Below are 55,953 nucleotides of genomic sequence, written 5' to 3'. Positions count from 1 at the left end.
AGTTGGACCAGGAAGGCGTGCCAGGCGGGTGCCTGATGCGGGCGCAGAGCCGTGAAAGCCTCCACAGCGTCCGCCACCAGCAGAGCATAGGCCTCGGGCAGGGACACCCTCCGTCGCTCACCCGCCGCAAGGCGCACGGAGAAGATGGACGACGTGATCAAATCCATCATTCTTCCCCAGACTATGACAACAGCCTGGATCGGGAATTGAACCCCTGTCAAGGACATGACACGCTGAGGTGCACGGACCCGCGGGTTGCGCTATCCATGAGGTCGGTGCACGTGCACCACCTCGCCCCGCGGGGATCGTCCGAGTCTCGATCGAGAGTTCGATCACTCCCCCGTCCTGGCGGGGATGCAGCTCCTCACCGTTGCAGCATCACAGTGCAGCGGTGAGGCCGATGCGCGTGTAGCGCAAGCCGAGTTCGGGGAAGACGAGGCCCTCGGTGGCGTACTCCACCGCGATCTGCTCGGGCAGGGCACGGTCAAGAAGCTTCGCCCGTCTCGCGATGGCCTGCGGCACGCGGAGTGAGCGGATCATTTGGCCGAAGGGGGTGCGAGCAGGCGTCGCAAGCAGGAAGTTCAGGTCGTCGAGGCCGAGGCGGGTTCGCACCCGGTCATCCACCCCTGGAAAGGTCAGCGCCTCGATCGGCTTCGCCAGCGAGAGCCCGTCCCGGGCCGCGATGTGACGGTGAGCGAAAGCCAGCCCCTCGCGCAAGCTGGCTTCTTTCTCCCACCCAAGCTCCGCGACGATTGTCTCGAGCGCTTCCGGATGGGTCGCTTCTTCGACGAGAACGCGGTTCATACCCGGGATAACGAGTTGGGTCTCTCGTTCGAGGAGGCGCCAGGTGGCCTCGATCACGCGCACATCGCCGTAAACTCCCGCGCCCTCCCGGTTGTGACCGAGGCCATGACGCGGGCCGAAGAGAAAGGGCGCAAGCGAGCGCTCGGGCGGGGTCAGCACGACCACGCGGGCGGCTTCGTACCCTGGTGGCCGGTCAGACCGCGCATGCCGGTGCAGGCGGCCGATGCGCTGCAGGAGCACGTCCATCGGGCAGAGGTCGGTGATGAGAAGGTCTGCGTCGATGTCGAGGCTCTGCTCCAGGGTTTGCGTTCCGATGACAACCTGACCGCGGCTCTTGCGATGCTTGCCGAAGCGTGCCGTCACCTGCGCATCCAGCAGGCGTCGATCTTCCGCGGCGAAGCGGCCGTGATGGAGAGTGACGAGGCCCGCCACCCGGAACAGATGCGCCGATTCAGCCGCGGTCTCGAGGGCCTCCTGCGTGGTGAGGGCGTCCTGGACGGTGTTGCGCACAACGACCACCGTCGCGCCGTCTCGAGCCGCCGCGGCCGCGAGTGCAGCAACGGCGCTTGGGTCGGCGATCAAGGGCTGGCGGTCGACCCTGACCGACTTGACGATTGGGCCCCCATCCGTCCGCGCTGTCGCACCCCCCCTGGTCACCGCCGGATAGGCGATCTCTCGTGCCGCGCTGAGGCACGGCGTCGGGCGCCCGGTGAGGTACGCGCGGGCGTCGGCGCCGAGGGTTGCCGACATCAGGAGAGCCCGTCCGCCCACCGAGAGGTGGTTGTCGAGTACCTGCTTCAACAGCGCGGTCATGTAGGTATCGGAGGCGTGCACCTCGTCCACGACGAGCAGGCTGCGGGAGAGTGCGGCGGCTCGCAGATGAGCATGACCGAGTTGCAGGCCCGCCATGAGAGCTTGGTCGATCGTGCCAACGGCGACCGGCGCACCAAGGAAGCGCTTCGGGCTCTCCGCCGCCCAGCGACCGTCCGAGAACCGGCGATCGGTCGCGTCAGGCCACAGAACCTTGAAACCGGGCAGTCGCTGGCCGTCTACAGAGCCGGCGCGGACGTAGCCGGGGACTGCCAGCACGGGCTTGATCGCGCCCTGCCCGAACAGGGTGTCGGCGGCACGCGTGATCCGGCCATGGATCTCGGTCGCGGCCACCCGGGTCGGCAGGGCGAAGTAGAGACTGTCAACACAACCTTCCTCGAGCAGGCGAGCGAAGTGCCAGAGTGCCGCCTCCGTCTTTCCGGAGCCGGTCTCCCCCTCCAGGATCACCAGGGACTCAGCGTCGATCGTATCGAGGGCTTGCTGGAGAGGACGGGTGGGAAACCCGAACAGGTCATCGAAGCGGGTGACCTCCGGCCGGCGACGCTCCCGCAGGCCGACGAGTCCGAACGCGGTCAGAAGCTCACGCGCTTGAGCCCGAGCGAAGCCGACCCGAGACGCGTCGTCACCGCTCGTGAGCGGGAAATGCTGCTCGTCGGAGCCGATCCAATCGGCAAGGGTCAGTAGGCCAGCATAGAGGTGGATGAAGCGCGGCGCATCAGGCAGGTCCGGTCCGGACAGGCCTGCTTTCGGGAACATGGTGAAAGCGGCGTCGCGCAGTCGAGCGAGCTCGACGAATGGGTCGTAGCGGTTATCCGCTTTCCAGAACTCGTCGCCGTTCGCCTTGCGCAGACGCTCTCCAGTGGGACTGCCGTGATGGGACAGGGTCGCGATCAAGTAAGCTTCAGCGGCTGCTCCCCACTCAGCGAGGCGCCCTAGCCCAAGCGGCTCCCAGGCAGCCTCGCCTACACGCCCATAGAAGATGGTGCCTGTCTCTTCGATGTGGCCCGCTGCATGTTCGCGCCGCGGATCGTCGAGCGGGAATTGGCGAGCCCAAAACCCACGGTTCGCCTTTCCGCAGTCGTGAAGGCAGGCGAAAACCCCGAGGCGAGCGACATCGATTTGCGTCAGTGGTCGTCCTGCCGCCCGCGCCAGTCGAGCGGATACGATGGGCGCCTCGCAGAGCGCCTCGAGAACGGCAGCCACATCGATCCCATGGGCGACGAGCGAGTGCCACCGTCGCATGCCACCCACATCGAAGCGATATTTGGCCCAGGCTCTCTCAGTGGCATCGAGGTTAGTCGTGGACTTTGGCACGTCCTGCAATCCTGTATGAATCTGAGAATCCGCTGGCGTTATCGCGACCCTGCCGCCCGGCAGCCCCTCAACGATGCCGCTAGACTCAACGCTTCATGCACCAACACTGTGGATCAGCGTCTAAAGCGGACCCATTGACCACTCGTGCCTAAGCATCTGAAAACGTTTGTCTCTAGCCTGCAAAAGTGGGTTCCGCTTCGGCGTCGATCGGCGTTCAAAAGGTGCCCAGCTCAGAGATGTAAAAACCTTTTCGGCCAATCCCTTAAGCGGCATGCGAGGCTGGGACTACTTTGGACGCCGATCCACAGCCTGAGGCGGGCGTACCAAGCCCGTGGCGGCTTGAGCAACGGACTGAGAGCTCAGTCCGCATTTGTATACCCTTACGGACATTGTGCAGCGCATAAAAGTTCTATTTAAGCGTCCGCGAGCCCTTAGTTAATATGAACATTGTACTTAGCCGGCACGTGAAGAATTCTCTTTTCGATTGACATTCGAGATACGTCTGGGTTTGGCGGATAAGTTGTCACAACCAACCTTGCCTTAAAGTTGTACAACGCCCATACTTTAACGTATCGATACATCCCTCTCTTACTATCCGTAGGAGCTTGAATTTCAATTGGTACTTTGACACAAACAAGAACAAGCGGGCTATTATAAACAGACTCTAGATCTCGATCAAATGCGAGTCGAAATCTCTCTTCTATGCGTGGCACAATTCGTGCGAAATTATCCCAGGAAACACCCTCTCTACCATATCGTTCTACATAGCGGCGCAAAGCGTGAGTAGACCAATGTTTTAGAACCTGTTCCGCTTCAGCGTTAGAGCAATCCATGCCCATGTATACTCCTGGTGTCGTCACTCTCCTGATAGCTTCCAGTATAGCACACGGACCGCGCTATCACGTGCTTGATCGCTGGCCCCCACGGCATCGTCCTGGAGAACCGTCTCCGGCAGTCCGAGATCGACGACACGGCCCTTGCGCCAGCCTCGCGGCCTTCAACGCACTCGAAGCGGTCGACCGGCGGCTTATTCTGTTGTCGTACGCTGCCATGATTTAACCGAGACAGTCGATATAAGTATAAAGCTTGATATCCCGATTATAATATGGTAGAGGATTGCTACAGTGAAAAACATGCATCTCGAATAGCGGCCCGCCATTCCGGCGTACGGTTGCCATTTGCGTTTCCATGAATATCAACAACGATGACCACCGATAAGCGACCGGCTGACATCCGGCAGCTTCACCTTCGCGTGCTTTCTACCATTCACGCCATCGCTGTAAATGCTGCCGCATCACTCGGAATAACGCTCTCGCGCTACGTCATATTTGCTTTATCCGAGCAACTGCGCAAAGAGCGCAAGCATGCCTGATCAGCTTCTAGCTTGGATATTTACTATAGATCAACGTTTATCGAAGATCATCGTACAGCAGAAGCGCGGACATAGGTACCCACCGAAGCGTATTGAGACCACCGACGACGGTGCGCTGCTCGAGAGCTAGGGTCAAAACCCAACCAGATTGACCTAAGGAGGCTTGCTTTCGGCCTATTCGGACATTCCAGCGGTGCTCGCCTAATCCACGCTGCTGACCCCATGCAGACGTTGATCTCACCCATCTTAAAGGTCCGCTTCGAAGAGTATAGCGGCGGCTGGCCCGCACTCCTTACCAAGACTGCCTGAGCAGATGCTTCTCAAGAATCCCGAGCGCCGCAAAGCTCCCGATGCGGCCGAGGCCGAGACGCAGATGGTCCTGGGAGACCGGCGCCAGCGACGAGCGCCACAGGATCGAGGGCAGGACGAGAAGACCGGCCTCGGATGCGAGCGTCCGCGCGAAGTCGGTCGCCCCCTCGTGCCCGCGAAACCGCGGATACGCGAAAGCGAGATTCCTCGGTTCGTCCGGCTCGAAGACGTCGGAATGGCGATCGAGCAGAGCGCGCAAGCGGCGATGGTTGCGCCGTCCAATCGCGCGGGCGCGATCGGTGATGCGATGCTCGGCCCGCAGCGCGATCTCGCCCAGGATCTCGCTCGGAGCTGCAAGGCAACTCGACAGCAGGTTCTTGGCGGCGACCGTGCGGCCGAGGACGGCGCGGTCGCGGCAGGCGGCCCAGCCGACGCGCAGGCCCGGCAGCCCGAACCCCTTCGACAGCCCGTTGATCGAGATACCGCGCTCGTAGAGGTCCACGACGGGCGGAACGGCCCGGTCCAGAGCGCAGTCGGTCTGGCGGTAGACCTCGTCGTTGACGAGCCAGAGCCCGTGCCGGCGGCAGAGGGCGATCAGGCCGTCCAGGGTCGGCTGATCCAGGGCTGCGCCGGTCGGGCTATTGGGGAAGTTCGTCAGCACCAGCCGTGTGTTCGGGCGCAAGGCCGCGGCGAAGCGGTCGAGGTCGAGGCTCCAAGCCCGGTTCGCGGACAGGGCGACCCCGTCCGTGGCACACAGGCCCGTCACGACGAGTTCCAAGGGCTGGTAGATCGGCACCACCACCACGGCGTGGTCCTCCGGGGCCAGCAGCGCCTGGAGGAGGCAGGTCATCGTCTCCTGCGCGCCCGCACCGACAAGCACCTCGTCGGCCCCGACCATCGCGTAGCGGGCGGCAACCGCCTCGCGCAGGCGGAGGGAGCCGCGCGGATCGGCGTAGCCAAGATCGAGGCTCCGCCAGCGCAGCCGGTCGTCCGAGCTTGCGAGGCGCAGCAACGCGGAGAGCTGGAGCGGCTGCGAATCGGAGGCTGCGAGATCGTGATATGCGCAGGCCGACCAGCTCCTCAGGTAATCCGCCATGGCGAAGGACCGGGAGGGCAGGCTACCGCCTTCTCGCTGGTCGATCCCGGCCTCCTCCCGCACGTCGTCGGTCCAGCGGTCGGTCGAGGCGTCCGCGTCGAGCTCCACGGCGATCCTCACGCGCGCGGCGCCGGACGGGCGGCGATGCGCAGGTAGGTCGCGCCGATGCGCGCCGAGGCCCGCAGCGTCCCGGACACCGAACCGGCGACCTTCGATGCGCCTCCGATCCGTCGCCGGTAGGGCATCGGCACCTCCAGCACGCGCAAACCCGCGCGAGCGGCCTGCAACTGCATCTCGATGTTCCAGCCGTAGGTCATCTCACGCAGGCACAAGGCCCGGAGCGCGGCGCGGTCGATGGCCCGGAAGGCGCACATATCGGTATAGTGCACGCCGTAGCGCAGGCCGATGCCGAGTCCAGCGAGCCGCCCGGCGAGCACCTGGTGCCAGAGCATTGCGCCGGGCTCGCGCTGGCCGAGGGTCCGGGAGGCGAGGACGAGGTCCTGGGCGCCGGCGAGCATCGGGCCGGCAATCGCCTCGATCAGGTCCGCCCGGTCGGCCCCGTCGCCGTCGAGGAAGACGATGACGCGGCTTCCGGGATCGGCCGCCTCCGCTCCCGCCGCGCAGGCCCGGCCGTAGCCGCGGCCGGCCTCGATCACCCGGGCGCCCGCGGCCTGGGCGACCTCCCGGGTGCCGTCCGTCGAGCCGCCATCCGCCACGATCACGTCTCCAGAGTAAGGCAGCGGGATCTCGCGGATCACCGCGCCGATCGCCTCGGCCTCGTTCAGGGTCGGGATGACGATGCTGACCGGGTGCATCGGCTCACAGGCTCCAGCGCAGGCCGCAATTGCGGCACGGGCTCGGCGGCGCATCGGAGAGGAGCGCCGCGCGGAAGTCGCGATAGGCCTCGCCGTTCCAAATCTCCCGCAACGTGGCCTGGGTGGCGTCGCCGAGCGTGTAGTGCGCGTAGCCGCGCACCGAGAACGGCGCGATGCAGCAGGGCAGCGCCCGGCCATGGGCGGTGAAGTACATCAACGACCATGGCCGGCGGCAGGTCGCCCAGGCCCGGTCGTCCTGCTTCCTGAGGCTGATCCCGGGCTCGGTCGCCCCCGAGGCATCGAGCGTCACCCCCAGCGAGCGGCCGAGCGCCTCCGCCTCGGCGATGGAGGCGGCCTCCTCGGCCCGCGCGCTCTCGAACAACGACAGGTCGGCGCGGGCCATGCCGTATCCCGCCTCGTCGAAGACCAGGCGCTGGAGATGCACCTCGGTCACCCCCATCGCGGCGGCCAGGCGCACAAAGGCGGGCAATTGGTCCACGGTCTCCTTAAGCCCAGTGAGCCAGAGCGACACGCGGGGCGTCGCGGCGTCGGTCGCCTTCTGGTAGGCGACGAATTGTCCGACGTCGCGCACGATGCGGTCGAAGAAGTCCTTGCCCCGCACCCTGAGATACGAGACCCGGTCGGCGGCATCGAGGGAGACGCGCAGCTCGTCGAGCCCAGTCTCGATCAGCGTCCCGAACCGCTTCGGCTGCAGCAGGGTGCCGTTGGTGTTGAACAGGACGTAGGTGTCGCGGTCCTTGAGGTAGCGGATCATGCGCGGCAGCGCCGGCACCAGCATCGGCTCGCCGACGCCGTGGAGCACGACCCGGGCGATGTTCGGCACCTGGTCGACGATCCGGGTGAACAGCTCCCAGCTCATGTCGGCCGGGGGTTCCAGGGTCTCGAAGGTGCGCGGGCAGGTCTCGCACAGGAGGTTGCAGCGGTTCGTGACCTCCAGGTAGAGGCAGACCGGCGGCGCGACGGCCTCGGACGTGCGCGCGGCACCGATCTCCTCGAAGTAACGATGCGGATCCTTCAGGGCGGCGGAGGCGGTCATCGGGCGGTTCCTTGGGGAAGGAGGGCGGCCGGGCGCGGCCTGCAGGCCTGCCACACCGTACGGGCGGCCAGGACGAGGCCCGGCACGAAGACCAGCGCGGGCCAGAGGAAGCGGTCGTCGAACGGGTCGATCAGCAGCAGCAGGGGCGCAGCGCCGAGCCAGATCACCGCCGGAAGCGGCGCGACGACCGCGGGCAGCGTCAGCCAGGGGTAGTACCAGGCGTAGTGCGGGCTCGCCGCGCAGGTCGCCAGCGCCGCCAGGATCCCGGCGTCGCGGCACAAGGCGACGGCGTCCGGCGCAACAGGCCTGTTCCGGCCGAAGGCGATCCGGAGCGCGAGGGCGGCGAGCACCAGGCCGGCGGAGAGGAGGTAGGCCCGCACGAAGCCCGGGGGACTGAGGCCGAGATGGCCGAGCCCGGCGAGCAGCCAGTAGCCCGCGCCGGTGTCGTAGCCTTCTTCCGCGCCGTAGGACCCGGCAAAGCCGAGCACGCCCCGGCCGACGCCGAGATAGGGCAGGTAGAGGACGATGATGACCGCGGTCCCGGCGAGCACGGGCCGCCACAACCGGCCGCCGCGCACGAAGGCGGGCGCGACCGCGAGCGGCAGCACCTTCACCAGCGTCGCCGCAGCCAGAAGGGCGCCCGCGAGGCCGTCGCGTCGGCGGGCGCGGGCAAGCAGCGCCAGCCCGAGGAGGCCGACCGCCACGGCATCGACGTGCCCGTCGCAGGCGAAGGACCACAGGGTGAGCGGGTTCCAGGCGTAGATCAGGATGCGCTCCGGCGGCAGGCCGGCTTTGCGCAGCACCGCGAGCATCGCCAGCACGCCCATCGCCTCGAAGCCCAGCATCGCGAGCTTCATCCCGATGACGCTGCCCGAAACCTGCCCGATAGCGGCAAAGACCGCTTGCGCGGCAGGCGGGTAGATCGTGTGGGCGTAATCCTTGCGGTTGATCAGCGGGTAGATCGCCAGATCGCGCAACGGCTCCAGGGCCGGATCGGCCGGGATGTAGCGGTACGGGTTGATCCCGGCCGCCTGGACCTGCCCGTCCCAGACGTAGCGGTAGATGTCGCTCGACAGGAAGGGCGGCGCCGGCACGAGCGCGGCGCGCATCGCCACGGCGAGGCCGAAGATCATCCACACGGCCGCGCGGGGCAACTGCTCGCGCAGCACCAGGCGCACGGCGACGAGATAGACCCCGAGACCGAGCGCGACCACGCCGACGAAGGCGTTGGCGCGGGCCGGCGAGCCGACGGTGTCGGCGCCCGGGACGTGGAGGGCGAGCGCGCCGAGATTGATGCCGGCGAGCAGGAGGCCGAGCGCCGCGAGCCGCCGGCTCGGGCTGGCGAGGAGCCCGGTCATGCCGGCAAGGCCTCGCGGGCGAGGCGCGCCAAGGCGGCTCGGGTCACCGGCGCCGGAGCGCCGGCGGTCTCGGCGGCGAGCCGCGCGAGCGAGGCCGCGTCGTCGACGTCATACCACGGCTCCAGCTCGACGAGGTCGAGGCCGATCTCGCGGGCCCGGGCCCGGGTCGCGTCGGCGACGGTGGCGGTGCTCCAGGCGATGTCGGCGAACAGGTGGGCATGGGCCCACTTGAGGCCGAGGAGGTAGTAGCCGCCGTCGTCGCAGGCGCCGAGCACACCGCGCTCGCCCGGTTCGAGCAGGGTCCGGGCCGCCTCGACCAGGAGCCGCGCCGGCAGGGTCGGCACGTCGGCGCTGAGCACGCAGGCCGCCGGATGGCCGCGATCGAGCATGCCCTGGACGGCTTGCAGCAGGCAGCGGCCGAAGCCCGCGACCGCCGCCGGAGCCGGCGCGGTGCCGTCCGCCAGCATGAGGGCGGTCCCGGGCGCGAGGTGGGGGGCGACTAGGGCCTCGGCACCCGGCGGGGCGTAGGCCGCGTAAGGACTGATCGGGGCGGATCGCGCCGCCCGCGCGAGGGTGTCGGTCGTGTCGCGAAGGAAGGCGGCGCTCAAGGACGCGGCCTCGTCCGGGGTCAGCGGCGGGCACAGCCGCGTCTTGGAGCGGCCGCTCTGCGGTGCCTTCGCCATCACGCCAATCGCGCAGGTCGCGGCCGCCTCGAGGCTCGGTCGTCGTGTCATCGGCGAGGATCCCGCGCTTGCTCAGTGGAAGGGCCGGACGATCCCGACGCGGATCGTCGCGTCCGGCGGGATCGCGGCGGAGCCGGGGGTGACGGTCGACAGGGCGCGCAGGCCCTCGGGCGTCAGGCCCATCAGGGCGACGTGCTCGCCGAGCAGCGCCACCGCCTCGACCGGCACCGCCACCAGGCGGGGCCCGAACCCGCTCCAGTCGATCCGCTGCAGGCCGAGCCATCCCAGCCCCAACGCCCCGTCGAGGCGCACAATGACCGCGACCGCATCGCCGCGGCGCACGAGCCCCGTCACCCGGCCGAGGACGGGCTGCGACTCCTGCGGCTGGAGCAGCAGGCGGCCGGCGAGGTCGCCGACGCGCACCGGCTGGGGAAAGCGGCGCGCCGCCCGCGCCGCCATGTCGGGGACGGTCATGCCGGTCACCGGCATATGGCCGGGGGCCGGCGACGGGCCCGCGGTCTGCGCCTGCGCCGCGACGGACAGCGCCAGGGTGATGCAGGCGGCGAGGCCGCTGGCTGTGCGGGCGCTCATAGCCCGGAAAACCAGTTGAAGCCCCGGCTCTCCCAATACCCGCCCGGATAGGTATTGGTGACCTCGATGGCGGTGATCCATTTGGGGTTCTTGAAGCCGAGCTTGACCGCGGTGCGCAGCCGCAGGGGATAGCCGTAGGGGTCCGGCAAGCTCTCACCGGCGTACTTGGTGGCGAGCAGCGTCTGGGGATGCAGCGCGCTCGCCATGTCGATGCTGCTCGGATAGTCGTCCGCCGTCTTAAAGGCGACGTACTTGGCGGTCAGGTCGGCCCCGACCCGTTCGAGGAAGGTGCGCAGCGGCACGCCCGACCACTGGCCGATATAGTCCCAGCCCTCGACGCAGACGTGGCGGATGATGGTCTCGCGCTCGGGCAGCTCCGCGATCTGGCGCCGCGTCCAGGGCCGCTTGTCGGCGATCAGCCCGGCGAGTTCGAGCCGCCACGCATCGCCGTCGACCGGCTTCACCTCCTCGACGTCGTAATAGGCATTGAAGCGCGGCGGCTTCAGCACCATCGACGCCGGGTATTCGGGCGCGAGCTTGTGCGGATCGAACAGGGCGGCCTGGACACCGTCGTTGAGGTCGGAGACAGCACGCAACGCCCGGCCGACCGCGCTCGAGTCGCTCACATCGCAGCCGGTCAGCATCGTGAGCGCGCCGAGCGACAGACCACCGCGCAGGAGGCCGCGGCGCTCGATCCGCCGCAGGAGCGAGCGATGGTCGTCGAGGATGCCAGGATCCGGCGCTATAAGGGGGCGGAAGGGGGATCTCATCGGACGGCCTCCGTCGCCGCGGCGGGAGGCGTCGGCCGGAGCACGGGGCCACCGGTCAGCATCGCCCAGAGCGTCCGCGGCACGAGCAGGGCGAGCGCGACGTGGACGAGAAGGAAGCCGGCGAGGACGCCCATGCCGGCGAAGTGGACGAGGCGCGCGCCCTGGAACCCGCCGAGCCACGCGACGAGGCCGGAGAGCTGCACCGGCTTCCAGATCGCCAGGCCGCTGACGACCTGACTGACGCCGGCCAGGATCGCCACGATGTAGAGGATCTTCTGGACGGCGTTGTATGTCGTCAGGTCCTCGTGGGCGAGCTTGAGCTTGAGCGTGTCGCGCACGGTCTGGACGACGTCGCGGAGGCGGATCGGCAGCAGGCGCTCGCGCAGACGCCCGGTCGCGATCCCGTAGGCCAGGTAGGCGGCGCCATTGGCGACGAGCAGCCACATGGCGGCGAAGTGCCAGAGCAGGCTCTCGGCCGCCCAGGATCCGATCCGGAGCGCCTTTGGGAAGTAGATCCCGTGGATGATGACGGAATCGTCGTAGATGCCCCAGCCGGAGCCGATCAGCACGACCATCGCGACGGCGTTGGTCCAGTGCAGGATGCGCACAGGCCAGGGATGCAGCCGGCGCCCGGCGCTGTCGGAGTGCGGTTTCATGATACGAAGTTTTTCCTCAAGTTGTCGCTTTGAAGCGCAAAGATGCATCGATGTTTATATCGAGCAAATCACGGATTTTTGTGCAGCTACACTAATAAAATATCTTGATTGATGTGATATTGATTGCCATGCATCGCGAATGCGTAACGACGAGCGATCCATGGAGGCCGCATGACGTGCACCGTCCTCGCCAGCCTGTTGCCCACCTTGTCCGTGCAGGTCCACGCCTTCGCCTTCTGCGAGATCCAGACCGGCTGGCGGCTGGCGAAGAGCGCCTTGGCCGACGCGCTCCTCGTCCACTACGTCCTGGCGGGCTCCGGCTCGATCGTGGTCGCGGATCAGCCGCCGCTGCTCTTCGGCCAAAACAGCATGATCATCCTGCCCCGCGACGTCGATTACTCGATCGGGTCCGTGGACGCGGCCGGCACGGTGACGAGCGGCGAGGTGCGCCGGCTTCTTCCCAACGGCCTCGTCGCGTACACGGCGGGGGACGGGAGCCGGGACATCCTCCTGGCCTGCGGGTCGATCTCGGCGAGCTATGCGGGCTCGCTTGGCCTGTTCGACCGCCTGCACGGCGCACTGGCGGAGGACCTGTCGGCCGACGCCCGATTGCGCCACGCCTTCGCGTTCATGATCGAGGAGCTGGTCCGGCCCGGCCTCGGCACGCAGGAGGTGACGAGCGCGCTGATGAAGCAATGCCTGGCGATCCTGCTCCGCGTCCACCTGGAGGAGAAAGGGACCCGGTCGCCAATCTTCGAGGCCCTGCGCGATCCCCGGCTGGTGCCTGCCATCGCGGCGGTCATCGACACGCCCGGCGCGCCACACACCGTCGACAGCCTCGCCGCACTCTGCGGGCTGAGCCGGACCGGCTTCGCCGAGCGATTCTCCGCCACCTTCGACGAGGGGCCGATCGAGTTCCTGCAGCGGGCCCGCTTGCAGCTGGCCGCCAAGCTGCTGACGACGTCGCCGATGCCGGTGAAGGTCATCGCCGAGAGCGTCGGCTACGCCAGCCGCAGCTACTTCTCGCACGCCTTCAAGGCGGCCTATCGCTGCGATCCGAGCACGTACCGCCACCGCGCCGACCCCTTGGCCGCCGCCTCGGACCGGCTGCCGGAGGCAGGATCCGGCGTCGCGGGGCGGGTTGCCAGCGAGGAGTAGGGGCGGCAGCAAAAGCGCCGGATCTGGTATGAGCATCGAAAGCATCGTTATCGTCATCCCAGATCACTGTCGCAAATGCACCGTCCTCGCAAAAGCCGGTCGACGTGCGCTATCGTTCGAATCTGGTGCGGCGGAGTGGATGAGGCGCACCAGCCTCAGACATCGGACTATATGCGATCACATCCGGCGCAAGAATCGCCCGGATGCAGGGGATATTGCATTCTGGAGAAGCGTGAATGCGTGTTCCGCCGAACGATCTCCTTTGGGGATAGCCTCCCGAGGGAGGAGCCCCCGCTCCCGCCCGGTGGCGGCGACCCGCATCGATCCGTGAGGGCGGTCCTTCCCGCAGCTGGGCGCGGGTACGGCCGGGCTACTCGCCGTCACGCGCGTCCGCCTGGGCTGTCCATTCTCTCCATCCGACCTGCAAAAGGATGTTCCATGCCCCACCCGCACGCATCCGCTCCCCTCGCATCTGGCGAGCACAGCCTCGTCATCGATGGCGTAAGGCAGCATTTTCGGGTCGCGGGACACGGGCCTTGCTGCATCGTCCATGCGGGAGGCCCCGGCATCGACGCCGGCTACCTGCGGATGCCGCTCCTCGAACGGCATCTGACGATGGTGTACCTCGATCCCATCGGGACCGGAGCGTCGGGGCGCCTTCCGTCGCATCCGATGGGCTACACCGTCGACCGATTCGCCGATCAGGTGCTGGCCTTCGTGGAAGCGACCGGTCTCGACACCCCCTTCCTTCTCGGTCATTCCCACGGGGCCTTTGTCGTCCTGCAGGCAGCCCTGAAGCGGCCGGGGGCGACGAGCGGCCTCATCCTGCATGCCGGCGCGGCCTGGACCGGAGGCGATTTCATGGCGGCTGCGAGCGCCGAGATCGACCGGTTCGTCGACAGAAACGTCGGAACCCGCGAGGCGGAGGAGGTCCGGAAGGCCTGGGCGGCACTGCCCGAAATCCGCAGCGACGAGGATTACACGGCGGTTCTGCGCGGCCTCCTGCCGGCCTACGTCTCGGATCACCGGCGATGCAGGGACGTCCTCGACGTACTGAGATCGCAGCTTTGCGCGACGATGCTGGTCGGCGATCGAACGCCATTCGACGTTCGCGACGCCTTGCCGGGCCTCGCAGTTCCCACCCTCGTCCTGGCGGGAGCCGCCGATTTCATCCTGGGACCGCGGCACGCGGTGATCCTGGCCGGGACGCTTCCCCATGCCCGGCTCGTCACCTTCGGGAGCAGCGGCCATTTCGCCCATCTCGAGGAGCCGGATGCCTTCGCGGACGCGGTCATCCGCTTCACGCAGGACCCGGGTTCAGGCTTGCCCTGAGGGGTACCCTGCGCCTCACGGTCGCCCCGGCTTCCGGCCGGCGGCCTCAAGGATGAGGTCCGCGATGGCCTGCGGCTGAGAGATCAGGGACAGGTGGCTCGCCTTCAGCTCCACCGTCTTCGCGTTCATGCGCTTGGCCATGAACCGTTCGAGGTCCGGGTCGATCGTCCGGTCGTCGGTCGAGACGGCGTAGTAGCTCGGCTTCGACCGCCAGGCCGCCTGGGTCGTCCGGCCGGTCAGTAGTGCCTTCCGGAACGGCTGCTGGACCGCGAACAGCACCCTGGCCCTGTCCGGGGGCAGGTCGCCCGCGAAGTCCCGTAGGAAGGCCGCCTCGGTCAGCCGGCCCTCGTCGCCGTCGAACACGATCCCGGCCGAGGCCGGCGGCGTCGGGTAGGTCCCGGCGAGTGCCGCGTAGTCCTCGCCCGCGTCCGGGGCCCGGGCGGCGACGTAGACGAGCGCGCCGACCTTCGGGTCGGCGCCGACCTCGGTCACGATCATGCCCGAGAACGAGTGCCCGACGAGAACGGTCGGCCCCTCCTGCCGGGCGAGCACGCGCCGAGCGGACGCGACCGCCTCCTCCAGCGTGGTCAACGGGTTCTGCACGGAGGTGACGTCGAGGCCGGCCGCCTGCAGCCTCGGGATCACCTCCGACCAGCACGAGCCGTCGGCGAAGAGCCCGTGCACGAGCACGACGCTGCGGGCCCGGGGCGGCGCCTGTCCAGACGCCGTGCCGGGAAGCAGCGCCGCCGCCGCGGCCGCCACGAGGGCCTGGTTCATGGATCGACGTGTCGGCATGATGCGCGTCTCCGTTCGGGGGCTCCGGCGACCGAGAGGCCGGCCCGATCGTCGTGGCGGAATCGTCATGGCGGAAAGGGTACACCCGTCAGCCGCGCGCAGGCGTCCAGGAGCGTGTCCTGGCACCCCTCGTCCCGCGTGAGCGGGTCCGGCTCGCGCAGCGCCCGGTGGTAGAAGTACCGTCCCGTCGAGCGAGCGAGGGGCTCGTCGGCGACGGCGAGCCAGGCCTGGGTGAGGTGGGCCTGGGCCAAGTCGTCCGGTGCGCCCGGACCCCCCATCCGCGTCGGGACCCATCCCGGCTCGAGCGCGTTCGCCCGCACGTCCGGCCACCGGCGCGCCACCCCGAAGGCGAGCGCCACGTCGAGGAACTTGCTCTCGGCGTAGGCCTGCAACCCGTTCCAGCGCCGCCGCTCCCATTGAAGGTCGTCCATGTCCGGCCGCCCCCCGGGATGCATGCCGGAGCTCAGGTAGACGAGCCGGTCGGGGCGCTCGATCAGGGCAGTCAGGAGGTAGGGGGCGAGCACGTTGATCGCGAAGAGGTGGGACAGCCCGTCCGCGGTCGGGATCCGGCGGGGCTCGCGGTAGCCGATCCCGACATTGTGGATGACGGCGTCGAAGCGACCGGTCGCGTTCGCCTGCGCGGCGACCGCCCTCATCCCGGCAATCGTCACGACGTCGCCGGTCAGGACGCCAGCCGCCTCCGGCAGCGCCCGGCGGGCCGCTTCGCCGCGCGCGTCGCTGCGGGCATGCAGCACGACCTCGTGCCCGCTACGGGCGAGGTGCTGACCCGCCATGAGGCCGAGCCCGTCCGCGGACCCGGTGATGAGGATGCGTGCCACGGTCAGTCCTCCAGCAGTGCTTCGGCGAGGATCGGCGTCGAGCGCAGCCGCTTGCCCGTCGCGTGCCAGACCGCGTCCGAGATGGCCGCGGCGACCCCGGTGATCCCGATCTCGCCGACGCCCTTCACCCCGGCTGGGTTGATGAACGGGTCGGGGTCGTCGAGAAACGTGACGTCGATCACCGGCACGTCGAGGTTCACCGGGATCATGTATTCGGCCAGGTTCGTGTTGGTGAAGCGGCCGAAGCGCCGGTCCATGTGGGTCGCCTCGAACAGCGCCTGGCTCATCCCCCAGGTGATGCCACCGATCAGCTGGCTCTCTGCGAGCTTCGGATTGAGGATGCGGCCGCAGGCGTAGACCCCGGTGAGCTGCCGCACGCGGATCATCCCGAGATCGGGATCGACCGCCACCCTGGCGAAGATCGCGCCGAAGCTGTGCATCCCGCGCGGTCCGGCATGCGCGTCGCGCTCGGGCTCGCCTGTGCGGACCTGGCCCGGGCCGCCGGGGTCGAAGCGGCCCTCGCACGACAGCTCCGTCAGGCCCGCACGACGCAGCACCGCCGCCACCGTCTCGCTCGCGCCGTCGCGGGCGACGATGCGGTTGTCCTCCAGCCTCAGGTCGTCCGTGCCGCGGCCATGGAACGGGCCGTCCTCCTGGCCGGCGGCCATCCCCAAGAGCCGCACCGTGAGGTCGCGCGCCGCCTCCATCACGGCCGGGGCGAGCGATCCCGTCAGGGAGGCGCCCGCCTGCATCGGGGCCTCGGGCAGCCCGGTATCGCCGATCAGCGCCCGCACCGCGTCAATCGGCAACGCGAGGGCGTCGGCCGCGAGCTGGCGCATGAAGGTCGCGGTGCCGGTGCCGATATCGGTCGCACTGGCGGCGACATGCGCGGTGCCCCCCGCCGTGATCGTCACGCGCGCCCGGGCGGGCTGGCGATAGACCGTGTGCGAGGCGCTCGCCATGCCGATGCCGATCAGGAGGCCGTCCTCGCGCATCGTGCGCGGTTCGGGACGACGCTGAGGCCAGCCGAACCGCTCCGCCCCGACGCGGTAGCACTCCTTGAGCCGCTTGCTCGACCAGGGCGAGCCGTCGACCGGATAGGCGTCCGCGTGGTTGCGCAGGCGTACGTCGATCGGATCGATGCCGAGCTCGGCCGCGAGTTCGTTCAAGGCGCATTCCTGCACCAGCATGCCGGGCGCCTCGCCGGGGGCCCGCATAAAGGTGGGCGCCATCACGTTGGCCCGCCTGAGCCGGCAGCGCGTCTCCAGAGCCGGCAGGTCGTACAGGAAGGTGAATGGGTACCAGCTCGGCTCGACCCAGTCCTCCCAGGCGGGGGTGGCCGAGAGCTTGGTCACCGCTGCGCCGACGAGTCTCCCATCGCGCGTCGCGCCGAGCGCCAGGTCGATACGCTGCTCCTCGCGGAAGCCGACCGAGGTGTACATCTGCGCGCGGCTGAGCACGAGCCGAACGGGCCGGCCGACCTCCCGGGCTGCCAGGGCGGCCAGCCAGCTGTGCGACCAGACCGGTCCCTTGCAGCCGAAGCCGCCGCCGACGTAAGCAGCCACCACCCGGACGTTCTCGCGCGGCAGGCCCAGCACCTTGGCGAGGCCGTTGCGGTGATTGGCGACGTGCTGGCTCGTCTCGTAGAGCGTCAGCCGGTCGCCATCCTCCCAGACCGCGACGGAGGCGGCAGGCTCCATCGGGTTGTGGTGGTTGTAGGCGAGCGTCCAGCGGCCTTCGATCGTCACCTCGGCGTGTGAGAGCGCGGCCGCCGCGTCCCCGCGCCTGACCGCGCCCGGGAGATGGCCGGCGAGGAAGCCGAGCCAGACCTGCTCGGGCTCGTGCCATGCCTCGCCGGAGAGATCGGCGTCGCCCTCGAAGCCGACGCACGGCACGTCCTCGTCGAACGCGTAGCGGACGATCGCGGCGGCGTGCCTGGCCGCTTCGAGGGTCTCGGCCAGAACCAGCCCGATCGGCTGGCCGGCATAGTGGATCGTCGCGTCCGCCATCGGCACGAAGGCGGAGCCGTACATGATGTCCCAGTCGGGCTGCTCGGGCGGGCTCGCGAGACGCGGCATCGTTCCGGGCGTGAATACCCTCACGACGCCTGGCACCGCCGCGGCGGCGGTTGTGTCGGCCGAGCGGATCGTGCCGCGCGCGATCGGGCTCGATACCAGTACGGCATGGAGCAGGCCGGGCAGGGCGACGTCACCCGTGTAGGTGACCGCGCCGGAGACCTTCAGCCCGGCTTCGGTGCGGGGGATCGGACGGCCGGTGAATGGACGAGCTTCGAGGGTCACGCGCGCACCTCCGCATGGCGGTCGGCGAGGGTCCGCAGCGCGCGGCCGATCGCCGCCCGCGCCTGCGGAAGCTTGTAGGCATTGCCGGGCTGCGGGCGAGCCCCGTCGAGCGCCGCCTCGACAAGGCGGACGAGCGCCCGCGCGTCGTCGGGACGGCGGCCGGCGAGCAGCGCGGCCGCCGGCTCGACCCGCCACGGAGCCGCGGCGAGGCCGCCGAGCGCGAGGCGCGCATCCCGGATCGTGCCGTCCCCGGCGAACTCGGCCGCGACGGCGACCGAGACCGAGGCATACTCGTATGAGCTGCGGTCCCGCACCTTCAGGTAGTGCGACCGGCGGCTCAATGGGCCGATCGGCAGCGTCACGCCGGTGACGATCTCGCCCGCACCGACCACCGTCTCGATCTCGGGTGTCCCGCCCGGAAGGAGGTGGAGCCCGGCCGCGGCCACGCTGCGCGCCCCGCTCGGGCCGTCGAGATGGACTACGCCGTCGAGCGCCGCCAGCATGACGGCGAAATCCCCGGGATAGTTCGCGATGCAGTGCTCCGAGGTGCCGAGCACCGCCAGGTTGCGGTTCTCGCCGCCGATCGCGCTGCACCCGGTACCGGGAACGCGCTTGTTGCAGGGAAAATGCCAGTCGCGGAAGTAGACACAGCGCGTGCGCTGAAGGAGGTTGCCGCCGATTGACGCCATGTTGCGCAGTTGACCGGAGGCGGCAACCAGCAGCGACTCCGACAGGCCCGGCGCCTGCTCGCGCACCGCCGGATGACAAGCGACATCACTCATCCGGGCGAGCGCGCCGATCTCGAGCGCGTCCTCCGTCCGCGCGATCACGTCCAGGCTGGGCAGGCGGTTGACGTCGATCAGGAGGGCGGGCTGCACGACGCCCGACTTCATCAGGTCGACGAGCGTCGTGCCGCCGGCGAGGAAGCGCGCGCCGGGATGCTCGCGGGCGAGGCGCAGCGCCTCGTCGCGCGTGCGCGGCTCGACGTAGCCGAAGGGCTGCATGACGATCCTCCTCAGGCGTCCTCGGCCGCCGCAACCTCGCGGATTGCCGCGACGATGTTCTGGTAGGCGGCGCAGCGGCACAGGTTGCCGCTCATCCGCTCGCGGATCTCGCGCTCGTCGAGGTCGGGCCGGCCTGCGAAGCGGCGCGCCGGGTCGGTCGCGGCGCTCGGGCGGCCCTGGTCGACCTCGGCCAGCATCGCCACGGCCGATACCACCTGGCCGGGCGTGCAGTAGCCGCATTGGAGCGCGTCGTGCTCGGCGAAGGCGCGCTGCATCGGGTGAAGGACGCTGTCGCCGCCGGCGAGCCCCTCGATCGTGGTGATCGCCCGGTCGCGCACCGACAGCGCCAGGGTGAGGCAGGACAGGACGCGCCGTCCGTCGACCAACACAGTGCAGGCGCCGCAGGCGCCGTGATCGCAGCCCTTCTTGGTGCCGGTGAGGCCGGCCCGCTCGCGGAGGGCGTCGAGCAGCGTCGTCCAGGGCTCGACGACGAGAGGACGATCCGCCCCGTTGACGCGCAGCCGCAGCGGCACGGCGGTGAGGGGATCGTGGACCGCGAAGGTCGGTCCGGGCACCGCAGATGGCTCCAGCGGATCGGTCGGTGCAGGTGTGGGGGCCGTGTCGGTCGCCATGTCCTTCTCCCGTGGCCTGCGCCGCCGTTGGCGGCCGGTTCGTGTCGAGGGCGCCCGTCACCAGGGAAGCGGCGCGCCGAACCGGTCGACGTAGCGCAGGCCCGCGCGGCCCCGGTTCGCCTCGATCATGTCGACGACGCGCGGGATGCTCTCCTCGATCGAGAGCAGCGCGTCGCTGCCGCCCATCTCGGTCCGCACCCAGCCCGGGGCGACCAGCAGCACCGCGTGCCCGTCATCGGCGTGCTTGGCCGCGTAGCCCTTCATCAGCATGTTGAGCGCGGCCTTGCTGGAGGAATAGAGCTGCCACCCGCCCGTGGCGTTCGCGATGCTGCCGAGTTCCGAGGTCATGATCGCGACGGTGCCCCCGGCCAGCACCAGGTCGCGCAAAAGTTCGGCCGCGCGCACGGGCGAGAACGCGTTGGTCAGCATCATGTCGAGGAAGTCCGCCTCGCTCGCGCTGGCCGGGCTCGCCTCGATGGCCCGCGCGATGCCGGCGTTGACGAACAGTACGTCGACGCGCCGTCCGTCGAGCCGCCGGCGGAGTGCCTGGACAGTGGCGGCTTGGTTGATGTCGACGCTCTCGACCTCGAGGCTGCCGGGAAAGCGGGCTGTCAGCGCGTCGAGGCCTGCGGAGTGACCGCGCGCCGTGGCGATCACGCGCGAGCCGCGCCCGAGCCATTCCTCCGCGAGCGCGAGGCCGAGGCCGCGCGAGGCGCCGACGACGAGTGCCGTTGCGTGCTGTGTCATGCGAAGCTCCTACGGATCTGCTGCCGATTCCATGGCGCACCAACTCTTCCGAGATGAGCGCCGATCTGTCAGAACAATCCGGACCTGAAGTCATGGAACGATCCGGAGTCATGGCTCCATGCCCTACGATGGCCGGCTGCTGGCCGGCGTGACGGTGCTCATGGCGGTGGTCGAGGCCGGGACCATGACCCGGGCCGCCGAGGCGCTCGGGCTGACCCAGTCGGGCGTGGGGCGCGCCATCCAGCGGCTGGAGGCCCGCCTCGGCGTACGCCTCCTCGACCGCACCACCCGGACCCTGCGGCTCACCGACGAGGGGCGGCTTTTCTGGGAGCGGGTCGGGCCGCTCCTCGACGGCATCGAGGCGGCGGCGCTCGACGCGGCGGGCAGTGCCCGAACGGTGCGCGGGCGCCTGAGAGTCAACGTCGATCCCTTCTTCTCGCGACTGGTCCTGTCGCGCGAGCTGGCGCGCTTCCTCGATGCCCACCGCGAATTGCGGCTCGAACTCATCATGCGCGACCAGATCGGCGACCTCGTCGCCGACGGCTTCGACATGGCGTTGCGCTTCGGCGAGCCGCCGGTCGTGGGGTTTTCCGCCCGCAAGCTCCTGGAGACCCGGATCCTGACGGTCGCCTCGCCCGCCTACCTCGCGGCGCACGGCCGCCCGGCGCATCCGCGCGATCTCCTCGATCACGCCTGCATCGACTACCAGGACCCGCTCACCGGACGCCCGTTCGCATGGGAGTTCCGCCGCAGCGACGAGGTGCTGCCGGTGCGCCAGCCGGCGCGGCTGATGGTGTCGGACGTCGAGACGATGATCGGTGCTTGTTGCGAAGGGGCGGGCATCGCCCAGGTCATGCAACTCGGCACCCGGCACATCCTCGCCCAGGGCCGGCTCGTCGAGATCTTCCCGGACTGGCCGGGCGAGACCTTCCCCCTCTACGCGATCTACCCGTCGCGGCAGCACCGGGCCGCCAAGGTCCGGGTGTTCACGGAATGGTGCCTGACGCTGCTCGGCGGGGAGACCGAGCTCGATGCGGCCGCGACGCGCTGACGGATGTCTAGAACGCCGCCTTGCCGAGCGAGGCGCCGCCATCGACGTGGAGCGTCTGGCCAGTCATGAACGCCGCCCCGTCCGACATCAGGAAGGCGATGGCCGCGGCGATCTCGTCGGGCCGGCCGAACCGCCCCATCGGCACGCCGGCGAGGTAGCGCCGCTCGCCTTCGCTGCCCGGCGGGTTGTTGGCGCGGAACAGCTCCGTCTCGGTCGGACCCGGCGCCACCGCGTTGACGGTGATCCGGGTCGCGGCGAGTTCGAGCGCCCAGGAGCGGGTGAAGCTGACGAGCGCCGCCTTCGCGGCCGCATAAGCCGTGCGCTCGACGCTGCCGAGGATTGTCAGGCTCGCGATGTTGACGATCCGGCCAAAGCCGCGCTGCCGCATCCCCGGCAGGGCCGCCTGCACCGCCTGGAGCGCCGGGTGGAGGTTGACGCGCAGCACCTCGTCGAGCGCCGAGAGTTCGACCGCGCCGAGCCGCTGCGGCCGCACCAGGCCGACATTGTTGACCACGCCGTCGAAGGCGTGGCGCTGCGACAGGTCGGCGAGGATCGCCGCGGTCGCGGCGTCGTCGGCGAGGTCGGCCGCCACCAGCGTGCCGGGAAAGCCCGAGGATGAGTGGCGCGCGAGGCCGACGACGTGATGGCCGTCGCCCGCGAGACGGTGCGCGAGGGCGAGCCCGATGCCCTTGCTGGCACCGGTGACGAGGAAGGTCCGGGACATCTCAGGTTTCCTTCTTGCGGGAGCGCCCGGCCGCCCCTTGCGGCCCGGGCGCGAGGGGTCAGGCGGCAACGGCGAGGGCGCTGCGGAGCACCGGCAGCATGTCCTCGGGCTCGGGCCGGCGGGTGTAGTCCGGGTTCACCTCAGCGTAGAGGATCGTCCCGTCCTGCCCGATCACGAAGCGTCCGGGCATCGGCAGGGTCCAGCTCGCGTCGCCGTTGAACGCCGGCAGGTCGTTCTTGAGGCTCTTGTAGAGGTCGACCAGATAGTCGGGCAGCGCGAAGCGCAGGCCGAAGGCGGCGGCGACGGCGTTGTGCGGGTCCGACAGGATCGGGAAACCGAGCCCGTTCTGACGGACCGATTTCCGGCTGTTAGCTCCAGTCTGCGGCGAGATCGCCATGAGGCTCGCCCCGAGCTTCAGGAACTCTGGCAGCACCTCCTGCAGTGCCTGCAGCTCCATGTTGCAGTAGGGGCACCACACCCCTCGGTAGAAGCTGATCACCAGCGGCCCGCGGGCCAGCAGGTCGGCGGAGGCGATGGGCCGGCCCTCCGGGTCGTCGAGGGTGAAGGCGGGTGCCCGGTCGCCGGCCTTCAGGGCGCGGGCAGCCGCGCCCGAGGCGATCAGCTCCGCGGTGGCCCGGTGCATCGTCGCGATCACCGAGGGCGGAACGTTGTAGGGCGGCTTGCCGGCCTGGAAGTCGGCCTTGAATGCGTCGAGCTTGGCTTGAAGAGTCATGGATCGGCTCCTGGACGAAGGGTTGGGGCACCAGCCATCCGCGTCGGGCTCAGGGCAGCTGCGGAGAGGCCTGCGGAGAGAGGACGGATCCCGGTCAGGCCTGCGGGACGAGGGCGTTCACCCGCTCGACCGCGCGCTGCACGGCGGGACGCGCCGCCACGGCCTCGTACCAGCGGGCGACGTGCGGGGTGTCGTCGAGGCCGACGCCCGCGAAGTCGCGCCGCCACAGCCAGCCGAAATGCGCGATGTCGGCCACCGTGAACGCGTCGCCGGCGACGAAGCGGCGCTCGGCCAGGACGCCGTCGAGCACGGCCAGCGTCCGTCTGGCCTCGGCCGTGAAGCGCGCGATGGCGAGCGGCTGCGGCTCGGCGGCCTGACGCTGGAAGAAGCCGGCCTGACCGAAGGCCGGCCCGAGCCCGGAGGCGTGGAAGAACAGCTGCTCGAACACCCGCGCCCGGCCCTCGCCGGCGGCCGGCAAGAGCCGGCCGCTCGTCTCGGCGAGGTAGACCAGGATCGCGGCGGACTCGGTCAGGACCAGACGGCCCCCGGCCGCCGCGGGATCGACCAGGACCGGCACCTTCGCGTTGGCGTTCAACGCGATGAAGTCCGGCGCCTTCTGCTCGCCGCGGCGCACGTTCACGCCGTGCAGGTGGTAGGGGAGACCGAGTTCCTCCAGCGCGATCGGCACCTTGATGCTGTTGGGCGTGGCGAAGGCGTAGACCTCGAACATGGCAGCCGGGCTCCGGACGGGCCACCGCGGCGTCGCGGCGGGAACGGTCACCGTGATGCGCCTCGGGCGATGGACAGGGCAGCCGGCCCGAGGCGATAACGCTCATTCCCAGGAGGAATGACCTGCCAGGAGAATCGACGTGGACCGCTACCAGGCAATGGCCACCTTCGTGCGGGTGGTCGAGGCCGGCTCGTTCTCGGGGGCCGCGCGGCTCCTCAACGTCGGCCAGCCCGCCGTCTCGAAGACGATCGCGCAACTGGAGAACCGGCTTCAGGTCAGCCTGCTCCTCCGCTCGACCCACGGCCTGAGCCCGACGGAAGCTGGCCTGCGCTTCTACGAGCGGGCGCGGGCGGCCATCGCCGAAGCCGACGAGGCTGAACTCGCCGCCCGCGGCGCGGGAGCCGGGCTCGCGGGCCGTCTGCGGGTGTCCGCGGCAACCACCTTCGCTCGGCTCCACGTGGTCCCGATGCTGCCGCGCTTCCTCGACCAGCATCCCGACCTCGACATCGAGGTCATCCTCGACGACCGGGTGATCGACCTCATGAGCGAGGGGGTCGACCTGTCCCTGCGCATGGGGGCACTGCCGGATTCCGCTGCCGTGGCGCGCCGGCTCGCGACCGGCGCGCGCTCGGTGCTCGCCACCCCCGGCTACCTCGCCCGGGCGGGCGAGCCGCACGCGCCCGCGGATCTCGCCGAGCACGAGGCGGTGATCTACAGCCAGCAGCCCGAGATCTGGGCCTTCACCCGAGAGGGCACCGAGGTCTCGGTGGCGGTGCGCGGGCGCGTGCGGGTCAGCGCGGCCGAGGGCCTGCGCGCGGCGGTCCTCGCTGACATCGGCCTCACCATCGCGTCCGACTGGATGTTCGCCCCCGAGCTCGCGAGCGGCGCGGTACGGCGGCTGCTCCTGCCCTGGAGCCTGCCCGCCATCGACCTGTGGGCGGTGTTCCCCACCGGGCGCATGGCCAGCACCAAGGCGCGCCTCTTCGCCGGCTTCGTCGAAGCGGTGATGGCGGACGCGGAGGCCCATTCCGCGCCGGCATAGGCCTTATCGCTCCGCGCCGTCATCCGTCTCCGGGTGTAAGCCCTTAACTCGTCCTCACGCCGACCGGACCAGGGCCGGCACGACAACGAGGACCGCACCCATGGCCCGCTTCGACAGCTACCGCGACGCCTTCCCCAATGCCCGCCTGACCCGCAAGCCGAACGGCGTTCTGGAGGTCGTGCTGCACAGCGAGGGCGGCAAGCTCGTCTTCGACGGCCACACCCACGAGCAATTCGTCGACCTGTTCCACGCCATCGGCGAGGACCGCGACACCCGCGCGGTAATCCTGACCGGATCGGGCGACGCGTTCATGGACGCGATCAGCCCGGAGGGCTTCGACTTCTTCACGCCCCAGGGCTACGACAAGATTTTTCGCGAAGGCCGCAAGGTGCTCGGCAACATCCTCGACATCGAGGTGCCGATGATCACCGCGCTCAACGGCCCGGTGCTGCTGCATAGCGAGTACGCGCTCCTGACCGACATCATCCTGGCGACGCCCGAGACGGTGTTCCAGGATAAGCCGCACTTCGAGTTCGGCATCGTGCCGGGCGACGGGATGCATATCCTGTGGCCGGAGGTGATCGGCTCGATCCGCGGGCGGTACTTCCTGCTGACGCGGCAGATCCTCGATGCGCGGACCGCCCAGGATTGGGGCGTCGTCAACGAGATCGTCCCGCGGGACCGGCTGCTGGCGCGGGCGCACGAGATCGCCGACGGCATCGCCGCGCTGCCGCCGCTCACCGGACGCTACACCCGGATCGCGCTGACGCAGCGCCTGCGCCGGCTCGTCGAGGAGGGCACCGGCTACGGCCTGGCGCTCGAGGGCATCAGCGCCGCCGACGTGGCGAGGCGCATGGCCGCCCAGGCCTGACGCTCGCCCGTTCGGAACCGTTCTGGGGTTCTTGCAGCCGCCGTTTCATACCCTCGCGCCTTCGAACAGGTCTGTTCGAGGGTGCGACGTTGTCATGCCCATGACGTGTCCGGCTGTTCGATCGCCCGAGAAACGATCGTCTCGAGTCGAACGGCGCACCGGCTCCTACGCGTACGCGACGATGGCACCCAGGGATGCGCGAATGCGCGGCGTCGCGAAGTCGAGGAACGCCCGCAGCTTGAGCGGAAGGCGTCCACGCCCGACATGGACGACGCTGACCGGGACTGGGTCGAGCTCGAACGACCGCAGCACGAGGACCTGCCGCCCGGCGGCGACCAGGGGGGCCGCTTGGTAAGACAGCACCTGGGTGAGGCCGACGCCGGCCGCCGCCGCGTCGAGGGCTGCCTCCGCCGTGTTGACGTGCAGGCGCGAGCGCACCCGGACGGCCTGGACGGCCGTCCTGTCGGGCGTGGCGAAATGCCAGGCCGGACCGGCGGCCAGGTCGCTGAAGGTCACGCACGGCATCTCGGCGAGGTCGGCCAGCGTGCGGGGCGTTCCGTGGGCGGCGAGGAAGGTCGGGCAGCCGCAGACCACGCGGGTGACCGTGCCCAGCTGCGCCGTCACCAGGTCGCTGTCCGGCAGGTGCGAGATGCGGACAGCCAGGTCGACGTGATCCTCCACCAGGTCCAGGGCCCGGTCGGTCAGGACGAAGCGCACGGTGATGTCGGGGAACCGGGACAGGAAGGCGGTGACCACCGGCAGGACGTGGAGGCGCCCCAGGACCAGCGGGGCCGTCATCGTCAACTCGCCGCGGGGCTCGGTGTACTCGCCCTTCACCGCGCGCTCGGTCTCCTCGACCTCGCCGAGCAGGCGCCGGCACGCCTCGATGTAGGCGGCCCCCGCATCGGTCGGCGTGAGCTTCCGGGTGGTGCGGACGAGGAGCCGGGCCCCGAGATGGGCTTCCAGATCGGCGATCTTGCGGCTGACGCTCGGCAGCGGGATGCCGAGCTTGCGCCCGGCGGCCGACAGGCTCCCCGTGTCCACGGCCGCAACCAGGAGCGTCATAGCCTCCAGCCGATCCATAGCGTTCTCTCATTTCCGGCAACAGTCATTCTCGGATAAGCCTGATTATACCGAGCGGTGCAAGCCGGTATGCAGTACCGACGGTGTGCAGCACAGGCTGCAACGCCCGCACCGGAGGGCAAACGATGACCCGGATCACCTATCGCACCGCCTACGTCGACGGCGCCTCGATCTTCTACCGGGAGGCCGGCGACCCCGCGAAGCCGGCGCTCCTGCTGCTGCACGGCTTCCCCTCGTCCGGCCACATGTTCCGCGACCTGATCCCTCTGCTCGCGGACCGCTTCCATCTCGTCGCCCCCGACCTGCCGGGCTTCGGCCTGTCGGAGGTCAAGCCGCGCGATAGCTTCACCTACACCTTCGACGCCCTCGCGAAGGTCATCGGCCGCTTCACGGAGGTGGTGCGGCTGAAGACCTACGCGCTCTACGTCTTCGACTACGGCGCACCCACCGGCTTTCGCGTGGCCATGGCGCACCCGGAGCGGGTGACCGCCCTCATCTCGCAGAACGGCAACGCCTACGAGGAGGGGCTGAGCGAGGGTTGGAATCCGATCCAGCGTTACTGGCAGGACCGAAGCGATGCCAACCGGCAGGCCCTGCGCGAATTGCTGACCCCTGCCTCGATCCGCTGGCAGTACGAGCACGGCGTGCCCGACACGTCGCTGGTCTCGCCGGATGGGAGCGCCCTCGACGCCTGGTACATCCAGCGGCCGGAGGTCGACGAGATCCAGCTCGACCTGTTCGGCGACTACGCCAGCAACGTGGCGCTCTACCCCGCCTTCCAGACCTATTTCCGCACGCACCGGCCGAGGTTGCTGGCGATCTGGGGCCGGAACGACCCGTTCTTCCTGCCGGCCGGCGCGGAGGCGTTCCGGCGCGACATCCCGGATGCGCAGGTCCGCTTCCTCGACACGGGGCACTTCGCCTTGGAAACGCATGCCGCTGTCATCGCGGAGGCCATCGCGGACTTCCTGCATGCCTGAAGACGATTGTCAGGACGGCGTAGCTCGCTCCATCCTGACTTTCCGCCGGTTCGGGCAAGACAATCGTCCCGGAAAGGACGCTTTCCGTTGAGCGTGCCAGGCGCGATCCGATGCCCCGCTGGGGGCTGGTAGTGAACGTGGGGCGGGGGCTCGGCGTGCCAGCCTACGTCCCCGTCGTTCTTCACCAACCGGACCGTGAGACCTTCCAAGGAGGCGAACCATGACGACAGGGACAATCCTTGCAGCCGCCACTGCCCTGATGCTTGGACAGAGCTCTCCGCAGCCGCTTCCCTCGATTGCGGCCACGACGACGTACCATCGCGTCGCGGTCGACGGTGTCGGCATCTTTTACCGCGAGGCCGGTCCACGGGACGCGCCCACTATCCTGCTACTGCACGGCTACCCGTCGTCGTCGCGGCAATGGGATACGCTGCTACCACTGCTCGCCGACCGCTACCACCTGATCGCCCCCGACTACCCGGGATTCGGTCAGAGCGACGCGCCATCGCCCGCGCAATACGCCTACACGTTCGACAACTTGGCGGCGACGATGGCGGGATTGGTCGCTCACCTCGGTCTCGAACGATACACGCTCTTCATGCAAGATTATGGAGGTCCGGTCGGCTTCCGCATGGCGATGGCCCGCCCCGAGCGGGTGAGCGCGCTGATCATCCAGAATGCCAACGCCTACACGGAGGGCCTCGGCGCCAAGTGGCAGGGCATCGCCCGGTACTGGGCCGATCCCACGTCCCATCCCGAGCAGGTCGACGCCTTTACCTCGCTCGAGGGTGCCAAGCAGCGCCACCTCGGGACGAGCCCCAATCCCGAGCGCTACAACCCGGACACATGGAGGGACGAGCACGCCATCCTGGGTCGCCCGGGCGAGCGGGAGATCCAGGCGGCACTCCTCTACGACTATCGCACGAACGTCGCATCCTATCCGGCCTGGCAAGCCTGGATGCGCAAGCATCCGCGGCCGGCCCTCATCCTCTGGGGGCGCTACGACCCCTCCTTCATCGTGCCAGGAGCAGAGGCCTATCTGCGTGATATGCCGAACGCGGAACTTCATCTCCTTGATGCCGGGCACTTCGCATTGGACGAGGCTACGGACGATGTCGCGCGACTGACTCGGGACTTCCTCGGCCGTATCACTGCCGCGGTACCGTGATCGGGCGACTGCTACTCGACCTTGAGCTCAGCAAGGATTCAATCAGGATGACGGCGACGCTGTCATCAGCATTCAACTTCAATGATTTTCGCCGACAGTTGTAACGTCCGCTCACAAGTGCCAAGCAGCTCATGTACTGCTGTACGCCGGAAGTCAGCATATGGCGCGATGCTGACACCTGGTGCCCACCACCGAGCAGCCGCCTTCCACCCCGAGCGGTCCTTCGCCCATCGCAGTCCATAATATGGTCAAGCTCGTTGGGTTTCGACCCGAGAGATCAGCGGGTAACCCGTCGATCCGCCCTGGGCAACCGACAAAAGGTTGAATTTGGTTTTCTGACCTCAGAGGTACAGACAAGGTACCTCGAAGCACACTCTCCCCCTCTGTGGATGATGGTTTAGAGCTCAAAACTTAGGGTCGGAAAAATCTATTTCTGGCTCTGAAAAATAGGTGGAAAATACAAGAGACCCCCCTCTACCGGGGGAGGGTCTTTTTTTATGGGAAGTGGCGGCGGCCTCTGACAGGCGTCCCCTGTAATCTCAGCCACAGGATTCTGGGTTTTTATTGACCCCACCCCTGGGGGGTCTCGATCGAAATGAATTTTTCGACCTCGCAGATCTCTCCAAGATACCTAGCCCGAGAAGTTCTCGAATAACTTCCGACAGGGACTCCTGTTCGGACCAGGACGCGTGCGCGCAAGAAAATGAGCGATCAAGAAAAAAACAAAATCGACGTTGACTTTGGAGGCAACGCCATTGATGTGCTCGGCATCCTCAAGAAAGAGCTGAGGGGGCTTGAGCAGAACCTGAAGCGCCTGAGCAGCATCGGCACCGCCATCACGGGCGTCCGCGGCAGGGCGAAAGGCGACGACGTGGGCGCCAGCGTCGGCGACCAGGTGGCCTTCAACCGCGTCGCGATGAAGTGCCTCCGGGACCGGATGTCCTTTGCATCGCGAATGGCACGGCAACGGGCTGGCGAGGAAGACGCTGCTGCACGAGCTGCACGGTCGGCCGGCTCCGAGGCAATGCGATCCCTGCGGCAGCGGAAGAGCTTCGCCGCCAGAACGACCCGCCAGCGTGAGGCAGAAGAAGAGGGAGCTGCACGGACTGAGGCCCGACGAGTCCGTGACCAGATCAAGCACCACCGCTTTCTGTTCGGCCTTCGGATGCGCCGCGAGCGAGCGGTTGCAGCGGAACGGCAGCGTGCGAACCATAACTAAGGCAAACTCCGATCCTTCACGGGAACGGAGATTCGAGGCGCACAGAATGCATGGTGTACGGACTTCGTGAACTCGTCTCTGAAAGCCGTTGGCCTGAAGGGTACTGGATCACGCGTCGCGAATTCGTTTCTTGGTTGGGGCCAGGGTGTCGATGCAAAGGACGCGCTCAGGGGCGACGTTCTGGTGGAACGCCCTGGCAAGGGCGTGAACGGGCAGGGTGGTCACGCGGGCCTCGCCACCGGCAACAAGCGCACCAACCCTCGCACCGGTGAACTCGAAATCGAAATGATTTCGGGAAACTATTCCAATTCGGTCGCGACAAGCTGGGAGCGTGCCTCCCGCCTTGCTGTCCGCCGGGCCAATGAAACCGGGGCGATGGCGAAGGAAGCGCTGACGCCGAAGGTCGATGGCATGATCGGTTCGGGATGGAAGCCGGGAGCCGGTGGCAAGATTCGATCCTCAAATTCAGGATAAATTCGAGTGCCGGGCCTCGCCTCCCAGGCCGCGCCGCTGGTGAATACGAACCCGGCCCAGCTTCATCCTGGTCGGGTACCGCGACGACGCACCGGATCGGGAGATTCCCTGATCGGAGGAGTTTCCTTCGACCCGCAAGAACCTCCCCGCCCTAGCCGGACCACCGGTCAGCCGCCTTCATCCTCCCTCCATAAGACCCGATCGTCGCCATGCCCGGGCAGCTCTCAGACGAACCACCGCCAGACATCTAGATGGGACCAGATCAAGGTTTCGAACAAAGGTGAGATGCTTGAGCCAATCCATTGGCCTAGGACAGAGGCAATCATGAGGTAAAAGGCAGTGATCAGGATGTCGGCATCAGGAATCATATCTTCTCTTTGCATGGAATGGCCCTGCCGGATGACGAGTTCCATATACGAAGGATCAAGCCTCTCTCTCCTGATGCAGGACCATGCCGCGCCTAGGTGGCCCGTGATCTTGACCCCGACGCCCGTCTGGCCGCCATCCGAGGGAGCCAAGCGAGACGCGGCAGGAACAGTGGGGTTTTCCGCAAATCTCAGTATGACCTCCGCATCCTGGCCGATCCCTTAGCGCCGCCGGGCTCGCCCTGGCTCCAGGATGCCGGTCTTCAGCCTTCTGGTAGGGCAGCGCGCCGACCACGATAGGACCTTGCAGGATGGAGCGACCACGAGCGTTGAAATGCTCATGCGAGCCCTCCCCGTCACCATCGTTTTTCGCCCGTCAGCGTGTTGCATCCGTGTTGCACGGAGCCGGCTGGACCCGATCGTAACCCATTGTAATCGCAGGGTTTGTGTTGCAGGCAGTCGCAACACGGACTTGCCAGGGAGCGGGCATGAAAAAACCCGCTAAGTCATTGACCGAGCGGGCATTTGAGTGGCGACCCCGGCAGGGCTCGAACCTGCGACCTGCCGCTTAGAAGGCGGCTGCTCTATCCAGCTGAGCTACGGAGTCTGGCCGGTCCGGGTGGTAGCAGGCCCCTCGCCGCCCGTCCATAAGGGAGTACCTGGTTCCGCAGGCAGGATCACCGCAGCGGCAGCAGGCGGATCCGGCGGTGCTCCGCGAGCCGCGACGGGGTGCCGAGCGCCTCGGCGAGCCCGAGCTGCTGCAGGGCGTCGAGCGCGGCGATCATCCGGACGTGGCTGGTCCGGGTGAGGTCGGAGGCGGCATCGACGTCGAGGGACGCGACGCCGTCGGGGTCGCGGCCGCAGGCACAGAGCAGCAGGTAGGTCTTCAGCGCGGCGAGGTGGAGGGCCTTGCGGCAGGTGAGGCCGTGCAGGGCGGCGATCGGGGCGCCGGGCTGCGTCCCGTGAACGAGGAAGGCCGCGGCAGCCGACGGGCGCAGGCCGGTCAGCCGGTAGGCGATCGTGCCGCCGGGGCGGTCGCCGTCAGTGATGACGAGGCCCCGGTCGAGGAGCGCCTTCTTGCCGTCGCAGATCAGCGGGTCGGAGAGGCCGGACACAGCGGCGATCCGCCCGTAGGACAGGAGGATCGGCGCCGGATCGCCGCCTGCGCCCTGGTTGACGACCAGGGTGAGGTAGAGCTTGAGCGCCGCGATCGAGCGGCCGAGATAGCCGGCGTCAGCCCGGAAGGCCCGCAGGCCCCCGTCATGGATCCAGTCCGCCGGCAGGGACACCACCCGCCCAGCCCGTGCCGGCGCCTCGGCCTCGGACGGCACGGTCGTCCGGGCGCGGGCCGGAGGCTGCGTCGGGTGGAGGAGTTCCGGATGCATCATGCGGGCGTCGGCGTCCCTGCGGGCTCGCGAGCGAGGCGGGCCGACCCGAGCCGGTGCCACGCTCCGGACGTGAGATCATCGGCGGTACGCTGCCGTTGTAAACGCCGCAATAGGACGTATGCTTCCGATAACGGCTCAGGCAGCGTGGCGGGCCGGATCGCGTCGCGGTGCCGGCGGCGCGGCCCGGGGATGGTCATCCCGCGGGACAGGCGGAGGCGGGCGACGGTGGGTTCCTCATGACGATACCGCCCGAGGAGGGTCTCGACGTCGAACTCGGGCTCGGCGGCTCGCTGCGGATCGGGCGGGCGCGCATCGCCGTCGCCGACGCCTCGGCGCTGCTGCGCGCCATCGTCCGCACCGGCTCGGTGCAGGGGGCGGCGACCGAGATCGGCCTGTCCTACCGCGCCGCCTGGGAGCGGGTCCGGACGCTCGAGGCCGAATTCGGCCACCCGCTGGTGCGCAAGACCCGCGGCCACGGCACCACGCTCACCGAGGCCGGCAGCGTCCTGCACGAGGCCCTGGCGGCGGCGGCCGAGGGCCTCGCCCTGCCGCTCGCCCGCGAGGCGCGCGTGATGCAGGCCCGCCTCGCCGCCCTGCGCGGCGGCCCGCGGCGCCTCGGCGTGGCGGCGAGCCACGATCCCCTGCTGATGGAGGTGCTGGGCCTGTGGGGCGGGGCCGAGATCGCCGTGATGGGCAGCCGGGACGCGGTGATCCGGCTCATGGACGGGCGCGCCGACGCGGCGGGCTTCCATTGCGGGGCGGTCGGTCCGGCGGCGGCCGGGCCGCCCTTCTCGGACCTCGTCGCCGATCCGGCCTTCCGGATCCGCCCGCTGTTCGAGCGCGAGCAGGGCCTGCTGGTCGCAGCCAACAACCCGCTCGGGCTCGGCGGTCCCGGGGACCTGCGCGCCACCAGGGCCCGCTTCGTCAACCGGCAGAAGGGTTCGGGCACCCGGGACTGGTTCGACCGGCTGCTGGCCGAGGCCGGGATCCGGCCGGACGAGATCGTCGGCTACGGGCTGGAGGAATTCACCCACCAGGCGGTGGCGGCGGTGATCGCCTCGGGGGCCGCCGATGCGGGTCTGGGGGCGCGCGCGGCGGCGGAGCGGTTCGGCCTCGGCTTCGTCCCGGTCGGCTGGGAGGTCTACGGCCTCGCCGCCAGCGCGTCGCTGCCGGGGGACGGGCTCGACCGGGTCGCGGCGCTGGTGGCCGAGCGGATCGGGCAGTTGCCGGGCTACCGCCTGCCAGGGTGACCGACGGGCCTGCGCGACGTCCGCCGGGGCCGATGGCCCGGCAGCCGGGCGGGGCCTTGGAGGATCGGCGCGCTTGATTCGACCGAAGGTCCGATCATCATGACGCAAGGGGCGTGCGACACCGCTCCCCGATGCCCACCCGGAGAGTGCCGCCATGACAGCTCCTTCGACGACAGCTCCTTCGACGACAGCCCCCTCGACGATCTACGACCACGGCCTCGACCGGAACCCGGCCAACCACCAGCCGCTCACCCCCCTCACCTTCCTGGAGCGGGCGGCGACGGTCTTCCCCGACCACGTTGCGGTGATCCACGGCGGGTTGCGGCGCAACTACCGCGACCTCTACGCCCGCTGCCGGCGCCTCGCCGCGGCGCTCGAGGCCCGGGGGATCGGGCGGGGCGACACGGTGGCGGTGATGCTCGCCAACACCCCGGCGATGATCGAGTGCCATTACGGGGTGCCGATGGCCGGCGCGGTGCTCAACACCCTCAACACCCGGCTCGACGCCGCGATCATCGCCTTCTGCCTCGACCACGGCGAGGCCAAGGTGGTGATCACCGACCGGGAATTCGCCCGCACCATGGGCCCGGCCCTGGCCCAGGCCGGGGTGACGCCGCTGGTGATCGACTACGACGATCCCGAATACGACGGCCCGGGCGAGCGCCTCGGCACGGTCGAGTACGAAGCCTTCCTCGCCGAAGGCGACCCCGCCCATCCCTGGGTCATGCCGGGCGACGAGTGGGACGCGATCACCCTCAACTACACGTCGGGCACCACCGGCGACCCGAAGGGCGTGGTCTACCACCATCGCGGCGCGTCGCTGCTCGCCGTCGGCAACGTGGTGGCGGGCAATCTCGGCCGGCACCCGGTCTATCTGTGGACCCTGCCGATGTTCCACTGCAACGGCTGGTGCTTCCCCTGGACGCTGTCGGTGGTGGCCGGCACCCATGTCTGCCTACGGCAGGTGCGGGCGAAAGCCATGTACGACGCCATCGCGGATCACGGCGTCACGCATCTGTGCGGCGCGCCGATCGTGATGTCGCTCCTCATCAACGCCCCGGAAGCCGAGCGGCGGGACCTGCCGCGGCGGGTCTCTTTCCTCACCGCGGCGGCGCCGCCGCCCGAGGCCGTGCTCGCCGGCATGGCCGAGGCCGGGTTCGACGTCACGCACGTCTACGGGCTGACCGAGACCTACGGCCCGGCGGTGGTGAACGAGTGGCACGCCGACTGGGACGCCCTGGGCAAGGACGAGAAGGCCGCCCGCAAGGCGCGCCAGGGGGTGCGCTACCCCCCGCTCGAAGCGCTCGACGTGCTCGATCCGGAGACGATGCAGCCGGTCCCGGCCGACGGCGAGACGCTCGGCGAGGTGATGTTCCGCGGCAACGTGGTGATGCGCGGCTACCTCAAGAACCCGACGGCGACCGAGGCCGCCTTCCGGGGCGGCTGGTTCCACTCGGGCGATCTCGGGGTGAAGCACCCGGACGGCTACATCCAGCTCAAGGACCGCTCGAAGGACATCATCATCTCGGGCGGCGAGAACATCTCGTCGATCGAGGTCGAGGAGGCCCTGTTCAAGCATCCGGCGGTGGCGGCCGCGGCGGTGGTGGCCAAGCCCGACGAGAAATGGGGCGAGACGCCGTGCGCCTTCGTCGAGCTGAAGGGCTCGGAGATGGTCTCGGCCGAGGAGCTGATCGGCTGGTGTCGCCAGTCGCTCGCCGGCTTCAAGGTGCCCCGGCACGTGGTCTTCACGGAACTGCCGAAGACCTCGACCGGCAAGGTGCAGAAATTCGTGCTGCGGGAGATGGCGAAGGCGTTGTGACGGGCGCCCCGTGACGGGGCTGCGGGGCATGCCGGCCGGGGGCTCGCCCTCCGGGGCCCCGCCGCTCGATCCGTCGTCGTTCAAGGTCAGGAGCCGCCGCGCCGAACGCTGACGCGGCGGCACTCAGGGGCGTTTTCTGGGCTAGTGCATCACGCGGGTGGAGGTCGTCCGTAGACGACTGATCTCATCCTTCAGGTGAAGCTTTCGCCGCTTAAGCTCTACAATTCGCAAGTCATCGGTGGAGAGGTGGGTGATTGCGTCCTGAATCTCGCGCTCCAGGGCTTCGTGCTTACGCTCGAGCTCGGTGAGATGCGTGTGCAGCGACATCAGCCATTGCCTCCTGTCATGTAGGTGACACACCCAACCTGCCATAGGCCGCGGCCGATGTCGAAGAGATTTGATGCTGCACCTGCGTAATGCGCCGCAGTCGGGCGGGCCCCCGGAGGGGCTGCACAACCCCGCGCGCGCCCTTGCCGGAGGCCGGGGCCTGGTTCATGCTCGACCGCATATCTCCAGGGGCATATCTCCGAGGACTTGGGGCGGCGATGGCGTTCGAGTTGAGTGCGGAATCGACGGCGGAGTACGAGACCGAGCTGTCGCGTCTGAAGGAGGAGCATCGCGACCTCGACGACGCGATCGAGGCCCTGTCGGGGGTGATGGCCGGCGACCGGCTGCAGCTCCAGCGCCTCAAGAAGCGCAAGCTGGCGCTTCGCGACCGCATCTCCTTCCTGGAGGACCAGCTCACCCCGGACATCATCGCCTGACGGGCACGGGCGCCTGGCGCTGCTTGCGTGAAGGCAAACGCACCGCTACTGCACAACGACCGGCTGCGGCCCGCTCGCGGCCAGCAGCGCTTTCTAGAGGATGCGCTTGACGATGGCGGCAGCGCCCCCCGTCGCGGTGATCATGGGCAGCCAGTCCGACTGGGCCACGATGCGCCACGCCGCCGAGACCCTCGACGCGCTCGGCATTCCGTACGAGGCCCGCATCGTCTCGGCCCACCGCACCCCGGACCGCCTGGTCGCCTTCGCCAAGGGCGCCAAGGCCGCCGGATTCCGGGTGGTGATCGCCGGCGCCGGCGGCGCGGCCCACCTCCCCGGCATGGCCGCCGCGATGACGCCGCTGCCCGTCTTCGGCGTGCCGGTCGAATCGAAGGCGCTGTCGGGCCAGGACAGCCTCCTGTCGATCGTGCAGATGCCGGCCGGCATCCCGGTCGGCACGCTCGCCATCGGCCGGGCCGGCGCCGTCAACGCGGCGCTGCTCGCCGCCGCCGTCCTCGCTTTGACCGACGACGACCTGGCCCAGCGCCTCGACGCCTGGCGCGCCCGCCAGAGCGCCGCGGTGGCCGAGCACCCGGACACGAGCGCCCCGTGAGCCGCACGCCCCTCATCGCCCCAGGGCCGAGCATCGGCCCCATCGCGCCAGGCGCGACCATTGGCATCATCGGCGGCGGCCAGCTCGGCCGCATGATCGCGGTCGCGGCGGCGCAGTACGGGCTGAAATGCCATGTCTACTGCCCCGATCCCGACAGCCCGGCCTTCGAGGTGGCGGGCCGGCGCACGGTCGCCGCTTACGGCGACGCGGCGGCGCTCCAGGCCTTCGCCGAATCCGTCGACGTGGTGACTTACGAGTTCGAGAACATCCCGAGCGAAACGGCCGAGATCCTGGCCGCCCGCCGGCCGCTGCATCCGAGCGCCTCGGCGCTGGCGACGACGCAGGACCGGCTGACCGAGAAGAGCTTCGTCTCCGGCCTCGGCATCCCGGTCGCCCCGTTCCGGGCGGTGGACGACGCGGCGGGTCTTAGCCAGGCCATACGGGAGATCGGCCTGCCGGCGGTGCTGAAGACCCGGCGCTTCGGCTACGACGGCAAGGGGCAGGTGATGCTGCGCGACGCCGTCTCCGACCCCGCCGCCGTGATGGCCTCGCTGCGCGACCAGCCCTGCATCCTCGAGGGCTTCGTCGCCTTCGAGGCCGAGGTGTCGGTGGTGGCCGCCCGCAACGCGGAAGGCGGCTTCTCGGCCTTCAGCCCCTGCGCCAACGAGCACCGCCACCACATCCTCGCCCGCACGATCGTGCCGGCCCCCGGCATGGCGCCGGAGACCGCCGCGGAGGCGATCGGAATCGCCCGCACCATCGCGGACGCGCTCGACTATGTCGGCGTGCTCGCGGTCGAGATGTTCCTGGTGCGCGGGGCGGATGGCCGCGCGAGCGTGGTGGTCAACGAGATCGCCCCGCGGGTGCACAATTCCGGCCACTGGACCATCGAGGGGGCCGAGACCTCGCAATTCGCCCAGCACGTCCGGGCGATCTGCGGCTGGCCGCTCGGGAGTGCCGCCCTCACCGGCAGGTCGGTCGAGATGCTGAACCTGATCGGCGACCAGGCCGACGACTGGACCCGCATCCTCGCCGAGCCGGGCAGCCACCTCCATCTCTACGGCAAGGGCGAGGCCCGCCCCGGCCGCAAGATGGGCCACCTCACCCGGGTCACGACCGGCGCCTGAGGGCCCGGACTGCGGCCTTGCGGCCACACCCGCGCCGGCACGGACCCCTCCCCTGCCGTTGCGGCGCCGGGGGCCACACCTTCGCCACATCGGCCCGCACAAGCGTCGGGGGCGCATCGCTTTAAGCCGGCGTTCACCCCGATCCGGAATGGTCGTTCCGGCACCGGGACCGCGGTTTTTGGCGGCGCGTGCGTGCGAATGGCGAAGGTGCGCGGCGCGACGTGGATGCGCCGCCCCGGGGGAGCGGGCGATGAACAACGTGATCGGCTTGAGCCGCGTGACACCGGCGGCCCGGGTGCTGGGGGCGACCGTGCTGACCGCGCTGGCGCTCGCCGGCTGCGACACCGTCAGCCGCGCCACCGCGACGCGGCAATTCGCGGTGGTCGAGGCCGACAAGTCCGGCGCGACCGAGGTCAACATCGCCTCGCTGTCGGACGTGATCCAGCGTAACCCGAGCGATGCGGCGGCCTACAACACCCGCGGCGCGGCCTATGCCCGGGCGGGCAACTTCGACTCGGCGATCACCGACTTCACCAAGGCGATCCAGCTCGACCCGAACTCGGCCTCGGCCTACGGCAACCGGGCGCTGGCCTACCGCCAGTCGGGCCGCAACGACGCGGCGCTCCAGGACTTCTCGAAGGCGATCAACGCCGACCCGAACTACACCGCCGCCTATATCGGCCGGGCCAACCTGCAGCGGGCGCAAGGAAACTTCGAGGCCGCCTACAGCGATCTCAGCCTGGCGATCCGCCTGACGCCGGAATCGGCCGAGGCCTACCACGCCCGCGGCCTGGTGCGGCAGGCCCAAGGGCAGCACCGCGCCGCGATCGGCGACTTCGACGCCGCCATCGACCGCAATCCCTTCGTGGCCGCGCCCTACGCCGCCCGCGGCCAGAGCCTGATCGCGACGAACCAGTACGACAAGGCGATCGAGGACTACAACGCGGCGCTGAACGTCAACAACAAGGACGCGGATTCCTGGGCCTACCGGGGCCTCGCCTACGAGAAGACCAACCGCCGCCAGGAGGCGACGGAGAGCTACCAGCGCGCCATCGCGATCGACCAGGGCAACCAGGTCGCCAAGCAGGGCCTGGGGCGGATGCAGGGCGGGATGGCGTCGCTGTTCCGGTAGGGAGCACCCGAATTTTGCAGATTGCGGGGCTCTCGGCGGCATGCCGGGAGCCTTTTTCATATCGGCGGTCGCGCAGGGCATAACCCTCCCCCCTCTGCGGGGGAGGGTTCGGAGCGTCGTAGCGCTCAGAGGATCTTCCGGTACTGGATGAACCCCGGCCGGTCCGCCACCGTGTCGTAGAGCGCCCGCGCCGTGACGTTGGCTTCCTGCGTCAGCCAGTACACCCGGCTCGCCCCGGCCTCGCGCGCCGCCGCGTAGACCGCCTCGATCAAGGCACGCCCGGCCCCCTGCCCGCGCGCCGCTTGCGCCGTGAACAGGTCCTGCAGGTAGCAGTACGGCCCGGCGGTCCAGGTCGAGCGGTGGAAGATGTAGTGGACGAGGCCGATCACCGCGCCGTCCTCCCCCTCGGCCACGAGGGCGTGCATCGGCTCCGACGCGTCGTGCAGGCGGGCCCAGGTGAGGTCGGTGACCTCCGGCGCGACGGTCGCGCCGTAGAAGGCGAGGTAGCCCTGCCAGAGCGGGTCCCAGGCGGCGCGCTCGTCGGGGCGCAGCGGGCGAATGGTGGGGGTCGGCATCCGGCGGCGGTCCTGTCGGGGAGAATCGCCGGCAGGGTCGCGGGGAACGATCGCAGGATCAAGGGGCCGCGCAGATCGACCGCGCGGCCCCGCTCCGAAAAATCCTACTTCAGGTGGAACTTGTCGAAGTCGCGGTGCTCGGCCTCGATCCGGCGCACGGTGCCGGTATGCGAGCGGTAGACCACCGTCTCGGTGCGGATCGTGCTGCGGCCGAACTTCACGCCCTTGACCAGCGCCCCGTCGGTCACGCCGGTCATCGCCACCACGACGTCGCCGCGAGCGAGATCCTCGAGGGAGTAGAGGCGGTTCGGGTCAGAGACGCCCATCTTGGCGGCACGGTCGCGCTTCTCCTCGGTGTCGAGGATCAGGCGGCCCTGCATCTGGCCGCCGATGCAGCGCAGCGCGCCCGCCGCCAGCACGCCCTCGGGGGCGGCGCCGATGCCCAGATAGATGTCGATGCCGGTCTCCTCCGGCATGGTGGTGAAGATCACGCCGGCGACGTCGCCGTCGGAGATCAGGCGCACGCCGGCGCCGGTCCGGCGGATCGCCGCGATCAGGTCGGTGTGGCGCGGCCGGTCGAGGACGAGGGCGGTGATCTCGGCCGGCGGGACACCCTTGGCCTTGGCGAGCGCGTGGATGTTCTCCTCAGGGCTCGCGTCGAGATGCACGGTGCCGACCGGGTAGCCCGGGCCGATGGCGATCTTGTGCATGTAGACGTCGGGGGCGGCGAGCAGGGTGCCGCCCTCGGCCATCGCCATCACGGCGACGGAGCCCGGCATGTCCTTGGCGCAGAGGGTCGTGCCCTCGAGCGGATCGACCGCGATGTCGACCTTCGGGCCCGAGCCGTTGCCGAGGGTCTCGCCGATGAACAGCATCGGGGCTTCGTCGCGCTCGCCCTCGCCGATCACGACGGTGCCGTCGATCGGCAGGCGGTTCAGCTCGCGGCGCATCGCGTCGACGGCGGCCTGGTCGGCGGCCTTCTCGTTGCCCTGGCCGCGCAGGCGCGCGGCGGCCACGGCGGCCCGCTCGGTGACGCGCACCAGTTCGAGGGTCAGGATGCGCTCGATGACCTGGCTCGGCCCCGGCTTCTTGGCGTCCGACATGCGTTCGTGATCCTCGTGCTGATCGTTCGGGCCGGGTCTTAGAGGAGAAACCGGCGCCGCTGAACTGAATTTTATCAATCGGCCGTCGGTCCGGCGGTGGATTGCACGGGAATGTTAGTCCCGTTCAATCCATCGCTCGTCACGGCGACCGGCCGGCCTACTCGCGCTCGATGCGGATGAGCTGCGGCGGCTCGGAGAGGAGGCCGTCCGCCGCCATCGCGTCGAGGCTCTCGCGGATCGCCGCTTCGGTCGCCGCGTAGGTGATCAGCACCAGCGGCACCGGCAGGCCCGAGCGGCCGTGGCGGTCGCGGGCCACCGCGTTCTCCGAGCGGTGCTGGAGGATGCTCTCGAGCGAGATCTCGCGCTCGGCCATCTTGGTCGCGACGCCGGCGGCGACGCCGGGGCGGTCGTGGACGGTCAGGCGGATGTAGTAGCCGCCCTCGTGGCGCTGCATCTCGGCCCGCACCGGGGCGGTCAGCGCCGCCACCGGACGGCCGAAGGCCGGGGGCGTGCGGCCGGCCGCCACGTCGGCGATGTCGGCGACCACCGCCGAGGCGGTGGCCTCGCCGCCGGCGCCGGGGCCGATCAGGGTGAGTTCGCGCAGCGCGTCGGTGTCGATGGTGACGGCGTTGGTCACACCCATCACCTGGGCGATGGCGGAGGATTTCGGCACCATGGTCGGGTGGACCCGCTGCTCGATGCCGCCCGCCGTCGCCTCGGCGACGCCGAGGAGCTTGATCCGGTAGCCGAGCTCGTCGGCCATGCGCAGGTCGAGCGGGGTGATCGCCGAGATGCCCTCGACCGAGACGCCCTCGGCGTCGAGCTCGGTGCCGAAGGCGAGGCTCGTCAGGATCGCGAGCTTGTGGGCGGTGTCGAAGCCCTCGACGTCGAAGGTCGGGTCGGCCTCGGCGTAGCCGAGGGCCTGCGCGTCCTTCAGGCAGGCCTCGAAGGTCAGGCCCTCCAGCTCCATCCGGCTCAGGATGTAGTTGCAGGTGCCGTTGAGGATTCCGTAGACCCGCGAGATCCGGTTGCCGGCGAGCGCCTCGCGCAGGGCCTTGACCACCGGGATGCCGCCGGCCGCCGAGGCCTCGAAGGCGAGCGCGACGTTCGATGCTTCCGCCGCGCGGGCCAGCGCCGGACCGTGACGCGCCAGCAGCGCCTTGTTGGCGGTCACGACGTGCTTGCCCGCGGCGAGCGCCGCCTCGACGGTCTCGCGCGCCGGCCCTTCCGCGCCGCCGATCAGCTCGACCACGCAATCGACCTCGGCCGAGCGGGCGAGCGCGACGGGATCGTCGAACCAGGTCACGCCCTCGAGGTCGAGGCCGCGGTCGCGGGTGCGGTCGCGGGCGGCGACGGCGGTGACCCGGACCGGCCGCCCGGCGGTGGCGCTGATCGCATCCGCGCGGCGCGCGACCATGCGGACGACGGAGGCTCCAACGGTGCCGAGGCCGGCGATGCCGAGGCGGAGGGCTTGAGTCATGGCGAACAATCCGGGCAGGCAGGCGCGGTGCGCGAATGTCGCGGCCCCGCGGCGGGGTCCTTCTGCAACGGTTTCCGGACCCGTGCAAGGAAGGCGGCACCTTGCGTCAGGCGACACTCGCGTCAGGCGGCCCCGCGCGGCGGGCCGCCCGCACCAGGCCGGAGAGCACGCACGCGTTCAGGAGGTGCCAGAGCCAGTGGGTGCCGAACGGCACGAAGGGGCAGAGCGCGGCGTCGAGCGTGCGCGCCGTGAGCGAGGCGAGGAACAGCACCCCGATCCCGATGAGCGCGGCGCCCTCGCGCCGGCCGAACCGGAGCGAGGCGAGCCCGACGCCGAACAGCGCGAGGGCCGCGGGGGCGTAGGCGACCGAGCCGTTGGTGAGCGGCCCGAGCGGCCGCCCGGCGAGCTCCGACAGGACGGGCTCGAAGAATGCGGCTGCCGCCGCGAAAGCGAGGGTGCCGATGAGCGCCGCGAGAGCGGAGAGCCCGAGGAAGCGCCGGAGCGCCAGGAAGAAGTAGGCGTGGATGAAGAGCGCGATCGGGATCACGTCGGCGAGCGCCGACCACTCCACCGCCAGGGTGTGGAACAGGGCGCTGCCGAGGCCGATCAGCCCGATCAGCCAGGCGAAGCCGTCGGCGACCGGGTCCGGCGTCCGGCTGCGCCGCAGCAGCAGGAACGCGGCGACCCCGAAGGCGGCGTTCGAGACCGCGTTCAAGGGCTCGGCCCACAGCTCCGGCCCGGTGCGCTCGCAATAGTCGCGCACCGGATCCCACCAGTCGAACGCCATTCCGTCCGTCCCCACCCCACCGCCGTCCCGCGGCTTGCCAGCGCGGCGCGAAACCCCGATGACGGACCCTCACGGCAGTAGCGGTTCACGAGCGGCGCGGGACGCGATGCGGATCACCACCTGGAACGTCAACTCGGTCAAGCAGCGTCTGCCGCACCTCCTGGCCTTCCTGGCCGAGGCGCAGCCCGACGTGGTCTGCCTCCAGGAGCTGAAATGCGTCGACGACGCGTTTCCCCGCACCGAGATCGAGGAGGCCGGCTACGTGGTGGCGACCCACGGCCAGAAGGCGTTCAACGGCGTCGCGCTGCTGGCCCGCCGGCCGCTGCCGCTCCAGGAGATCCGCCGCGGCCTGCCGGGCGACGCCGCCGACGAGCAGGCGCGCTACATCGAGGCGGTGATCCCGACCGCGACCGTGCCGGTGCGGGTGGCCTCGATCTACCTGCCGAACGGCAACCCCGTCGGCACGCCGAAATACGACTACAAGCTCGCCTTCATGCGCCGGCTCCAGGCCCATGCCGTCGCGTTGCGGGCGCGGGAAGAGGTGCTGGTGCTCGCCGGCGACTACAACGTGATCCCCGAGCCCGAGGACGTCGCCGATCCGGCGGCCTGGGTGAATGACGCGCTGTTCCTGCCCCAGACCCGGGCGGCGTTCCGCAGCCTGATCAACGAGGGCTTCACCGATGCCTTGCGCGCCTGCGACGGCCGGCCGGGCGTCTACAGCTTCTGGGACTACCAGGCCGGCTGCTGGCCGCGCAACCAGGGCATCCGGATCGACCACCTGCTGCTCTCGCCGCAGGCCCTCGACCGCCTGATCTCGGCCTCGGTGCAGAAGCACCTGCGCGGCCTCGAAAAACCCTCCGACCACGTGCCGGTGACGGTGGAGCTGGATCTCGGCTGATCAGCCCGAGGCGGGCCGCAGGTAGTCGGCCTGGAACTCGGCGACGGCCTGGAGGCCCGGCAGGTCGAGGATGTCGACCCGCCGGCCGCCGACCTCGACCAGACCCATCAGGCGCAGCTGGCGCAGCACCCGGTTGACGTGGACGTTCGACAGGCCGGTCGTGTCGGCGAGGTCCTGCTGCGTCAAGGCGAGGTCGTAGCCGCCCTTCGTCGCCCAGCCGACGATGCGCAACCGCTCGTGCAGCTCGCACAGGAGGTGCGCCACCCGCTCGACCGCCGAGCGGCAGCCGAGATTCATCACCCATTCGCGGGTCGTCTCCTCCTCGGCGAGCTTGGCGCAGCGCAGGGCCCGGGCGATCCCGGGATACCGCTCGACGAGGTCGGCCAGCACCTCCCGGGGGATGCGGGCGATCCGGCAGGCCCCGAGGGTGCCGACGCCGTGATTGATCCGGCCCAGATGCGCGAGGTCGGGGTCGCAGAGATCGCCGGGCACGAGGAAGCCGGTGATCTGGCGCGACCGCTCGGGCGATGGCGGTAGCGACAGGCGATGCCCTCCAGGACCAGGACGGCGCTGTCGGGCGCCGCCCCCTCGACCAGGAGGTCGTGGCGCCCCTCGACCCGCTGCCCGCCGGTGCTCAAGCCCGCGAGCGCGGCCTGCTCCTCCGCCTCGAGGGGATGGTAGGCCGCGAGCTTGCGCACGATCGGGTGGAGCGGGTGCCCGCCCGGGGACGGTGCGGCGGGTGAGTGGATCGTCAGCGTCGCGGATGTCGGCATCATGGTCGCGCCTCGCGGGCGAGCTGGCCGAGCACCAGGACGAGGTCCCGGTGCCAGGCCGGCTTGGTCAGTCGGGGCGCGGCGCGCAGCTCGGCGCAGGACGCGGCGTCGCGCGCATTGTCGGCATGAACCAGGAACGGCACGCCGCTCTCCCGCAGCGCCTGGGCGAGGCGGCTGCCGTCGCCGTCACGGAGCGGGAGGTCGAGGATCGCGAGGTCGGGCGCTCCCTGGGCCATCCAGGCCAGGGCTTCGTCCTGGCTCGCCAGGGGCCCGGCGACCCGGTAGCCGGCCTCCGCCAGCGTGTCGCCGACCGCGAGGCCGACCAGGGGATCCTCCTCGACCAGCAGGACCGTCGGATGATGGTCGTCCCGTCGCAAGTTCGCCCCTCCCGTGCCTGCTCGCGGACGCGCGCCGTTACGAAGATCTATAGGGGCAGGCGGCGGCGATCGTAAGAGATCGCGTGGTTCGGTGTTGTATCGTACAATGGCACGAGGCGATGAGGGTTCCGATTTAGCGTGTGATTTCGAAAGCGATGGATGTGAATATCAAATGTTAGATCGCATATCATTTGTTATAATCATTTATTTATAGGAATAAATCCCTTTAATATTCGAAGACAAACCGCCAGCTGACGCCGAGGTGTCTCGTCAGCAGAGGATGCCGACCCGTCGATCCGCGAGGAGGAATCCGTGCCGCAGCTCCGACAATCGATCCTGCGCAATCGCCTCCTGCGGGCCATGGCCCCCGAGGATTTCGCGCGGTTGCAGCCCCACCTCGATCCCATCGCGCTGCAGCTGCGCGAGGTGGTGATCGCCCCGGACGCGCCGGTGGACGACCTGCTCTTCCTCGAGACCGGCATGGTCTCGATCTCGACCGCCCACGACGACCGCCGGATCGAGGTCGGCCTCGTCGGCAGCGAGGGCCTGGTCGGCGCGGTGCCGGTCGGGCTCGATTGCACCACCACGCCGCACGTCTACTTCGTCCAGCTGTCGGGCGAGGGCCTAAGCATCGGTCGGGAGGCCTTCTGCGCCGCACTCGACGAGAGCCCGGCCCTGCGCCGCCTGCTGCTGCGCTACGTCCACACTCTGATCGTCCAGATCACCCAGACCGCCTACGCCCACGCCTCCCTGAGCCTCGAGAGCCGCCTCGCGCGCTGGCTGCTGATGTGCCACGACCGGACGGAGGGCGACGAGCTGGTGCTCACGCACGATTTCCTGTCGATGATGCTGGGGGTGCAGCGGGCGGGGGTCACGCTGGCGATCCAGAACCTGGAGGGCGCCGGCCGCATCCGGGCCAAGCGCCGGCGCATCGAGGTGCTCGACCGCGACAAGCTCATGGCGCTGACGAACGGCAGCTACGGCACGCCGGAGGCCGAATACGCCCGCCTGATCGAGGGCGCCTGATGCCGCGCTACTTCTTCCACCTCCGGCACGGCCCCGGCCCCGACGGCCTCGCGACGGATCCGGAGGGGGATGCGCTGGCCGGGCCGGACGAGGCGCGCGCCCATGCGCTGGCGGTCGCCCGCGACCTGATCGCCCGGGTGCGGCTCGACGCGGTGCGGGACTGGTTCACCTGCACCTTCGAGGTGACGGACGAGGACGGGCGCCCGGTGATGAGCGTGCCGTTCGCCGACACGGTCAGGGAGGACGAGGACTAGCCCCGAGCCGCCGCGCGATCCAGGTCTCGGCGGCGTCGAGATCGGAGAAGATCTGTGGCTGCGGCGAGGCGAGGCTGCCGAAACCCGCTTCGAGGAACCACTCGCCGGCCTCCTCGCCATAGGCGTCGGAGAGACAGACCAGCACCGCCGCGAGGGCGCCGTCGACGAAGACGAGCAATCCCCGCTCGGCCTCGTCCCCGGTCCTGACGTGCACGGGCTGGAGCGTGAGTTCCATGGCGGGGCAACGACGCGCGGCTTGCTTGGTTCTGGTGCGCCTGCGGCATGGCTGCCTCCCGGCGGGCATGGCTGCCTCCCGGCGGGTATGGCTGCCTCCCGGAACGCGAGCAGCCGGCACCGATTGCCTCCGACGCCCGCCACCGGCGGGCCTCCTCTCACGATGAGGCATCGGGACATGAAGACCATGATGATCGCCGTCGCCCTCGTCGCCGGCAGCACCGGGCTCGCGGCGGCGCAGGGAACGGGCGGAGGGTCCGGCGGGGGCGGTGCGTTCGGCGCAGGGTCCGGCAGCCCGAACAGCACCGGCGCCGCCGGCCAGCCGGGCATCAGCCAGGACAGTGGCAAGGGCGCCGGCCACAGCAGCCTCGGCACGGGCACCACGGGCGCGGCGGCGGTGCCGCCCGGCGAGCGTGCCGGCGGCAGCGCGACGGGAGCGGGCGAGCCGGGTCGGGGCGCGCCGCGATAGGATCGGGACTGCGCCTTCTCCAGCACCGAGCCGCCAGGTTGAATCGCGAGATCCCCTCTTCAGCCGAGGCCGGCCAAGCCTGGCATCGCCTGGAGAGGGGAACGCAGCTGCTCCTGATTACAGCAAGAACGATAAGATCGGACAATCGATATCGTCACGGCTCCGCTTTGCGACGGCGATGACGCAAGGATCGTCGCGCGGCTGGCCCGAAATCGCCGGAGATTGATCCAGGTTGAGGACGGGGCCCCGAAACCGGCCCAGTGTTCCCCTCGCCACGCCGGCCCTGTCCCGCCCTGAACGGCGGCACTCGGCTGGTGTCGCACCCGCGGGCCGGGACCTCCGTCTCCCCGAAGTCTAGCGCATCAGCCCGGCCCGCACTCCTCCTCCTCCGGCACCACGTCCACCGCGACCCGCAGGCTCTGCGCGCCCGATCCGGCGATGATGCCGGCGACCGGCGCGACGTCGCCGTAGTCGCGGCCGCGGGCGACGACGATGTGGTCGTCCTGCACGCCGATGCCGTTGGTGGGATCGAGGCCGATCCACCCCTCCCCGCACCAGACCGACACCCAGGCGTGGCTGGCATCCGCCCCCTCCAGCCGCTTCTGTCCCGGGGGCGGCAGGGTGCGCAGGTACCCGCTGACATAGGCCGCCGGCAGGCCCAGGCCCCTGAGAGCCGCGATCATGATGTGGGAGAAGTCCTGGCACACGCCGCGGCGCCCGGCGAAGGACTGGCTGAGCGGCGTGCCGACCTCGGTCGCCTCCGCATCGAAGGCGAAATCCGCCCGGATGCGGCGCATCAGGTCGAAGGCGCCCGCATAGGCGCCGCCCCCGGGGGGGAAGCTCGCCCGGGCGTAGTCGGTGATCTCGGGCAGGACCGGCACCCGCCGGCTCGGCGCCGCGAAATGCAGGGCCGCGTCGGGACCGAGGCCGGGCCAGGTCAGCACCCGCTCCCGCACCTCCTCCCAGGCCGGTCCGGTCGCGGGGTCGGGCAGCGGCGGCCGCTCGACCCGGACGCGGGAGAGCGCGTCGATCCGGAACTCCCGGTGCGGCGTCTCGACGGTGAGGAAGACCGCGCGGTTGCCGAAGAAGTCGGTGCGCTCGGTCGCATTCGGCGGCGCGGGCTCGACCACCACCTCGTGCGACAGGAGCGCCTGCCCCTCCCCCGCCGCCGGCGCGAGGCGCAGGGTGCAGCGGGCGAAGCCCACCGGGTTGCGGTAGGCGTAGGCCGTCAGGTGGCGCAGGCGGTAGAGCATCGATGCGGGGAGATCACGCCAGGGTGGTGAGGTTCTCGGGCCGGGCAGCGTCCGACCCGCCCGGGAAGTAGCGGGCGCCGACCGCCTCGGCGATCCCCCACAGCCGCATCTCCCACTCCGCCACCGTCGCGAGCGGCAATGTCGCGGCCTCCGCCGCCGCGATCTCGCCCGACAGGCCGGCGACGAGCCGCACCGGCAGCTCCGCCACCCCGTCCTGGCGCAAAGGCGGCAGGCCGGACAGGCGCTCGGCCAGGCGCTCGACCTGGAAGGCGAGGGAGCGCGGGTTGTAGGGGTCGAGCAGCACCATGTCGCGCACCGGCGCGAGCGCCACGCCCAGGATGTAGCGCGCCCCGTAGGAGATGCGGGAATCGACGAGGTCGAGCAGCACCCCGAGATCGTCGGTGCTCGCCCCCGCCGCGCCGAAATCGAGGGCGAAGCGGCAGGCATTGACCGCCCGCTCGACCCGCCGGCCCATGTCGACGAAGGTGAAGCCGCCGGCCCGGTTCATGTTCTCCTGGGCGAGGCCGGCGAGCGCCGCGGTCAGCGACAGGGCGCGCTCGGCCCGGTCGAGGAGCGCCGCCTCCGAATCGGCGCCGTCCGGCGCCTCCAGCACCTCGCGCAGGGCCGAGAGCGCCCGCCAGGTCTCGCCCGAGAGCCGCTCGCGCAAGGAAGCCGCGTTGCGCCGGGCCGAGAGGGCGTGGGACAGGCCCGAGCCCCACTGCCCCCCGTCCGAGAGGGCGTGGTGGGCGAGGGCCGCCGCCGGCCCCTCGGCCGAGGGCACGGCGCCCCAGGCGTGCAGCAGGGCGCGGATGCGGCCCGAGGTGGCGCGGTCCTCCGGCGCCATCGAGACGCTGCCGGCCCCGTCGAGGAGGCAGGCGGTGAGGCGGATCACCGCCTCGGCCCGTTCCAGATGACGGCCGAGCCAGAACAGGTTGTCGGCGGCCCGGCTCGGCAGGAGGCCGGGCACCCGGCGCACCGCCACCCGGTCGCTCGGCGGCAGCAGGCTCGCCTGGGCGGCGGTGGGGCTGTCGGACAGGACCCAGACGTCGGCGGCGCGGACCCCCGCCCCCATCGCCACCGGGCGCACGTCCGGCGTCTCGGAGATGCGGCAGAAGCCGCCGGGCATGACCTGCCAGCCCTCCGGGGTCGCCGCGGCGAAGACCCGGAGCACGAAGGGCCGGGGCACGAGCCGGGTGCCGTCCCAGACCGGGGCGGTGGAGAGGCGCACCGGCTCGTGGGCGACGAGGTCGCCCGGCCGGTCGCGCAGGACGGCGCGCAGGCGCGCGGTCTCGGCCGCGTCGCGCCCCTCGCCGAAGGCCCGGCTGGTGAAGGCGCCTTGCGCCGGCGCCGCGGCCGGCCGGAAGGCGAGGGAGTCGAACCGCTCCAGCACGGCCGCGCGATGGTCAGGCTCGCCGCACCACCAGGTCGGCAGGCCGGGCAGGCGCAGGGGCTCGCCGAGCAGGCGCTCGCACAGGGCCGGCAGCGAGGCGGCGAGCCAGGCGCTCTCGACGAGGCCGGTGCCCGGCATGTTGCCCATCGCCACGGCGCCGGAGCGCAGGGCCTCGACGAGGCCGGGAGCCCCGAGGCGGGAGGCGGGATTGAGTTCGAGGGGATCGACGAAGTCGCCGTCGATGCGCCGCCACAGCACGTCGACCCGCTTCAGGCCGGCGACGGTGCGGATGAACACCAGCCGGTCGCGCACCAGCAGGTCGTCACCCTCGACGAGGGAGAAGCCGAGATAGCGGGCGAGCACCGCCTGCTCGACGTAAGTGTCGCTGTAGGGCCCCGAGGTCATCAGGCCGATGCGCGGCTCGGCCCGCGTCGCCGCCGCCGCGAGCCCGTCGCGAAACGCCTGGAAGAACGAGGCGACGCGCTCGACGTCGAGCGCACCGTAGACCTCCGGCAGGGCCCGGGCCATGACGAGGCGGTTCTCGAGGGCGTGGCCGGCGCCCGACGGCGCCTGGGTCCGGTCGGCGAGCACCCGCCAGGCGCCGTCCGGCCCGCGGGCGAGGTCGGCGGCGTAGAAGTGCAGGTGGCGCCCGCCCGGGGGGGCGACGCCGACGAGGGGGCGCAGGAATTCCGGATCGCCCGCAGCGGCGGCGGCCGGCAGCAGGCCGGCCCGGGCGAGCGCGCCGTCGCCGTAGAGGTCGGTCAGCACCGCCTCCAGCAACTCGGCGCGCTGCGCCACCCCGGCGGCGATCGCCTGCCACTCCGATCCCTCGATCAGGAGCGGCAGGGCGCCGATCGGCCAGTCGCGCTCGGTCGCCTCGCCGTAGGCCCGGTAGGCGATGCCGGTCTCGTGGATGTGCCGCCCGGCCGCCGCGAGGCGGGCGGCGATCTCGCCGTCGGTGAGCCCGGCGAGGTGGCGCAGGAACCGGTCCCAGGCCGGGCGCAAGGACCCGTCCGGAGCGAGCAGCTCGTCGGGCAGGTCCGGCAGGGCGGCGTAGCCCGCGGTCCAGCGCGCCAGCCGCTCCTCCGGCCCGTCCTCTCGCGAGCCGCTCTCCTGCGGCCCGTCCCCCTGCGGTCCATCCTCTCGGGGCACATCCTCGCGCGGCACATCCTCGCGTGACACGTCGGGACGGGCCGGCGCCGGGACCCCCGCCGCCGCCAGCGCCTCGTTCATCGGAGCCTCGCTCACCGAGGCGTCGCTCACCGGGGCGTCACTCACCGGAGCTGGGGCGTGCGCAGGTCGAGGGTCAGGGGGAACTCGCGCTGCGTCTCCGCCGGCGGCACGCTGACCCGGCCCGGGGTGTGGCCGTTCTCCTGGAAGCGGGCGAGGCGGCGGCCTTCCGCCTCGTAGGTGTTGATCGGGAAGGTCTCGTAGTTGCGCCCGCCCGGATGGGCGACGTGGTAGACGCAGCCCCCCAGCGAGCGCCCGCTCCAGGTGTCGAGCACGTCGAAGGTCAGCGGCGCGTGGACCGGGATCGTCGGGTGCAGGGACGAGGCCGGCTGCCAGGCCTTGAAGCGCAGGCCCGCCACCGCCTCGCCGGAGCGGCCGGTATCGGCCATCGGCAGGCGCCGGCCGTTGCAGGTGACGACGTGCCGGCTCGGCACGTAGCCCGAGACCTTGACCTGCAGGCGCTCGACCGAGGAATCGACGTAGCGCACCGTGCCGCCGATGGCGCCCTCCTCGCCGAGCACGTGCCAGGGCTCGAGCGCCTGGCGCAGCTCGAGCTTGACCCCGCCGCGCTCGACCTCGCCGTAGCGCGGGAAGCGGAACTCGGCCTGCGCTTCATACCAGGCCGGATCGAAGGCGTAGCCGGCGTGGGTAAGGTCGCCCAGCACCGACTGGAAGTCCTCCCACAGGAAGTGGGGCAGCATGAAGCGGTCGTGCAGGGCCGTGCCCCAGCGCACGAACCCGCCACCTTGCGGCTCGCGCCACAGCCAGGCGACGAGGGCGCGCAGGAGCACCTGCTGGGCGAGGCTCATCCGCGCGTCCGGCGGCATCTCGAAGGAGCGGAACTCCAGGAGGCCGAGGCGGCCGGTCGGCCCGTCCGGCGAGTAGAGCTTGTCGATGCAGATCTCGGCCCGGTGGGTGTTGCCGGTGACGTCGGTCAGGATGTTGCGGAACAGCCGGTCGACGAGCCAGAGCGGCACCTCGGGCCCGTTCGGCGGCGGCACCTGGGCGAGCGCGATCTCGAGCTCGTAGAGCCCGTCGTGGCGCGCCTCGTCCATCCGCGGCGCCTGGCTCGTCGGGCCGACATAGAGGCCCGAGAACAGGTAGGACAGGGACGGGTGGCGCTGCCAGTACAGCACCAGGCTCTTCAGCAGGTCGGGCCGGCGCAGGAACGGCGAATCGGCCGGGGTCGCGCCGCCGAGCACGACGTGGTTGCCGCCGCCGGTGCCGGTATGGCGCCCGTCGGTCATGAACTTCTGCGCGCCGAGCCGGGTCTGGCGGGCATCCTCGTAGAGGCCGGTGGTGATCTCGACCGCCTCGCGCCAGGTCCGGGCCGGCTGCACGTTGACCTCGATCACGCCGGGATCGGGCGTGACCTTGATCACCGACAGGCGCGGATCGTAGGGCGGCTCGTAGCCCTCGACGTGGAGCGGCTGGCCGATCTCGGCCGCGGCCTCCTCCAGGACCGAGAGCAGGCCCAGGTACTCGTCCACCCGCTCGACCGGCGGCATGAACACGCACAGCACCCCGTCCCGCGGCTCGACCGCGAGCGCCGTGCGCACCGCGACGCCGACCGGCACGGGCTTGCGCGGGGCCGCGGTGGCGGCGCCGGGCTGGAGCGGCCCGCGCTGCTCGACCGGATCCTGCGGCACGTAATACGGGTATTCACCCGGCGGCACGTAGGGCAGCGAGGCGAGCGGCAGGCGGAACCCCGCCGGGGAATCGCCCGGCACCAGGTAGATCGCGCCGCGCTTGAGCTGCCACGGCTCCGAGACCCAGTGCCGGTCGGCGCCGATCGCCACGTTGGCGAGGGGCAGCACGAAGCCGACCGCGTTCTCGAGCCCGCGGGTATAGACCCGAACCATCCGCCGCTGCGATTCCTCGTCGCCGACCTTCGGGTCGAGGGGCGTGACGTTGACCGGCAGGTCGGCGACCTTGCGGTCCCAGTATTCCGGGTCCTCGAAGACCGGCTGGACGTAAGCTTCGAGACCGAGCCGCCGGGCGAGACCGTGGATCAGCGCCTCGGCCTCCTGGATGCCGGCATTCCGCGGCCCGGTCTCGGAGGCGATCAGGTCGGCGTTGCGCCAGACCGGCTCGCCGTCCTTGCGCCAGTACAGGCCGAAGGCCCAGCGCGGCAGGCTCTCGCCCGGATACCACTTGCCCTGGCCGTAATGCAGGAAGCCGCCGGGGCCGAAACGGTCGCGCAGGCGGCGGATCAGCTGGTCGGCCAAGCCCCGCTTGGTCGGCCCGACCGCGGCGGCGTTCCACTCCGGCGCCTCGAAGTCGTCGACCGACACGAAGGTCGGCTCGCCGCCCATGGTCAGGCGCACGTCCTCGTCGGCGAGGTCGCGGTCGATCCGGTCGCCGAGCGCGTCGAGGGCGGCCCAGGCCTCGTCGGAGAAGGGCTTGGTCACCCGCGGCGCCTCGGCGACGCGGGTCACCGTCATGCCGAAGTCGAACGCGACCTCGGCCGGCTCGGCGAGGCCGGCGATCGGCGCCGCCGAGCGGTAATGCGGGGTCGCGGCGAGCGGGATGTGGCCCTCGCCGCAGAGCAGGCCCGAGGTGGCGTCGAGGCCGATCCAGCCGGCGCCCGGCACGTAGACCTCGGCCCAGGCATGGAGATCGGTGAAGTCGGTCGAGGTCCCGGCCGGCCCGTCGACCGCGGTGGTGTCGGGCACGAGCTGGAGCAGGTAGCCGGACACGAAGCGGGCGGCCATCCCGAGGCGCCGCAGCACCTGCACCATCAGCCAGGCCGAGTCGCGGCACGAGCCGCTGGCCTTGGCGAGGGTCTCGGCCGGGGTCTGCACCCCCGGCTCCATCCTGACGACGTAGTTCACCGCGTCGCGCACCAGCGCGTTCAGCGCCACCAGGAAGAGCACGGTGTTCGGCTCTTCCGGCAGCCGCGCCATCAGGGCGTCGATCTCCGGTCCGCCCTCCTCGACGGCGAGATAGGGGCCGAGCTCGGCCTTCAGCTCGTCCGGATAGGCGAAGGGCCGGGTCTGGGCGTAGTCCTCGACGAAGAAGTCGAACGGGTTGATCACCGACATGTCGGCGACGAGGTCGACCTCGATGCGGAACTGGGTCGTCTTCTCGGGGAAGACGAGGCGGGCGAGCCAGTTGCCGTTGGGGTCCTGCTGCCAGTTCACGAAGTGGTTGGCCGGCGTGACCTTGAGGGCGTAGCTCTCGATCCGCGAGCGCGTATGCGGCGCCGGCCGCAGGCGCACCACCTGCGGGCCGAGCGCGATCGGCCGGTCGTAGGTGTAGGACGTGACGTGGTGCAGGGCGGCCTTGATCGACACGGCGAGTCCGAACCTTCTGCTTGGTGAGATGAGGGGGGTGCGCCCGCCGGCCTGTCCGTGCGCGTTCCGTGGAATCCAGCCTTGGCCTCATACACCTTGGCCGGGCCCGCGTCAGCCGCCGCGTCGCTCCACGGACGGCGTCCTTTGAACGGGCCTCGCGTCTCTCTGCGTCATCTCGAAGCCTGATCACGGGCGGCAGGGCGAAAAAATGAGGCAAGTCCCGTGCCGCCGGGAACGGAACCTCTGCCGGGCGAAGCTCCTTGGTGAGGCAGGCCCCGCCCGGGCGTTCCACGGGGCCTGTCCGGACGCCGCGATGAAGATCTTCCAGTGCCAGGCCTGCGCGCAGCCGGCCCATTTCGAAGCCGACTCGTGCGAGAGTTGCGAGTGCCGCCTCGGCTACGATCCCGACCTCTGCGACATGACGGCGATGCTGAAGGCCGGCTCGCGCTGGCGCGGGCTCGCCGACCCGCGCCGCAAGTACCGCGCCTGCGGCAACCGCGAGTCAGGAGGCTGCAACTGGCTGGTGCCGGCGGGCTCGGGGGAGACCTACTGCGTCGCCTGCCGCCACAACCGGGTGGTGCCGGACCTGTCGATTCCCTGGAACCGGACCCGCTGGCGCGAGGTCGAGGCGGCCAAGCGCCGGCTGTTCTACGCCATGCGGTGCCTGCGCCTGCCGCTCGCGTCCCGGCGCGACGACCCAGCCGGCCTCGCCTTCGACTTCCTGGTCGACCCGGCGGAGTCCTACCTGATCGGCCCGCCGGTGCTCACCGGGCACGACAACGGCCTCATCACGCTGAACATCGCCGAGGCCGACGACGTCGAGCGCGAGCGCCGGCGCACGCAGTTCGGCGAGCATTACCGCACGCTCCTCGGGCACTTCCGCCACGAGATCGGGCATTATTTCTGGAACGTGCTGGTACGGGCCGATCCGTGCCTGGAGGGTTTCCGCACCGTGTTCGGCGACGAGCGGGCCGATTACGGCGCCGCGCTCCAGCGCCACTACGCCCACGGCCCGGACGAGGGCTGGCAGGAGACCTACGTCTCGGCCTACGCCACCTCCCACCCCTGGGAGGATTTCGCCGAGACCTGGGCCCACTACATGCACATCGTCGACACGCTGGAGACCGCGGCGCAGTTCGGCGTGCGGGTGCAGCCGAAGCTCCAGGCCGGGCCGGCCTTGCACGCGCCGATCACGCTCGCGGCCAAGGTCGATTTCGACCCCTATCGCAGCCCGGATTTCGGTCGGCTGATCGAGGCCTGGCTGCCGCTGACCTTCGCGATGAACTCGCTCAACCGCAGCATGGGCCAGCCCGACCTGTACCCGTTCCGGATGACGCCGGCGACGATCGGCAAGCTCTCCTTCGTGCACGACCGCATCTACGCCCGCACCGACGCGCTGGAGAACGAGGCGGGCACCCTGCGGGCGGTGATCGCCGGCCTGCGCCACCGGGTGGCGGCGCCGCGCTCGGCGTGAGGGCGAACGAGCCAGCTTTCGACCGACAACCCTGACACCCTCCATCGTCATGTATGGACGGCCCCCGTTTCGCAAGGGTTTGTGAGCATCGGTTTGAGCCAGTCGGTTCAGGAGCAGTCATGTATCCGGCCTCTGATGCCGTCGTGCCGCCGCGGTTGATGCGACGAGGACGACGGCGGGCCACCAAGGGGTGCGCACAAGCGTTCCTTGCGAAGAACCAGGCTCCCAACATCCCGACGCGCTGTGACGCGCGATGACGTGGCGGAGTGTCCTGGTCCCAGGTCCCTCATCCTGCTCTGGCCTTGGCCGTGCTTACAGCTCCTTGCTCACCGAAGGTCGCG

Annotated in this window: 54 protein-coding genes and 1 tRNA gene (1 of these 55 only partly in view); 22 read left to right on the top strand and 33 right to left on the bottom strand. The window is 70.1% G+C overall.

Features of this window, described 5'->3' with window-relative positions:
* Both casA and cas3 read right to left on the bottom strand, forming a co-directional pair.
* On the bottom strand, positions 1–167 hold the 5' end (the start) of the coding sequence (gene casA / locus BM430_RS09180) for a type I-E CRISPR-associated protein Cse1/CasA (RefSeq protein ID WP_177302989.1). The gene continues 1,420 nt to the left of window position 1, outside the view; only the first 167 of its 1,587 coding nucleotides appear in the window; the start codon lies at positions 165–167; its stop codon lies off the left edge, out of view.
* Positions 168–378: 211 nt separating this feature from the next.
* The gene (gene cas3, locus BM430_RS09175) at positions 379–2,949 is read right to left on the bottom strand and encodes a CRISPR-associated helicase Cas3' (protein WP_143131983.1); all 2,571 of its coding nucleotides are present in this window, start codon (positions 2,947–2,949) and stop codon (positions 379–381) included.
* Between the two features lie 1,204 nt (positions 2,950–4,153).
* Here cas3 and BM430_RS34620 point away from each other — a divergent pair.
* Positions 4,154–4,321, top strand: a complete 168-nt coding sequence (locus tag BM430_RS34620) for a hypothetical protein (protein WP_177302988.1) — start codon at positions 4,154–4,156, stop codon at positions 4,319–4,321.
* Positions 4,322–4,613: 292 nt separating this feature from the next.
* Here the strand turns inward: BM430_RS34620 and BM430_RS09170 are convergent, their stop codons facing one another.
* Genes BM430_RS09170 through BM430_RS09135 form a run of 8 tightly spaced genes read right to left on the bottom strand, consistent with a single transcriptional unit; the run spans position 4,614 to position 11,656 of the window.
* Entirely contained in the window at positions 4,614–5,834 is a 1,221-nt protein-coding gene (locus tag BM430_RS09170) for a pyridoxal phosphate-dependent aminotransferase (RefSeq protein ID WP_244539399.1), read from the bottom strand.
* 8 nt (positions 5,835–5,842) lie between these two features.
* Positions 5,843–6,541, bottom strand: a complete 699-nt coding sequence (locus BM430_RS09165) for a glycosyltransferase family 2 protein (protein ID WP_093566949.1) — start codon at positions 6,539–6,541, stop codon at positions 5,843–5,845.
* A gap of 4 nt (positions 6,542–6,545) precedes the next feature.
* Positions 6,546–7,598 carry a radical SAM/SPASM domain-containing protein gene (locus tag BM430_RS09160; protein WP_093566948.1) on the bottom strand — a complete coding sequence of 351 codons (1,053 nt, stop codon included), beginning with the start codon at positions 7,596–7,598 and terminating at the stop codon, positions 6,546–6,548.
* The gene (locus tag BM430_RS09155) at positions 7,595–8,956 is read right to left on the bottom strand and encodes an MptA/MptB family glycosyltransferase (protein ID WP_093566947.1); all 1,362 of its coding nucleotides are present in this window, start codon (positions 8,954–8,956) and stop codon (positions 7,595–7,597) included. Before BM430_RS09155 ends, BM430_RS09160 begins: the two co-directional genes overlap by 4 nt.
* Positions 8,953–9,690: a TIGR04282 family arsenosugar biosynthesis glycosyltransferase gene (locus BM430_RS09150; protein ID WP_093566946.1), complete on the bottom strand. Its 738-nt coding sequence runs from the start codon at positions 9,688–9,690 to the stop codon at positions 8,953–8,955. The genes BM430_RS09155 and BM430_RS09150 overlap by 4 nt, the downstream gene beginning before the upstream one ends.
* 21 nt (positions 9,691–9,711) lie before the next feature.
* Positions 9,712–10,230: a hypothetical protein gene (locus tag BM430_RS09145; RefSeq protein WP_093566945.1), complete on the bottom strand. Its 519-nt coding sequence runs from the start codon at positions 10,228–10,230 to the stop codon at positions 9,712–9,714.
* Entirely contained in the window at positions 10,227–11,000 is a 774-nt protein-coding gene (locus tag BM430_RS09140; protein WP_093566944.1) for a molybdopterin-dependent oxidoreductase, read from the bottom strand. The genes BM430_RS09145 and BM430_RS09140 overlap by 4 nt, the downstream gene beginning before the upstream one ends.
* Entirely contained in the window at positions 10,997–11,656 is a 660-nt protein-coding gene (locus BM430_RS09135; protein ID WP_093566943.1) for a cytochrome b/b6 domain-containing protein, read from the bottom strand. The genes BM430_RS09140 and BM430_RS09135 overlap by 4 nt, the downstream gene beginning before the upstream one ends.
* 171 nt (positions 11,657–11,827) lie before the next feature.
* On the opposite strand from BM430_RS09135, the gene BM430_RS09130 reads away from it, so the two are divergent.
* Both BM430_RS09130 and BM430_RS09125 read left to right on the top strand, forming a co-directional pair.
* Positions 11,828–12,814 (top strand): AraC family transcriptional regulator, encoded by a 987-nt coding sequence (locus BM430_RS09130; protein ID WP_093566942.1) that lies wholly within the window; start codon positions 11,828–11,830, stop codon positions 12,812–12,814.
* A gap of 438 nt (positions 12,815–13,252) precedes the next feature.
* A complete protein-coding gene (locus BM430_RS09125; protein ID WP_093566941.1) occupies positions 13,253–14,146 on the top strand; it encodes an alpha/beta fold hydrolase in 894 nt (297 codons plus the stop codon).
* Positions 14,147–14,161: 15 nt separating this feature from the next.
* Here BM430_RS09125 and BM430_RS09120 read toward each other — a convergent pair whose 3' ends face one another.
* The 6 genes from BM430_RS09120 to BM430_RS09095 form a co-directional block, all read right to left on the bottom strand.
* Positions 14,162–14,941, bottom strand: a complete 780-nt coding sequence (locus BM430_RS09120; RefSeq protein ID WP_093566940.1) for an alpha/beta fold hydrolase — start codon at positions 14,939–14,941, stop codon at positions 14,162–14,164.
* 65 nt (positions 14,942–15,006) lie between these two features.
* Positions 15,007–15,780: an SDR family NAD(P)-dependent oxidoreductase gene (locus BM430_RS09115; RefSeq protein ID WP_093566939.1), complete on the bottom strand. Its 774-nt coding sequence runs from the start codon at positions 15,778–15,780 to the stop codon at positions 15,007–15,009.
* Between the two features lie 2 nt (positions 15,781–15,782).
* On the bottom strand, positions 15,783–18,080 hold the full coding sequence (locus tag BM430_RS09110; RefSeq protein ID WP_093566938.1) for a xanthine dehydrogenase family protein molybdopterin-binding subunit: 2,298 nt from the start codon (positions 18,078–18,080) through the stop codon (positions 15,783–15,785).
* Positions 18,077–19,084, bottom strand: coding sequence for an FAD binding domain-containing protein (locus BM430_RS09105; protein ID WP_093566937.1), 1,008 nt, complete (start codon positions 19,082–19,084; stop codon positions 18,077–18,079). Before BM430_RS09105 ends, BM430_RS09110 begins: the two co-directional genes overlap by 4 nt.
* Before the next feature lie 11 nt (positions 19,085–19,095).
* Positions 19,096–19,716 (bottom strand): (2Fe-2S)-binding protein, encoded by a 621-nt coding sequence (locus BM430_RS09100; protein ID WP_093566936.1) that lies wholly within the window; start codon positions 19,714–19,716, stop codon positions 19,096–19,098.
* Between the two features lie 57 nt (positions 19,717–19,773).
* Positions 19,774–20,463: an SDR family NAD(P)-dependent oxidoreductase gene (locus BM430_RS09095; RefSeq protein WP_093566935.1), complete on the bottom strand. Its 690-nt coding sequence runs from the start codon at positions 20,461–20,463 to the stop codon at positions 19,774–19,776.
* A gap of 118 nt (positions 20,464–20,581) precedes the next feature.
* Here BM430_RS09095 and BM430_RS09090 point away from each other — a divergent pair, with 118 nt between their 5' ends.
* Positions 20,582–21,514: a LysR family transcriptional regulator gene (locus tag BM430_RS09090; protein WP_093566934.1), complete on the top strand. Its 933-nt coding sequence runs from the start codon at positions 20,582–20,584 to the stop codon at positions 21,512–21,514.
* 7 nt (positions 21,515–21,521) lie between these two features.
* On the opposite strand, the gene BM430_RS09085 is transcribed toward BM430_RS09090, so the two are convergent.
* From BM430_RS09085 to BM430_RS09075, 3 genes are all read right to left on the bottom strand, one after another.
* Positions 21,522–22,238, bottom strand: coding sequence for an SDR family oxidoreductase (locus tag BM430_RS09085; protein ID WP_093566933.1), 717 nt, complete (start codon positions 22,236–22,238; stop codon positions 21,522–21,524).
* Between the two features lie 58 nt (positions 22,239–22,296).
* Positions 22,297–22,971 (bottom strand): peroxiredoxin-like family protein, encoded by a 675-nt coding sequence (locus BM430_RS09080; RefSeq protein WP_093566932.1) that lies wholly within the window; start codon positions 22,969–22,971, stop codon positions 22,297–22,299.
* Between the two features lie 94 nt (positions 22,972–23,065).
* Positions 23,066–23,701 carry a glutathione S-transferase family protein gene (locus BM430_RS09075; RefSeq protein ID WP_093566931.1) on the bottom strand — a complete coding sequence of 212 codons (636 nt, stop codon included), beginning with the start codon at positions 23,699–23,701 and terminating at the stop codon, positions 23,066–23,068.
* A 139-nt stretch (positions 23,702–23,840) separates the two neighbouring features.
* On the opposite strand from BM430_RS09075, the gene BM430_RS09070 reads away from it, so the two are divergent.
* Both BM430_RS09070 and BM430_RS09065 read left to right on the top strand, forming a co-directional pair.
* The gene (locus BM430_RS09070; RefSeq protein WP_093566930.1) at positions 23,841–24,743 is read left to right on the top strand and encodes a LysR family transcriptional regulator; all 903 of its coding nucleotides are present in this window, start codon (positions 23,841–23,843) and stop codon (positions 24,741–24,743) included.
* Positions 24,744–24,843: 100 nt separating this feature from the next.
* Positions 24,844–25,614: an enoyl-CoA hydratase/isomerase family protein gene (locus BM430_RS09065; protein ID WP_093566929.1), complete on the top strand. Its 771-nt coding sequence runs from the start codon at positions 24,844–24,846 to the stop codon at positions 25,612–25,614.
* 165 nt (positions 25,615–25,779) lie between these two features.
* Here the strand turns inward: BM430_RS09065 and BM430_RS09060 are convergent, their stop codons facing one another.
* A complete protein-coding gene (locus BM430_RS09060) occupies positions 25,780–26,697 on the bottom strand; it encodes a LysR family transcriptional regulator (protein WP_060851045.1) in 918 nt (305 codons plus the stop codon).
* Between the two features lie 125 nt (positions 26,698–26,822).
* Between BM430_RS09060 and BM430_RS09055 the strand changes: the two genes are divergently transcribed.
* From BM430_RS09055 to BM430_RS33865, 4 genes are all read left to right on the top strand, one after another.
* Positions 26,823–27,677 (top strand): alpha/beta fold hydrolase, encoded by an 855-nt coding sequence (locus BM430_RS09055; protein WP_093566928.1) that lies wholly within the window; start codon positions 26,823–26,825, stop codon positions 27,675–27,677.
* Between the two features lie 220 nt (positions 27,678–27,897).
* Positions 27,898–28,845, top strand: a complete 948-nt coding sequence (locus tag BM430_RS09050; RefSeq protein WP_093566927.1) for an alpha/beta fold hydrolase — start codon at positions 27,898–27,900, stop codon at positions 28,843–28,845.
* Between the two features lie 703 nt (positions 28,846–29,548).
* Complete coding sequence (locus BM430_RS09045) at positions 29,549–30,064, top strand: hypothetical protein (RefSeq protein ID WP_093566926.1); 516 nt, start codon at positions 29,549–29,551, stop codon at positions 30,062–30,064.
* 66 nt (positions 30,065–30,130) lie between these two features.
* Positions 30,131–30,538, top strand: a complete 408-nt coding sequence (locus tag BM430_RS33865; RefSeq protein ID WP_143131982.1) for a hypothetical protein — start codon at positions 30,131–30,133, stop codon at positions 30,536–30,538.
* A gap of 895 nt (positions 30,539–31,433) precedes the next feature.
* Here BM430_RS33865 and BM430_RS09035 read toward each other — a convergent pair.
* Both BM430_RS09035 and BM430_RS09030 read right to left on the bottom strand, forming a co-directional pair.
* A tRNA-Arg gene (locus tag BM430_RS09035) sits at positions 31,434–31,510 on the bottom strand.
* 70 nt (positions 31,511–31,580) lie between these two features.
* Positions 31,581–32,291: a hypothetical protein gene (locus BM430_RS09030; RefSeq protein ID WP_093566924.1), complete on the bottom strand. Its 711-nt coding sequence runs from the start codon at positions 32,289–32,291 to the stop codon at positions 31,581–31,583.
* A 236-nt stretch (positions 32,292–32,527) separates the two neighbouring features.
* Here BM430_RS09030 and BM430_RS09025 point away from each other — a divergent pair, with 236 nt between their 5' ends.
* Both BM430_RS09025 and BM430_RS09020 read left to right on the top strand, forming a co-directional pair.
* Entirely contained in the window at positions 32,528–33,541 is a 1,014-nt protein-coding gene (locus BM430_RS09025; RefSeq protein WP_093566923.1) for a substrate-binding domain-containing protein, read from the top strand.
* Positions 33,542–33,695: 154 nt separating this feature from the next.
* Positions 33,696–35,360, top strand: a complete 1,665-nt coding sequence (locus BM430_RS09020) for an acyl-CoA synthetase (protein WP_093566922.1) — start codon at positions 33,696–33,698, stop codon at positions 35,358–35,360.
* Positions 35,361–35,501: 141 nt separating this feature from the next.
* Here BM430_RS09020 and BM430_RS09015 read toward each other — a convergent pair whose 3' ends face one another.
* A complete protein-coding gene (locus BM430_RS09015) occupies positions 35,502–35,687 on the bottom strand; it encodes a YdcH family protein (RefSeq protein ID WP_093566921.1) in 186 nt (61 codons plus the stop codon).
* A 218-nt stretch (positions 35,688–35,905) separates the two neighbouring features.
* Between BM430_RS09015 and BM430_RS09010 the strand changes: the two genes are divergently transcribed.
* From BM430_RS09010 to BM430_RS08995, 4 genes are all read left to right on the top strand, one after another.
* Positions 35,906–36,124: a YdcH family protein gene (locus BM430_RS09010; protein ID WP_093566920.1), complete on the top strand. Its 219-nt coding sequence runs from the start codon at positions 35,906–35,908 to the stop codon at positions 36,122–36,124.
* A gap of 112 nt (positions 36,125–36,236) precedes the next feature.
* Positions 36,237–36,734, top strand: a complete 498-nt coding sequence (gene purE, locus BM430_RS09005) for a 5-(carboxyamino)imidazole ribonucleotide mutase (RefSeq protein WP_093566919.1) — start codon at positions 36,237–36,239, stop codon at positions 36,732–36,734.
* Entirely contained in the window at positions 36,731–37,861 is a 1,131-nt protein-coding gene (locus BM430_RS09000; protein ID WP_244539398.1) for a 5-(carboxyamino)imidazole ribonucleotide synthase, read from the top strand. Before purE ends, BM430_RS09000 begins: the two co-directional genes overlap by 4 nt.
* Before the next feature lie 250 nt (positions 37,862–38,111).
* Positions 38,112–38,993, top strand: a complete 882-nt coding sequence (locus BM430_RS08995; protein WP_093566918.1) for a tetratricopeptide repeat protein — start codon at positions 38,112–38,114, stop codon at positions 38,991–38,993.
* 125 nt (positions 38,994–39,118) lie between these two features.
* On the opposite strand, the gene BM430_RS08990 is transcribed toward BM430_RS08995, so the two are convergent.
* The 4 genes from BM430_RS08990 to BM430_RS08975 all read right to left on the bottom strand — a co-directional run bounded on the left by BM430_RS08990 (position 39,119) and on the right by BM430_RS08975 (position 42,938).
* Positions 39,119–39,568 (bottom strand): GNAT family N-acetyltransferase, encoded by a 450-nt coding sequence (locus BM430_RS08990; protein WP_093566917.1) that lies wholly within the window; start codon positions 39,566–39,568, stop codon positions 39,119–39,121.
* Positions 39,569–39,672: 104 nt separating this feature from the next.
* Positions 39,673–40,671 carry a class II fructose-bisphosphatase gene (gene glpX, locus BM430_RS08985; RefSeq protein WP_093566916.1) on the bottom strand — a complete coding sequence of 333 codons (999 nt, stop codon included), beginning with the start codon at positions 40,669–40,671 and terminating at the stop codon, positions 39,673–39,675.
* Between the two features lie 157 nt (positions 40,672–40,828).
* The gene (locus BM430_RS08980) at positions 40,829–42,151 is read right to left on the bottom strand and encodes a homoserine dehydrogenase (RefSeq protein WP_093566915.1); all 1,323 of its coding nucleotides are present in this window, start codon (positions 42,149–42,151) and stop codon (positions 40,829–40,831) included.
* Between the two features lie 106 nt (positions 42,152–42,257).
* Complete coding sequence (locus tag BM430_RS08975; RefSeq protein ID WP_093566914.1) at positions 42,258–42,938, bottom strand: hypothetical protein; 681 nt, start codon at positions 42,936–42,938, stop codon at positions 42,258–42,260.
* 106 nt (positions 42,939–43,044) lie between these two features.
* Between BM430_RS08975 and xth the strand changes: the two genes are divergently transcribed.
* Positions 43,045–43,836: an exodeoxyribonuclease III gene (gene xth, locus BM430_RS08970; RefSeq protein WP_093566913.1), complete on the top strand. Its 792-nt coding sequence runs from the start codon at positions 43,045–43,047 to the stop codon at positions 43,834–43,836.
* On the opposite strand, the gene BM430_RS35215 is transcribed toward xth, so the two are convergent.
* A complete protein-coding gene (locus BM430_RS35215; protein WP_244539397.1) occupies positions 43,837–44,328 on the bottom strand; it encodes a Crp/Fnr family transcriptional regulator in 492 nt (163 codons plus the stop codon). It lies immediately after the preceding gene.
* A 35-nt stretch (positions 44,329–44,363) separates the two neighbouring features.
* Here BM430_RS35215 and BM430_RS35210 point away from each other — a divergent pair, with 35 nt between their 5' ends.
* Positions 44,364–44,579 carry a hypothetical protein gene (locus BM430_RS35210; protein WP_244539396.1) on the top strand — a complete coding sequence of 72 codons (216 nt, stop codon included), beginning with the start codon at positions 44,364–44,366 and terminating at the stop codon, positions 44,577–44,579.
* Between the two features lie 29 nt (positions 44,580–44,608).
* Here the strand turns inward: BM430_RS35210 and BM430_RS08960 are convergent, their stop codons facing one another.
* Positions 44,609–44,986, bottom strand: a complete 378-nt coding sequence (locus BM430_RS08960) for a response regulator (RefSeq protein WP_177302987.1) — start codon at positions 44,984–44,986, stop codon at positions 44,609–44,611.
* Positions 44,987–45,298: 312 nt separating this feature from the next.
* Here BM430_RS08960 and BM430_RS08955 point away from each other — a divergent pair, with 312 nt between their 5' ends.
* Both BM430_RS08955 and BM430_RS08950 read left to right on the top strand, forming a co-directional pair.
* Positions 45,299–46,012: a Crp/Fnr family transcriptional regulator gene (locus BM430_RS08955; RefSeq protein WP_093566911.1), complete on the top strand. Its 714-nt coding sequence runs from the start codon at positions 45,299–45,301 to the stop codon at positions 46,010–46,012.
* On the top strand, positions 46,012–46,266 hold the full coding sequence (locus BM430_RS08950) for a DUF6894 family protein (RefSeq protein ID WP_093566910.1): 255 nt from the start codon (positions 46,012–46,014) through the stop codon (positions 46,264–46,266). The genes BM430_RS08955 and BM430_RS08950 overlap by 1 nt, the downstream gene beginning before the upstream one ends.
* Here BM430_RS08950 and BM430_RS08945 read toward each other — a convergent pair.
* Positions 46,247–46,501: a hypothetical protein gene (locus tag BM430_RS08945; RefSeq protein WP_093566909.1), complete on the bottom strand. Its 255-nt coding sequence runs from the start codon at positions 46,499–46,501 to the stop codon at positions 46,247–46,249. The two genes, BM430_RS08950 and BM430_RS08945, sit on opposite strands and share 20 nt — an antisense overlap.
* 177 nt (positions 46,502–46,678) lie before the next feature.
* On the opposite strand from BM430_RS08945, the gene BM430_RS08940 reads away from it, so the two are divergent.
* Positions 46,679–46,969, top strand: coding sequence for a hypothetical protein (locus BM430_RS08940; RefSeq protein ID WP_093566908.1), 291 nt, complete (start codon positions 46,679–46,681; stop codon positions 46,967–46,969).
* 362 nt (positions 46,970–47,331) lie between these two features.
* Here the strand turns inward: BM430_RS08940 and BM430_RS08935 are convergent, their stop codons facing one another.
* The 3 genes from BM430_RS08935 to BM430_RS08925 are packed head-to-tail and all read right to left on the bottom strand — an operon-like array spanning position 47,332 to position 54,138.
* A complete protein-coding gene (locus tag BM430_RS08935) occupies positions 47,332–48,222 on the bottom strand; it encodes a transglutaminase family protein (RefSeq protein ID WP_093566907.1) in 891 nt (296 codons plus the stop codon).
* A gap of 13 nt (positions 48,223–48,235) precedes the next feature.
* Positions 48,236–50,875 carry a circularly permuted type 2 ATP-grasp protein gene (locus BM430_RS08930; protein WP_244539395.1) on the bottom strand — a complete coding sequence of 880 codons (2,640 nt, stop codon included), beginning with the start codon at positions 50,873–50,875 and terminating at the stop codon, positions 48,236–48,238.
* An 11-nt stretch (positions 50,876–50,886) separates the two neighbouring features.
* Complete coding sequence (locus tag BM430_RS08925; protein ID WP_093566906.1) at positions 50,887–54,138, bottom strand: transglutaminase family protein; 3,252 nt, start codon at positions 54,136–54,138, stop codon at positions 50,887–50,889.
* Between the two features lie 313 nt (positions 54,139–54,451).
* On the opposite strand from BM430_RS08925, the gene BM430_RS08920 reads away from it, so the two are divergent.
* Positions 54,452–55,612 carry a zinc-binding metallopeptidase family protein gene (locus BM430_RS08920; RefSeq protein ID WP_093566905.1) on the top strand — a complete coding sequence of 387 codons (1,161 nt, stop codon included), beginning with the start codon at positions 54,452–54,454 and terminating at the stop codon, positions 55,610–55,612.
* Positions 55,613–55,953 lie beyond the last annotated feature (341 nt).

Source organism: Methylobacterium sp. 174MFSha1.1, assembly GCF_900116815.1.
Classification (GTDB): domain Bacteria; phylum Pseudomonadota; class Alphaproteobacteria; order Rhizobiales; family Beijerinckiaceae; genus Methylobacterium.
The sequence above is the reverse complement of the archived record's forward strand: the minus strand, read 5'-3'. Positions and strand labels throughout refer to the sequence as shown.

Coding starts and splice junctions, on each gene's coding strand:
- BM430_RS34620 (WP_177302988.1), top strand. CDS start 4,154: ATGACCACCGATAAGCGACCGGCTGACATCCGGCAGCTTCACCTTCGC.
- BM430_RS09165 (WP_093566949.1), bottom strand. CDS start 6,541: ATGCACCCGGTCAGCATCGTCATCCCGACCCTGAACGAGGCCGAGGCG.
- BM430_RS09160 (WP_093566948.1), bottom strand. CDS start 7,598: ATGACCGCCTCCGCCGCCCTGAAGGATCCGCATCGTTACTTCGAGGAG.
- BM430_RS09155 (WP_093566947.1), bottom strand. CDS start 8,956: ATGACCGGGCTCCTCGCCAGCCCGAGCCGGCGGCTCGCGGCGCTCGGC.
- BM430_RS09150 (WP_093566946.1), bottom strand. CDS start 9,690: ATGACACGACGACCGAGCCTCGAGGCGGCCGCGACCTGCGCGATTGGC.
- BM430_RS09145 (WP_093566945.1), bottom strand. CDS start 10,230: ATGAGCGCCCGCACAGCCAGCGGCCTCGCCGCCTGCATCACCCTGGCG.
- BM430_RS09140 (WP_093566944.1), bottom strand. CDS start 11,000: ATGAGATCCCCCTTCCGCCCCCTTATAGCGCCGGATCCTGGCATCCTC.
- BM430_RS09135 (WP_093566943.1), bottom strand. CDS start 11,656: ATGAAACCGCACTCCGACAGCGCCGGGCGCCGGCTGCATCCCTGGCCT.
- BM430_RS09130 (WP_093566942.1), top strand. CDS start 11,828: ATGACGTGCACCGTCCTCGCCAGCCTGTTGCCCACCTTGTCCGTGCAG.
- BM430_RS09125 (WP_093566941.1), top strand. CDS start 13,253: ATGCCCCACCCGCACGCATCCGCTCCCCTCGCATCTGGCGAGCACAGC.
- BM430_RS09120 (WP_093566940.1), bottom strand. CDS start 14,941: ATGCCGACACGTCGATCCATGAACCAGGCCCTCGTGGCGGCCGCGGCG.
- BM430_RS09105 (WP_093566937.1), bottom strand. CDS start 19,084: ATGCAGCCCTTCGGCTACGTCGAGCCGCGCACGCGCGACGAGGCGCTG.
- BM430_RS09100 (WP_093566936.1), bottom strand. CDS start 19,716: ATGGCGACCGACACGGCCCCCACACCTGCACCGACCGATCCGCTGGAG.
- BM430_RS09095 (WP_093566935.1), bottom strand. CDS start 20,463: ATGACACAGCACGCAACGGCACTCGTCGTCGGCGCCTCGCGCGGCCTC.
- BM430_RS09090 (WP_093566934.1), top strand. CDS start 20,582: ATGCCCTACGATGGCCGGCTGCTGGCCGGCGTGACGGTGCTCATGGCG.
- BM430_RS09085 (WP_093566933.1), bottom strand. CDS start 22,238: ATGTCCCGGACCTTCCTCGTCACCGGTGCCAGCAAGGGCATCGGGCTC.
- BM430_RS09080 (WP_093566932.1), bottom strand. CDS start 22,971: ATGACTCTTCAAGCCAAGCTCGACGCATTCAAGGCCGACTTCCAGGCC.
- BM430_RS09075 (WP_093566931.1), bottom strand. CDS start 23,701: ATGTTCGAGGTCTACGCCTTCGCCACGCCCAACAGCATCAAGGTGCCG.
- BM430_RS09065 (WP_093566929.1), top strand. CDS start 24,844: ATGGCCCGCTTCGACAGCTACCGCGACGCCTTCCCCAATGCCCGCCTG.
- BM430_RS09060 (WP_060851045.1), bottom strand. CDS start 26,697: ATGGATCGGCTGGAGGCTATGACGCTCCTGGTTGCGGCCGTGGACACG.
- BM430_RS09055 (WP_093566928.1), top strand. CDS start 26,823: ATGACCCGGATCACCTATCGCACCGCCTACGTCGACGGCGCCTCGATC.
- BM430_RS09050 (WP_093566927.1), top strand. CDS start 27,898: ATGACGACAGGGACAATCCTTGCAGCCGCCACTGCCCTGATGCTTGGA.
- BM430_RS09045 (WP_093566926.1), top strand. CDS start 29,549: ATGAGCGATCAAGAAAAAAACAAAATCGACGTTGACTTTGGAGGCAAC.
- BM430_RS09030 (WP_093566924.1), bottom strand. CDS start 32,291: ATGATGCATCCGGAACTCCTCCACCCGACGCAGCCTCCGGCCCGCGCC.
- BM430_RS09025 (WP_093566923.1), top strand. CDS start 32,528: ATGACGATACCGCCCGAGGAGGGTCTCGACGTCGAACTCGGGCTCGGC.
- BM430_RS09020 (WP_093566922.1), top strand. CDS start 33,696: ATGACAGCTCCTTCGACGACAGCTCCTTCGACGACAGCCCCCTCGACG.
- BM430_RS09015 (WP_093566921.1), bottom strand. CDS start 35,687: ATGTCGCTGCACACGCATCTCACCGAGCTCGAGCGTAAGCACGAAGCC.
- BM430_RS09010 (WP_093566920.1), top strand. CDS start 35,906: ATGGCGTTCGAGTTGAGTGCGGAATCGACGGCGGAGTACGAGACCGAG.
- purE (WP_093566919.1), top strand. CDS start 36,237: ATGGCGGCAGCGCCCCCCGTCGCGGTGATCATGGGCAGCCAGTCCGAC.
- BM430_RS08995 (WP_093566918.1), top strand. CDS start 38,112: ATGAACAACGTGATCGGCTTGAGCCGCGTGACACCGGCGGCCCGGGTG.
- BM430_RS08990 (WP_093566917.1), bottom strand. CDS start 39,568: ATGCCGACCCCCACCATTCGCCCGCTGCGCCCCGACGAGCGCGCCGCC.
- glpX (WP_093566916.1), bottom strand. CDS start 40,671: ATGTCGGACGCCAAGAAGCCGGGGCCGAGCCAGGTCATCGAGCGCATC.
- BM430_RS08980 (WP_093566915.1), bottom strand. CDS start 42,151: ATGACTCAAGCCCTCCGCCTCGGCATCGCCGGCCTCGGCACCGTTGGA.
- BM430_RS08975 (WP_093566914.1), bottom strand. CDS start 42,938: ATGGCGTTCGACTGGTGGGATCCGGTGCGCGACTATTGCGAGCGCACC.
- xth (WP_093566913.1), top strand. CDS start 43,045: ATGCGGATCACCACCTGGAACGTCAACTCGGTCAAGCAGCGTCTGCCG.
- BM430_RS35210 (WP_244539396.1), top strand. CDS start 44,364: ATGGCGGTAGCGACAGGCGATGCCCTCCAGGACCAGGACGGCGCTGTC.
- BM430_RS08950 (WP_093566910.1), top strand. CDS start 46,012: ATGCCGCGCTACTTCTTCCACCTCCGGCACGGCCCCGGCCCCGACGGC.
- BM430_RS08945 (WP_093566909.1), bottom strand. CDS start 46,501: ATGGAACTCACGCTCCAGCCCGTGCACGTCAGGACCGGGGACGAGGCC.
- BM430_RS08940 (WP_093566908.1), top strand. CDS start 46,679: ATGAAGACCATGATGATCGCCGTCGCCCTCGTCGCCGGCAGCACCGGG.
- BM430_RS08935 (WP_093566907.1), bottom strand. CDS start 48,222: ATGCTCTACCGCCTGCGCCACCTGACGGCCTACGCCTACCGCAACCCG.
- BM430_RS08920 (WP_093566905.1), top strand. CDS start 54,452: ATGAAGATCTTCCAGTGCCAGGCCTGCGCGCAGCCGGCCCATTTCGAA.